Source organism: Streptomyces sp. NPDC058864, assembly GCF_042742985.1.
Taxonomy (GTDB): domain Bacteria; phylum Actinomycetota; class Actinomycetes; order Streptomycetales; family Streptomycetaceae; genus Actinacidiphila.
This window is the reverse complement of the sequence record NZ_JBHYMQ010000006.1, coordinates 111,879-168,560: the sequence shown is the minus strand read 5'-3', so window position 1 is coordinate 168,560 and position 56,682 is coordinate 111,879. Positions and strand designations below refer to the sequence as shown.

Annotated in this window: 52 protein-coding genes (1 of these 52 cut by a window edge); 23 read left to right on the top strand and 29 right to left on the bottom strand. The window is 71.0% G+C overall.

What is annotated here, in order from left to right:
• The 3 genes from ACFW3D_RS07525 to ACFW3D_RS07515 form a co-directional block, all read left to right on the top strand.
• A protein-coding gene (locus ACFW3D_RS07525) for a ParA family protein (RefSeq protein ID WP_500502482.1) crosses the window boundary here: on the top strand, positions 1–884 show its 3' portion. 166 nt of this gene lie to the left of the window's left edge; the window shows 884 of its 1,050 coding nt (coding positions 167–1,050); the start codon falls outside the window, past its left edge; it ends in the stop codon at positions 882–884.
• Complete coding sequence (locus tag ACFW3D_RS07520; protein WP_500502480.1) at positions 881–1,987, top strand: ParB/RepB/Spo0J family partition protein; 1,107 nt, start codon at positions 881–883, stop codon at positions 1,985–1,987. Before ACFW3D_RS07525 ends, ACFW3D_RS07520 begins: the two co-directional genes overlap by 4 nt.
• 304 nt (positions 1,988–2,291) lie before the next feature.
• Positions 2,292–2,909, top strand: a complete 618-nt coding sequence (locus tag ACFW3D_RS07515) for a GNAT family N-acetyltransferase (RefSeq protein WP_500502478.1) — start codon at positions 2,292–2,294, stop codon at positions 2,907–2,909.
• Positions 2,910–2,966: 57 nt separating this feature from the next.
• On the opposite strand, the gene trxA is transcribed toward ACFW3D_RS07515, so the two are convergent.
• From trxA to ACFW3D_RS07480, 7 genes are all read right to left on the bottom strand, one after another.
• Complete coding sequence (gene trxA / locus ACFW3D_RS07510) at positions 2,967–3,296, bottom strand: thioredoxin (RefSeq protein ID WP_018558151.1); 330 nt, start codon at positions 3,294–3,296, stop codon at positions 2,967–2,969.
• Between the two features lie 47 nt (positions 3,297–3,343).
• Positions 3,344–4,330, bottom strand: coding sequence for a thioredoxin-disulfide reductase (trxB, locus tag ACFW3D_RS07505; protein ID WP_500502476.1), 987 nt, complete (start codon positions 4,328–4,330; stop codon positions 3,344–3,346).
• 112 nt (positions 4,331–4,442) lie between these two features.
• Positions 4,443–5,306, bottom strand: a complete 864-nt coding sequence (locus ACFW3D_RS07500; protein WP_500502474.1) for an RsmA family anti-sigma factor — start codon at positions 5,304–5,306, stop codon at positions 4,443–4,445.
• Positions 5,303–5,998: an RNA polymerase sigma factor SigM gene (sigM, locus tag ACFW3D_RS07495; protein ID WP_500502472.1), complete on the bottom strand. Its 696-nt coding sequence runs from the start codon at positions 5,996–5,998 to the stop codon at positions 5,303–5,305. Before sigM ends, ACFW3D_RS07500 begins: the two co-directional genes overlap by 4 nt.
• A gap of 16 nt (positions 5,999–6,014) precedes the next feature.
• Entirely contained in the window at positions 6,015–7,748 is a 1,734-nt protein-coding gene (locus ACFW3D_RS07490; protein WP_500502470.1) for a protein kinase family protein, read from the bottom strand.
• Positions 7,749–7,868: 120 nt separating this feature from the next.
• Positions 7,869–9,932 carry a murein biosynthesis integral membrane protein MurJ gene (murJ, locus tag ACFW3D_RS07485; protein ID WP_500502468.1) on the bottom strand — a complete coding sequence of 688 codons (2,064 nt, stop codon included), beginning with the start codon at positions 9,930–9,932 and terminating at the stop codon, positions 7,869–7,871.
• Between the two features lie 33 nt (positions 9,933–9,965).
• Positions 9,966–12,362, bottom strand: a complete 2,397-nt coding sequence (locus tag ACFW3D_RS07480; RefSeq protein ID WP_500502466.1) for a DUF6049 family protein — start codon at positions 12,360–12,362, stop codon at positions 9,966–9,968.
• 160 nt (positions 12,363–12,522) lie between these two features.
• Here ACFW3D_RS07480 and ACFW3D_RS07475 point away from each other — a divergent pair, with 160 nt between their 5' ends.
• On the top strand, positions 12,523–13,938 hold the full coding sequence (locus tag ACFW3D_RS07475) for a CCA tRNA nucleotidyltransferase (protein WP_500502464.1): 1,416 nt from the start codon (positions 12,523–12,525) through the stop codon (positions 13,936–13,938).
• Between the two features lie 84 nt (positions 13,939–14,022).
• Here ACFW3D_RS07475 and ACFW3D_RS07470 read toward each other — a convergent pair whose 3' ends face one another.
• The 4 genes from ACFW3D_RS07470 to ACFW3D_RS07455 all read right to left on the bottom strand — a co-directional run bounded on the left by ACFW3D_RS07470 (position 14,023) and on the right by ACFW3D_RS07455 (position 17,777).
• Positions 14,023–14,499, bottom strand: coding sequence for an LppU/SCO3897 family protein (locus ACFW3D_RS07470; RefSeq protein WP_500502462.1), 477 nt, complete (start codon positions 14,497–14,499; stop codon positions 14,023–14,025).
• A 132-nt stretch (positions 14,500–14,631) separates the two neighbouring features.
• Positions 14,632–15,921, bottom strand: a complete 1,290-nt coding sequence (locus tag ACFW3D_RS07465) for an MFS transporter (protein ID WP_500502460.1) — start codon at positions 15,919–15,921, stop codon at positions 14,632–14,634.
• A gap of 99 nt (positions 15,922–16,020) precedes the next feature.
• Positions 16,021–17,103: an inositol-3-phosphate synthase gene (locus ACFW3D_RS07460; RefSeq protein ID WP_500502458.1), complete on the bottom strand. Its 1,083-nt coding sequence runs from the start codon at positions 17,101–17,103 to the stop codon at positions 16,021–16,023.
• A gap of 23 nt (positions 17,104–17,126) precedes the next feature.
• Positions 17,127–17,777, bottom strand: a complete 651-nt coding sequence (locus tag ACFW3D_RS07455; protein WP_018558161.1) for a PadR family transcriptional regulator — start codon at positions 17,775–17,777, stop codon at positions 17,127–17,129.
• Between the two features lie 349 nt (positions 17,778–18,126).
• Here ACFW3D_RS07455 and ACFW3D_RS07450 point away from each other — a divergent pair, with 349 nt between their 5' ends.
• Together ACFW3D_RS07450 and ACFW3D_RS07445 are read left to right on the top strand one after the other, a co-directional pair.
• A complete protein-coding gene (locus ACFW3D_RS07450) occupies positions 18,127–20,877 on the top strand; it encodes a transglycosylase domain-containing protein (protein WP_500502456.1) in 2,751 nt (916 codons plus the stop codon).
• Positions 20,878–21,017: 140 nt separating this feature from the next.
• Positions 21,018–22,571: a glycosyltransferase family 87 protein gene (locus ACFW3D_RS07445; RefSeq protein WP_500502454.1), complete on the top strand. Its 1,554-nt coding sequence runs from the start codon at positions 21,018–21,020 to the stop codon at positions 22,569–22,571.
• A 43-nt stretch (positions 22,572–22,614) separates the two neighbouring features.
• On the opposite strand, the gene ACFW3D_RS07440 is transcribed toward ACFW3D_RS07445, so the two are convergent.
• The 3 genes from ACFW3D_RS07440 to ACFW3D_RS07430 all read right to left on the bottom strand — a co-directional run bounded on the left by ACFW3D_RS07440 (position 22,615) and on the right by ACFW3D_RS07430 (position 25,306).
• On the bottom strand, positions 22,615–23,646 hold the full coding sequence (locus ACFW3D_RS07440) for an alanine racemase (protein ID WP_500502452.1): 1,032 nt from the start codon (positions 23,644–23,646) through the stop codon (positions 22,615–22,617).
• Positions 23,647–23,696: 50 nt separating this feature from the next.
• Complete coding sequence (locus ACFW3D_RS07435) at positions 23,697–24,818, bottom strand: lipid II:glycine glycyltransferase FemX (RefSeq protein WP_500502450.1); 1,122 nt, start codon at positions 24,816–24,818, stop codon at positions 23,697–23,699.
• 152 nt (positions 24,819–24,970) lie between these two features.
• Complete coding sequence (locus ACFW3D_RS07430) at positions 24,971–25,306, bottom strand: hypothetical protein (protein ID WP_500502449.1); 336 nt, start codon at positions 25,304–25,306, stop codon at positions 24,971–24,973.
• A gap of 291 nt (positions 25,307–25,597) precedes the next feature.
• Between ACFW3D_RS07430 and rpsF the strand changes: the two genes are divergently transcribed.
• The 4 genes from rpsF (at position 25,598) to rplI (ending at position 27,282) form a co-directional block, all read left to right on the top strand.
• Positions 25,598–25,888: a 30S ribosomal protein S6 gene (rpsF, locus tag ACFW3D_RS07425; protein WP_018558167.1), complete on the top strand. Its 291-nt coding sequence runs from the start codon at positions 25,598–25,600 to the stop codon at positions 25,886–25,888.
• Positions 25,889–25,949: 61 nt separating this feature from the next.
• A complete protein-coding gene (locus ACFW3D_RS07420) occupies positions 25,950–26,534 on the top strand; it encodes a single-stranded DNA-binding protein (RefSeq protein WP_500502447.1) in 585 nt (194 codons plus the stop codon).
• 44 nt (positions 26,535–26,578) lie between these two features.
• Positions 26,579–26,815 carry a 30S ribosomal protein S18 gene (gene rpsR, locus ACFW3D_RS07415; protein ID WP_026250812.1) on the top strand — a complete coding sequence of 79 codons (237 nt, stop codon included), beginning with the start codon at positions 26,579–26,581 and terminating at the stop codon, positions 26,813–26,815.
• Positions 26,816–26,832: 17 nt separating this feature from the next.
• Positions 26,833–27,282, top strand: coding sequence for a 50S ribosomal protein L9 (rplI, locus tag ACFW3D_RS07410; protein WP_500502445.1), 450 nt, complete (start codon positions 26,833–26,835; stop codon positions 27,280–27,282).
• Positions 27,283–27,364: 82 nt separating this feature from the next.
• Here the strand turns inward: rplI and ACFW3D_RS07405 are convergent, their stop codons facing one another.
• Positions 27,365–28,708, bottom strand: a complete 1,344-nt coding sequence (locus tag ACFW3D_RS07405; RefSeq protein ID WP_500502443.1) for an MATE family efflux transporter — start codon at positions 28,706–28,708, stop codon at positions 27,365–27,367.
• Positions 28,709–29,146: 438 nt separating this feature from the next.
• Between ACFW3D_RS07405 and dnaB the strand changes: the two genes are divergently transcribed.
• The 5 genes from dnaB to ACFW3D_RS07380 all read left to right on the top strand — a co-directional run bounded on the left by dnaB (position 29,147) and on the right by ACFW3D_RS07380 (position 35,425).
• Positions 29,147–30,622 carry a replicative DNA helicase gene (gene dnaB, locus ACFW3D_RS07400; RefSeq protein WP_500502441.1) on the top strand — a complete coding sequence of 492 codons (1,476 nt, stop codon included), beginning with the start codon at positions 29,147–29,149 and terminating at the stop codon, positions 30,620–30,622.
• A 376-nt stretch (positions 30,623–30,998) separates the two neighbouring features.
• Positions 30,999–31,244: a type II toxin-antitoxin system Phd/YefM family antitoxin gene (locus ACFW3D_RS07395; RefSeq protein ID WP_500502440.1), complete on the top strand. Its 246-nt coding sequence runs from the start codon at positions 30,999–31,001 to the stop codon at positions 31,242–31,244.
• Positions 31,245–31,580: 336 nt separating this feature from the next.
• The gene (locus ACFW3D_RS07390; protein WP_500502439.1) at positions 31,581–32,594 is read left to right on the top strand and encodes an aldo/keto reductase; all 1,014 of its coding nucleotides are present in this window, start codon (positions 31,581–31,583) and stop codon (positions 32,592–32,594) included.
• A 46-nt stretch (positions 32,595–32,640) separates the two neighbouring features.
• Positions 32,641–33,060 carry an SRPBCC family protein gene (locus ACFW3D_RS07385; protein WP_500502437.1) on the top strand — a complete coding sequence of 140 codons (420 nt, stop codon included), beginning with the start codon at positions 32,641–32,643 and terminating at the stop codon, positions 33,058–33,060.
• Between the two features lie 448 nt (positions 33,061–33,508).
• Complete coding sequence (locus ACFW3D_RS07380; RefSeq protein ID WP_500502435.1) at positions 33,509–35,425, top strand: SMI1/KNR4 family protein; 1,917 nt, start codon at positions 33,509–33,511, stop codon at positions 35,423–35,425.
• Between the two features lie 253 nt (positions 35,426–35,678).
• Here ACFW3D_RS07380 and ACFW3D_RS07375 read toward each other — a convergent pair whose 3' ends face one another.
• Together ACFW3D_RS07375 and ACFW3D_RS07370 are read right to left on the bottom strand one after the other, a co-directional pair.
• Positions 35,679–35,939 (bottom strand): hypothetical protein, encoded by a 261-nt coding sequence (locus ACFW3D_RS07375; RefSeq protein WP_500502433.1) that lies wholly within the window; start codon positions 35,937–35,939, stop codon positions 35,679–35,681.
• Positions 35,940–36,169: 230 nt separating this feature from the next.
• Positions 36,170–37,063, bottom strand: coding sequence for a GNAT family N-acetyltransferase (locus ACFW3D_RS07370; protein WP_500502431.1), 894 nt, complete (start codon positions 37,061–37,063; stop codon positions 36,170–36,172).
• A gap of 84 nt (positions 37,064–37,147) precedes the next feature.
• Between ACFW3D_RS07370 and ACFW3D_RS07365 the strand changes: the two genes are divergently transcribed.
• The 4 genes from ACFW3D_RS07365 to ACFW3D_RS07350 all read left to right on the top strand — a co-directional run bounded on the left by ACFW3D_RS07365 (position 37,148) and on the right by ACFW3D_RS07350 (position 41,092).
• The gene (locus tag ACFW3D_RS07365) at positions 37,148–38,101 is read left to right on the top strand and encodes a LysR family transcriptional regulator (RefSeq protein WP_500502429.1); all 954 of its coding nucleotides are present in this window, start codon (positions 37,148–37,150) and stop codon (positions 38,099–38,101) included.
• The gene (locus ACFW3D_RS07360; protein ID WP_500502427.1) at positions 38,062–38,694 is read left to right on the top strand and encodes an HAD family hydrolase; all 633 of its coding nucleotides are present in this window, start codon (positions 38,062–38,064) and stop codon (positions 38,692–38,694) included. Before ACFW3D_RS07365 ends, ACFW3D_RS07360 begins: the two co-directional genes overlap by 40 nt.
• A 255-nt stretch (positions 38,695–38,949) precedes the next feature.
• Positions 38,950–40,386, top strand: coding sequence for a globin domain-containing protein (locus ACFW3D_RS07355; RefSeq protein WP_500502549.1), 1,437 nt, complete (start codon positions 38,950–38,952; stop codon positions 40,384–40,386).
• Positions 40,387–40,432: 46 nt separating this feature from the next.
• On the top strand, positions 40,433–41,092 hold the full coding sequence (locus tag ACFW3D_RS07350; RefSeq protein ID WP_500502425.1) for a pyridoxamine 5'-phosphate oxidase family protein: 660 nt from the start codon (positions 40,433–40,435) through the stop codon (positions 41,090–41,092).
• A gap of 52 nt (positions 41,093–41,144) precedes the next feature.
• Here the strand turns inward: ACFW3D_RS07350 and ACFW3D_RS07345 are convergent, their stop codons facing one another.
• The 6 genes from ACFW3D_RS07345 to ACFW3D_RS07320 form a co-directional block, all read right to left on the bottom strand.
• Positions 41,145–41,672, bottom strand: coding sequence for an NUDIX domain-containing protein (locus tag ACFW3D_RS07345; protein ID WP_500502423.1), 528 nt, complete (start codon positions 41,670–41,672; stop codon positions 41,145–41,147).
• Positions 41,673–41,775: 103 nt separating this feature from the next.
• On the bottom strand, positions 41,776–42,672 hold the full coding sequence (locus ACFW3D_RS07340; protein WP_500502422.1) for a LysR family transcriptional regulator: 897 nt from the start codon (positions 42,670–42,672) through the stop codon (positions 41,776–41,778).
• A 226-nt stretch (positions 42,673–42,898) separates the two neighbouring features.
• On the bottom strand, positions 42,899–44,035 hold the full coding sequence (locus ACFW3D_RS07335) for a cystathionine gamma-lyase (RefSeq protein ID WP_500502420.1): 1,137 nt from the start codon (positions 44,033–44,035) through the stop codon (positions 42,899–42,901).
• Between the two features lie 81 nt (positions 44,036–44,116).
• Positions 44,117–44,995 carry a fructosamine kinase family protein gene (locus ACFW3D_RS07330; RefSeq protein WP_500502418.1) on the bottom strand — a complete coding sequence of 293 codons (879 nt, stop codon included), beginning with the start codon at positions 44,993–44,995 and terminating at the stop codon, positions 44,117–44,119.
• On the bottom strand, positions 44,992–45,528 hold the full coding sequence (locus tag ACFW3D_RS07325) for a low molecular weight protein-tyrosine-phosphatase (protein WP_500502416.1): 537 nt from the start codon (positions 45,526–45,528) through the stop codon (positions 44,992–44,994). Before ACFW3D_RS07325 ends, ACFW3D_RS07330 begins: the two co-directional genes overlap by 4 nt.
• Positions 45,529–45,552: 24 nt before the next feature.
• Positions 45,553–45,930, bottom strand: coding sequence for a phage holin family protein (locus tag ACFW3D_RS07320; RefSeq protein WP_500502414.1), 378 nt, complete (start codon positions 45,928–45,930; stop codon positions 45,553–45,555).
• Positions 45,931–45,987: 57 nt separating this feature from the next.
• On the opposite strand from ACFW3D_RS07320, the gene ACFW3D_RS07315 reads away from it, so the two are divergent.
• On the top strand, positions 45,988–46,305 hold the full coding sequence (locus tag ACFW3D_RS07315; protein WP_500502412.1) for a cupin domain-containing protein: 318 nt from the start codon (positions 45,988–45,990) through the stop codon (positions 46,303–46,305).
• A gap of 122 nt (positions 46,306–46,427) precedes the next feature.
• A complete protein-coding gene (locus tag ACFW3D_RS07310) occupies positions 46,428–46,640 on the top strand; it encodes a DUF5326 family protein (RefSeq protein ID WP_500502411.1) in 213 nt (70 codons plus the stop codon).
• Positions 46,641–46,683: 43 nt separating this feature from the next.
• On the opposite strand, the gene ACFW3D_RS07305 is transcribed toward ACFW3D_RS07310, so the two are convergent.
• From ACFW3D_RS07305 to ACFW3D_RS07295, 3 genes are all read right to left on the bottom strand, one after another.
• Positions 46,684–48,162, bottom strand: coding sequence for an SPFH domain-containing protein (locus ACFW3D_RS07305; protein ID WP_500502408.1), 1,479 nt, complete (start codon positions 48,160–48,162; stop codon positions 46,684–46,686).
• 120 nt (positions 48,163–48,282) lie between these two features.
• Positions 48,283–48,483, bottom strand: a complete 201-nt coding sequence (locus tag ACFW3D_RS07300; RefSeq protein WP_018558188.1) for an NfeD C-terminal domain-containing protein — start codon at positions 48,481–48,483, stop codon at positions 48,283–48,285.
• Between the two features lie 19 nt (positions 48,484–48,502).
• Positions 48,503–49,801, bottom strand: coding sequence for a YibE/F family protein (locus ACFW3D_RS07295; RefSeq protein ID WP_500502406.1), 1,299 nt, complete (start codon positions 49,799–49,801; stop codon positions 48,503–48,505).
• A 180-nt stretch (positions 49,802–49,981) separates the two neighbouring features.
• On the opposite strand from ACFW3D_RS07295, the gene thiC reads away from it, so the two are divergent.
• A complete protein-coding gene (thiC, locus tag ACFW3D_RS07290) occupies positions 49,982–51,727 on the top strand; it encodes a phosphomethylpyrimidine synthase ThiC (protein ID WP_500502404.1) in 1,746 nt (581 codons plus the stop codon).
• Between the two features lie 106 nt (positions 51,728–51,833).
• On the opposite strand, the gene ACFW3D_RS07285 is transcribed toward thiC, so the two are convergent.
• The 3 genes from ACFW3D_RS07285 to ACFW3D_RS07275 form a co-directional block, all read right to left on the bottom strand.
• Positions 51,834–52,694, bottom strand: a complete 861-nt coding sequence (locus ACFW3D_RS07285) for a hypothetical protein (protein WP_500502402.1) — start codon at positions 52,692–52,694, stop codon at positions 51,834–51,836.
• A 161-nt stretch (positions 52,695–52,855) separates the two neighbouring features.
• The gene (locus tag ACFW3D_RS07280) at positions 52,856–53,893 is read right to left on the bottom strand and encodes a metallophosphoesterase (RefSeq protein WP_500502399.1); all 1,038 of its coding nucleotides are present in this window, start codon (positions 53,891–53,893) and stop codon (positions 52,856–52,858) included.
• 168 nt (positions 53,894–54,061) lie between these two features.
• The gene (locus ACFW3D_RS07275) at positions 54,062–55,162 is read right to left on the bottom strand and encodes a LacI family DNA-binding transcriptional regulator (protein WP_500502397.1); all 1,101 of its coding nucleotides are present in this window, start codon (positions 55,160–55,162) and stop codon (positions 54,062–54,064) included.
• A 338-nt stretch (positions 55,163–55,500) separates the two neighbouring features.
• Here ACFW3D_RS07275 and hisC point away from each other — a divergent pair, with 338 nt between their 5' ends.
• On the top strand, positions 55,501–56,574 hold the full coding sequence (gene hisC / locus ACFW3D_RS07270) for a histidinol-phosphate transaminase (protein ID WP_500502394.1): 1,074 nt from the start codon (positions 55,501–55,503) through the stop codon (positions 56,572–56,574).
• Positions 56,575–56,682: the final 108 nt, after the last annotated feature.

Below are 56,682 nucleotides of genomic sequence, written 5' to 3'. Positions count from 1 at the left end.
TCGGCCGCGCCGCCCAACTGGCCGTGGAGGCACTGGGGCGGGCCGGTGAAGGACTCCCCCGCCCACCACAGACCCGGGTGATCGTGGTCGCCAACCAGAAGGGTGGGGTCGGCAAGACCACCACCACGGTCAACATGGCCGCCTCCCTGGCCCTCCACGGGGCCCGGGTACTGGTCGTCGACCTCGACCCCCAGGGCAACGCTTCCACCGCCCTCGGGATCGATCATCACTCCGAAGTCCCCTCCATCTACGACGTGCTGGTGGAGAGCAAGCCGCTCTCCGACGTCGTCCAGCCGGTGCCGGACGTGGAGGGCCTCTTCTGTGCTCCCGCCACCATCGACCTGGCAGGAGCCGAGATCGAGCTGGTCTCCCTGGTGGCCCGCGAGAGCCGGCTGCAACGAGCCATCGAGGCCTATGAGCAGCCGCTGGACTACATCCTCATCGACTGCCCGCCCTCGCTCGGTCTGCTGACCGTCAACGCCATGGTGGCCGGCGCCGAGGTGCTCATTCCGATCCAGTGCGAGTACTACGCCCTGGAGGGCCTGGGGCAGCTGCTCCGCAACGTGGAGCTGGTGCGGGGCCATCTCAACCCCAAGCTCCATGTCTCCACCATCCTGCTGACCATGTACGACGGCAGGACCCGCCTCGCCTCGCAGGTAGCCGAGGAAGTGCGCACCCACTTCGGCAAGGAGGTGCTGCGCACGAGCATCCCGCGTTCGGTCCGCATCTCGGAGGCCCCCAGCTACGGCCAGACCGTGCTGACCTACGATCCGGGTTCGAGTGGCGCGCTGTCGTACCTCGAGGCGGCACGCGAGATGGCCCTGCGCGGCCTGGGACACACCCAAGAGTTCACAGAGCAGAACACGTCGGAGGGGATCCAGTGAGTGAGCGACGCAGAGGACTCGGCCGTGGTCTCGGCGCGCTGATTCCCGCCGCACCGAACGGTGCGGACGCGGCAGCCGCGACCGCGGTGGCGTCGGCGGCGACCGCCGCGCCTGTCCTGGCGCCGGAACGAGGTGTCGCCGCCGCCAAGGTGACGGCCCTGGTGGAACAGGGACGTGAGGGGACCGCGGCGATCCCGGTTTCACGTGAAACACCGGAAGCCATCGTGGTCCAGGAGCCCCCCATGGTGGCGGGGGCGTACTTCGCGGAGCTGCCGCTGGACGCGATCATCCCCAACCCGCGTCAGCCGCGTGAGGTCTTCGACGAGGACGCGCTGGCCGAGCTGGTCACCTCCATCAAGGAGGTCGGCCTCCTGCAGCCGGTCGTCGTCCGTCAGGTCGGGACGGAACGCTACGAGCTCATCATGGGCGAGCGGCGCTGGCGGGCGAGCCGGGAGGCAGGCCTGGAGGCCATCCCGGCGATCGTGCGGGCCACCGACGACGAGAAGCTCCTCCTGGACGCGCTGCTGGAGAACCTGCACCGTGCCCAGCTGAACCCGCTGGAAGAGGCGGCCGCCTACGACCAGCTCCTCAAGGACTTCGCCTGCACCCATGAGCAGCTCGCCGACCGCATCGGCCGCTCCCGCTCGCAGGTCTCCAACACCCTGCGTCTGCTGAAGCTCTCCGCGCCCGTACAGCGGCGTGTGGCGGCCGGTGTGCTCTCCGCCGGGCACGCCCGGTCCCTGCTCGCGCTGGAGGACGTGGAGGACCAGGACCGGCTCGCCAGCCGGATCGTGGCCGAAGGGCTCTCGGTGCGCGCGGTCGAGGAGATCGTGCATGTGATGAACTCCGAGTCCCAGCCGGCACGGAAGGCGGCGGCGCCCCGGGCGGGCAAGCGGATGTCCCCCGCACTGACCGACCTTGCGCTGCGGCTCTCGGACCGCTTCGAGACCCGGGTGAAGGTGGACCTGGGGCAGAAGCGCGGGAAGATCGTCGTGGAGTTCGCCTCGATAGAGGATCTGGAGCGCATCCTCGGGTCGATGGCACCGGGTGAGGGCACGGTCCTCGAGCGGTCGCTCACCGATGAGATCGACGAGGAGGAGTGAACCGCAGGGGCCCTATCGTCCTGTGACGGATCGCAACTGCCGGGCGGGTCACATCCCGAGAAGGATGTGACCCGCTTTTTGCTGGGCCGTTCGCGTTGCTCCGGTGTCGGACTTGTCCGCCCACGGATACGATGCGTACGGGATGGAGCACTACCTCCGAGGAGGGGCTCATGCGATCGGTGCGGCGCGTCGGAGTGGAGCACGATTGGCAGAGGGCCGCCCTCCTCGCAGCGGGGCTCGGGCTGGGCGCCGTGGGTGGCTTCGTCGGCAGTTGGGTCCACGACAGAAACGAGGGTCAGACCTCATGGGGCGTCGGCTCGTTCCGCTCACGCTGGACAACCTCCCGGATCTCCCCAACCGCTGCCGCGCGTGCGTCTTCTGGGAGCTCGACCCGGTAAGCGGGGAGGCAGCCGTCCAGGCCGGCAAGCCGGAGCTGGAGAAGGAGGCCTGGATCTCCGCGGCGCTGCTGGAGTGGGGGTCCTGCGGTCGTGTCGTGTACGTCGACGAGGTGCCTGCCGGCTTTGTGCTCTACGCCCCGCCTGCCTATGTGCCGCGCTCGACGGCCTTCCCCACGAGTCCCGTCTCGGCCGACGCGGTCCAGCTCATGACCGCCCGGATCCTCCCCGGCTTCCAGGGGCAGGGGCTGGGCCGGGTGCTGGTGCAGGCGACGGCCAAGGATCTCGTCCGGCGTGGCTTCCGGGCGATCGAGGCATTCGGTGACGCCCGCTGGGAGGAGCCCGCGTGCGTCCTCCCCGCCGAACACCTGCTGGCCGTCGGCTTCAAGACCGTGCGGCCGCACCCGCGGTTCCCCCGGCTGAGGCTGGAACTGCGCACGACGATCTCCTGGAAGGAGGACGTCGAGATGGCGATCGACCGGCTGCTCGGCGCCGTGCAGAAGGAACCGGCGCTGCGGCCCCTGTGAACGGACGAAGGGCCCGCCCCTCACGGGGGCGGGCCCTTTCGCGTCCGTCTGCGGTGCTCAGCCGATGAAGTCGGCCAGGTCGCGCTCGATGGCGGCCTTCGGCTTGGCGCCGACGATGGTCTTCACGACCTCACCGCCCTTGTAGACGTTCAGGGTCGGGATCGACATGACGCCGTACTTGGCGGCGGTGACCGGGTTCTCGTCGATGTTCAGCTTGACGATGGTGATCTGCTCGCCGTGCTCCGCGGCGATCGCCTCGAGGGACGGGGCGATCTGGCGGCACGGACCGCACCACTCGGCCCAGAAGTCGACGAGGACGGGCTTGTCGCTGGACAGGACCTCCTCGTCGAAGGTCGCATCGGTCACGGTCTTGGTGTTGCCGGCCACGGCTGTCTCCTCGGTGTGTAGGACGGGTACTTGATGGTGCTGTGCGGTCAGACGACCGCGGCGGCGGTCTGCTCGGGCTCGCGGGTGTGCTCGCTGCCCGCGTCGCTCAGAGCGGCGAGGTAGCGCTCGGCGTCCAGGGCGGCGGAGCAGCCGGTGCCCGCGGCGGTGATCGCCTGGCGGTAGGTGTGGTCCACGACGTCACCCGCGGCGAAGACACCGGGGATCTTCGTACGGGTGCTGGGCGACTCGACCTTGAGGTAACCCTCCTCGTCCAGCTCGAGGACCCCCTTGAACAGCTCGGTCCGGGGGTCGTGGCCGATCGCGATGAACAGGCCCGTGACCGGCAGCTCGGAGGTCTCCCCGGACTTGGTGTTCCGCAGGACCAGGCCGGAGAGCTTGCCATCGCCGTTGATCTCGGCGACCTCGCTGTCCCAGAGGAACGAGATCTTCGGGTCGGCGAAGGCACGCTCCTGCATGGCCTTGGAAGCGCGGAGGGTGTCCCGGCGGTGGACCACCTTCACGCTCTTGGCGAAGCGGGAGAGGAAGGTCGCCTCCTCCAGGGCGGTGTCGCCACCGCCGATGACGGCGATCTCGTGGTCCTTGAAGAAGAAGCCGTCACAGGTGGCGCACCACGAGACACCGCGACCGGAGAGCTGGTCCTCGTTGGGGAGGCCGAGCTTGCGGTGCTGGGAACCGGTGGCGATGATGACGGCCTTCGCCCGGTGGACGGTGCCCGCGGAGTCGGTGACGGTCTTGATGTCACCCTCGAGGTCGACCTCGACGATGTCGTCCGGGATCAGCTCGGCACCGAAGCGCTCGGCCTGGGCCCGCATGTTGTCCATGAGGTCGGGGCCCATGATGCCGTCGCGGAAGCCGGGGAAGTTCTCCACCTCGGTCGTGGTCATGAGGGCACCGCCGGCCGTGACGGCCCCTTCGAAGACCAGGGGCTTGAGGGAGGCGCGGGCGGTGTAGAGCGCGGCAGTGTATCCCGCCGGCCCGGAACCGATGATGATCACGTCTCGGACGTCGCTCACGGGTTCTTCCTCGTCTCTGCTGCTGTGCCGACTCGCCGGATGCCTCGGCGACGGGACCATTGTCATCCCGCCTAACGGATCCTACGGTCCGGGCATTCCCGTCGGCGTCGCGCTAGCGAGGGTATGTCTCCTCACGGAGGAGGGTGCCTGCGGCGGGGGGCTGCGCGGTGGTGCACGAGGCGTCCACGACGTAGGCGTCGACCAGCGAGGAGTCGCCCCTGTGCGGGAGCAGGACCAGATAGGAGTCCATGCCCTCGTACCTGCCCCGTTGGAGGGCGATCGGGGCCTCCCGGCGGTCCACGGCCCCCAGGACGCAGGACGGCACCACGCTTTCCATCCCGACCATGGGGGACTGCCTTGAGGGCTTGCCCTCCGGTTGTTCGCCCGTGCCACGTGTCAGCAGATCGTGTACCTGCACGCCGAGCGTGTCGGCGTCAGCTTTGGCGCCCACCTCGGAGGCCGCCGACGACTGGGCGTCGGCGCTCCCGCCGACGTTCCAGGCGGACTGGGCGAGGTAGCTTCCGAGGCCGACCACGGCGGCCACGGAGGCGGCCACCAGGATCCCCTTCCTCCAGCGTCGGCGCGACCGGGTGCCGGGGCGCCCCGGTCCGCCGGGGCCTGTGCCGCGGCCCACCGGCCGACCGGCGGCCGGTGCCGATGTTTCACGTGAAACACGAGGCGGCTCAGCGGTCTCTGTTTCACGTGAAACATCGGTACGGCTGGAGGCGAGCAGTGCTTCGGCGGCAAGTGCGGCGTCGATCCGGCCGGCGATGTCGGCGGGCATCCGTGGCGGGCCCGGGAGGGTGCCCAGCAGTCCGCGGATCTCCTCCAGCGAGGCGCGAACGTCAGCGCAGAGCGTGCAGCCGTCGATGTGTCCGCGGACGTCGGCCGAGCGCTCGGGCGGGAGGATGCCCTCGGTGAGTGCAGAGATCTCGGCGACCTCGGGGTGCTCGTCCGTACCCGTCGTCGACGTCATGGGTGTCCACCTCCGCCCTGTGTGAAGCCGTGGCCCGACCGGGCCTCCGTCTCTGGGACGGATGCGTTCTCCGTCCGGTTCCTTCCCCCTGCCGGATCGCGGCTACTCCCCGGCGCGTCCCGCAGATGGGAGAGCAGCGGCAGCAGACGTGCCCTGCCCCGGGCGCATCTGCTCTTGACCGTCCCGGTCGGCACGTCGAGGACGGCGGCGGCCTCGGCCACGGGGTAGCCCTGCATGTCGACCAGGACCAGGGCGGCCCGCTGCTCCACGGGGAGTGTCGCGAGCGCCCGCAGCAGTTCCCGGTGCAGCTCGCCCCGCTCGGCGGGGGCGGCTGCGGACTCGTGCGGTTCGAGCAACTCCTCGAACTGCTTCTCGTCCGTGACCGCCGCGGTGCGGCGTGCGGCGGCCTTGCGTGCCCGGTCCAGGCACGCGTTCACGGTGATCCGGTGCAGCCAGGTCGTGACGGCCGACTGCCCGCGGAAGGTGTGGGCGGAGCGGAAGGCCGAGACGAGTGCGTCCTGCACGGCGTCGGCGGCCTCCTCGCGGTCCCCCAGGGTCCGCAGCGCCACCGCCCAGAGCCGGTCGCGATGCCGGCGGACGAGTTCCCCGAAGGCGTTCGGGTCCCCCGCTACATGCCGGGCGAGGAGGTCGCTGTCGCTGACCTCCCCGCCCGTACCCTGCGTGGCCACCATCCCCCTCCCCGCGGGGCTACTGCCCCTCGAACCTCACATTGGTGATGGCTTGCTTGTAGCCGGCTCCGGAGTACCCGTCGGCATCTGAATAGGGAAGGGCGGTCAGCCAGACCACGACGTACCGCGTCTCCACGGGCGCCTTCAGTGAGAGCTTCGCCGCCTTGCCTTCGGTCGTCACGGTGGCCAGCTTCCTCAGCTGACCCGGTTCGGCCGTGGTGTTCAGCGAGTCGGCGGCGTAGAGCGTGACCGTGGTGTGCTTGCCCCCGTAGTAGAGGTCTATCGACGCCTGGCCGAGCTTCTTCGCCGCTCCCAGGTCGTAGGCGATGCCGACGCCCTTCTTGACGGAGGGGGCGAACTCGGGGCCGTCGGCGAAGCTGTTCGTGCGCCAGTACGTGGACGTCTTGCTGTCGTACGTGGCGTCGACGTCGTCCGGATGCTGGGCCCCGCCGTAGGGCGCGTACTCGGCCGCCCCCTGGATGGGCAGCGGCTTCAGCGTCACCTGGTTCGCGCCGCCGTTGTCGCTGCCACCGTCGCCGCCCGTGTTGTGGGAGGTCGAGCTGCCACCGGACTTCGCCTGGTGCTCGCGGTCCATCAGCGTCTCCGCGAGCTGCCAGCTGCCGAGGCCGAGGGCGACGATCAAGAGGGCCGAGACGGACCACTTGAGGGCCTTGCCGGTGCGGCCCGCCAGGGGCGGTGGCGGGGCGGGGAGGACCGTCGTGACGCCGGGGGACGCGGAGCCCGCCTGGGTCTGACGGTAGGAGCCCTGCTGGTACGTGGTGCGGGAGTAGGGCGCGTGCGTCGGCTCGGGCGGCCGGATCTTGGGGATCGCGGTGACTGCCCTGGCCAGCTCCTCGGGGGTGGTGCACGGCTCCGGCTCGCGGGAGGCCGTCGCCCCGTCGTTGACGAGGGCGCGCATCGCGAGCTCCGACAGCCCGCGGTGGACGCCCGCCCGCACCTGGTCGGGTGCGACGAGGCCGACGTCCTTGGGGAGGCCGGTGAGGCCGTGGTCGTCCTCCGGGTACGGCCAGCGCTGGGTGAGCGAGGCGTACAGGAGGGCTCCGATGGCCTCGGTGTCCTCGCGCTGCGGGCGCTCCGAGGAGATGCCGCGCAGCGCCGCGGCGACCGCCAGACCGCGGATGCGGTACTGGCCGGCCTCGGTGCGCAGGACGGCGTCGGGGCCGAGCCGGAGGTGGGCCAGGCCTTCCCGGTGGGCGGCGGCCATGGCCTGAGAGATCTGGGTGACCATCTGGTGGGCCTCGTGCGGCTCCAGCGGGTCGGCGGTGATCAGGGTTGTGAGTTCCCGCGCGTCCGGGAGCCACTCGTGGATCACGTAGACGAGGTCGTCCTCCTCGACCGCGTCGAGGACCTGCACGAAGCGGGGATCGCCGAGGAGGGCCGCGGAGCGGGCCGCCGCGAGCACGGAGCGGGCCCTGCTGTGGTCGGAGGGCAGGGTGTGGATGCCCACGGCACGGCGCAGCTTCTCGTCGACGGCCCTCCAGCTGCTGAAGCCGTCGGCTCGGGTGAGGCACTCCTCCAGACGGTAGCGCCCGGCGAGTTTGTGGCCGCTGTGGAGCTCGGGCGGCTCGGAATTGGTCGGTGCTGTCTCCTCGGGGATGGTCTGCTGTGGCGCGTCCTGCTCTTCGCTCTGGTCCGTCGCCTCGTCGGCCGTGGCACTGTCCGCATGGGCGGCGAGCTGCTTGTCGCCGCTCTCGTTGGCCACTCCGACGGCAGCCGTGCTCCGTTCCGCCACCGTCGTTCCTGCCTCCCCATCCGTTGCAAGATCTGACAACACAGCCGAGGACAATTGTGCCAACAGTCCACCGCTATGCACGACACACGACGGCCCACGAAGGTTGCGCGGTGGGCGCCGTCAGCGGCCCAGCCGGCCCCTGACCATGCCGACCATGGCCGTCATCTCCTCGACGCGCATGCGCTTGGCGGCGATGAAGAAGATTCCGCCCAGCACAACGGCGCCGAGCACCAGCGACAGCAACGATGCGGCAGCGCCGTGACCCAGCGAGTGCCAGACACCGTAGACGACGGCGCCGGCGCCCGCTGCGGCGGGGATGCACGCGCCGAAGAGCCTGGCATAGGTGCGGACCACGCGCTTGCCGTCGATGTCGCCGCCGAGGCGCCTGCGCAGCCGCTTGACCGCCACTCCGACGCCGATCGCGTAGGCCAGGCCGTACCCGGCGGCCATGCCCACCACGGCCCAGCGGGCGGGCAGGACGAAGTAGCAGACGGCGGCGGCGCCGGCGTTGCAGGCGGCGACGATGACCGTGTTGTAGAAGGGGGTGCGGGTGTCCTCGTACGCGTAGAAGCCGCGCAGGACGATGTACTGCACGGAGAAGGGGATCAGGCCCAGTCCGAAGGCCATCAGCACGAAGCCGATGTTCACCGCGCCCTCTCCGGAGCTGCTGTAGAGCAGGGTGGCGATGGGGAGGCCGAGGGCGAGGAAAGCGAAGGCGGCGGGCACGATGGCCACGCCGGAGGTCCGGAGGCCGTAGGAGAGGTCGTCGCGGACCGCGGCGGCGTCGCCGTCGGCGGCGGCGCGGGAGATCCGCGGGAGTACGGCCGTCATGACGGAGACGGTGATGATGGCCTGCGGCATCTGCCAGAGCAGCAGCGCGTAGTTGAAGGCGGTGATGCCGGTGCCCTCGTGGCCGCCCTTCTCGGCCGCCGAACCGGCCGCCGTGGCGAACTGGGTGAGGACGATCAGGCCGATCTGGTTGGCGAGGACGAAGAAGAAGGTCCACTTGGCCAGCTTGGCCGCGTGGCCGAGACCGTGGCCGCGCCAGTCGAACCGCGGCCTGATCCGGAACCCGGCCTCGCGCAGGTAGGGGATCATCGCGAGGGCCTGCACGGTCAGGCCCAGCAGGGTGCCGAGGCCGAGCAGGCGCACGCCCTCGGGGGTGATGGTCTGCGAGGTGACACCGGTGCTGGTGAAGGAACCGAAGGCCCAGATGAAGGCACCGAAGGTGGCGATGATGACGACGTTGTTGAGGACGGGCGTCCACATCATCGCGCCGAAGCGGCCGCGGGCGTTGAGGATCTGCCCGAGCACGACGTGCACCCCCATGAAGAACATGGTGGGGATGCAGTAGCGGGCGAAGGTGACCGCGACCTCGAACCTGACCGGGTCGGAAGCGATGTCGTGGGACATGGCCCGGATGAAGAGCGGCGCGGCGACCACGCACACGGCGGTGACCGCGGCGAGGCCGACGGCGACGAGGGTCAGCAGGCGGTTGGCGTACGCCTCGCCACCGTCCTCGTCGTTCTTCATGGCGCGTACGAGCTGCGGGATGAAGACCGCGTTGATCGCGCCGCCGCCGACCAGGATGTAGATCATCGTCGGCAGGGTGTTGGCGACCTGGTAGCCGTCGTTCAGGGTGCCGACGCCGATCGCGGCGGCCATGACCAGGGTGCGCAGGAATCCGGTGACCCGGGAGACGAGGGTGCCGGCCGCCATGAGGGCGCTGGACTTGAGGATGCTGCCGGCCCGCCCGCCGGACTTGCCGGCCGCGGGCGCCGCCGTGGGCTCGGGCTCCGCGGGGGCCGTCTGCACCGGCTCGTCGCGGAAGAGGTGGGCGTACTCGTCCGGCCGCGGCGGCGCTCCGGCCTCGTCCGGCGCGTTGGAGACCAGCTCGTCGACGCCGACGTACCGGGTGTCGGCGTTGTCGGCGTACGGCATGCGGTACGGCTCCTGGTGCGCGTACGGCGGCCCGTAGGCATGCGGCTGCGCCGGCGGGTGCGCGGTGCGGTCGTAGAGCGCCTCGCCCACCGGGTCCTGCACGGTCGGATCCTGTCGCCGGTACGGATCGCGGGCGTAGGTGTCCTGCAGGTACGGGTCGGGCGCGGCAGGGTGCTGCCCGGGCTGACCGGGGAACTGCTCCCCGGCTTCCCGTTCGCGCTCACCGTCGTACGGTGCGTTCATCTCAGCCCCACCTCATCGGCCATGGCTCGCTGGCTATCGGTCCACCTTCTCACCCGTCCCTGACGGGTCCGTACTTTCCGGGGAGGTGTCCGGCGCCAGGTCACCCGGCTGCTCGTCACCGGCCTCGTCCCGGTCACCCATGGTGCCCTTTGCGGCGTCGTCCCGGTCCTCGCCCGTCTCCCCGTCGCCGGACGGCTCCACGTCGTCCTCCGACGGGTCGGCGTCGCCGTCCTCACCCCCGGCGGCCGCGCGGCGCTTGCGCTGGTGGTACATCCGGACGCCCGCCAGCACGAGCAGCAGGAGCCCGGCGGCGATCACCAGCATGACGGTCGATGTGATGGAGGTGACATCCACCTGGAACGTGATGGGCCGGCCGAACGTGGCGCCGTCGGGCGTGTAGAGCTGGGCCGTGATCGTGTTCAGGCCGTTGCGGGCCGCGGTGCCCTCGAACTTCAGGGAGCGGGTGTGGCCGCCCTCCACGGTCACGGGCTGCGGCTTGCCCGGGTCGAGGCTGTTGCCCTGGCTGGAGGTGAGGCGCAGTTCCAGGCCCTGCACGGTCTGGCCCAGCTCGTTCTTCACGGTGACCGGGATGGTGCCGCTGCGGCCGGACAGCGTGAGCGTCCCGGTCTTGGGGAGCAGGTAGACCAGGCTCATCAGGTCGGACAGGTAGTCGGAGATGGCCATGCGGTAGCCGGCCGGGCTCCGGGAGGAACTGCGCCACTCGGTGGACATCGAGCGCATCAGCGCGTTGCCGAAGGGGGTCCGCACCCGGTCGGGCTTGCTCAGCAGGGCCATGAAGTCGTCGAGCTCGTCCTGCGTCGCCTGGATCTGGCGGAAGGCGGCGGCGCTCAACTCGTGCTTGCGCAGGCGCTTGGGGTAGGAGCCGGCGCCGGGCACCCTGCGGTTGGCCTTGGGGTCGGGGGTGGCCTTCGCCGCGGCGGAGAAGTCCGCGGTCTCGGCCCAGCCGCTGCCGGCGACCGTCGCGATCGCCTGGGCCATGGCCTGGGCCTGAGAGGCCTTGGCCATGCGCTGCGGCGCGACGACGACGCTGCGCTGCCGGTCGGGCGACTGCATCGTGATCATCAGCGTCTGCGCCAGGTATTTCTGGACCGCGAGGGTCGAGGACCCGGCCGTCGTCATGTCGCCCTGGAAGGCCTTGGAGAGCTCGGAATCGGCGACGACCGCCGTGGTGCCCCCTCCGATGGGCCGCGCCGAAGTGGGGGTGTAACCGAGGTCCCCGGGCTGGCCGAGGCTGTCGCTGCGGGCGATCACCTTGTCGGCGCCGGCCGAGGTCGCCACGTCGACGATGGAGGGGTCGACAGCGCCCTCCACCGGCCAGGAGACGTCCGTGTCGGGGGTGATGCCGAGGATCGGTTCGACCGTGGCGGTCGCGAGGTCGGTGGCGGTCTTGAGGTGGTTCAGGGTGCCGGGGACGTCCTTGCCGTGGTGCGCGATGGAGGCGATGTCGGGGTCGGCGAAGGGGAGCGCGACGACCTCGTCCCCGGCGACGGCCTCCTTGAGGCTGTTCAGCCAGCGCTTCGCGTTCTCGGTGCCGGTGCCCGACGTGGTGTGATCGAGATCACCGTCGGGACCGGCGACCTGGTACCGGCGTGTCATCGCGTCGACCGTCGCGAGCAGGTCCGGGTCGATGACCCAGGTGACGGGCAGGTCCCGGCCGAGGGACACCAGCTGCTGGAGGCGACCACCGGGCGCCAGGTCCTCTGCGAGGTCGTCGTCGAGGAAGATCGGGCTCTGCTGGTCGTCGCTCTCGCTGCGCACGGCGAGGTGCGGGCGGTCGATCAGCGGCCACAGGAAGGTGTAGCGGGTCGGCTTGGCGTGCCCGTCCGGGTACCAGGGGAGGAAGGTCCGCTCGATGCCGAGGTACTCGTCGTAGCCGCGGTCCCTGGTCTGCCCGGTCAGGGAGACCCCGAGCTGGTAGACGCCGTCCGGGCCCAGGTCGAGGTCCTTGACCGGCACCTTCAGGGTGAAGCTGCGGCTGATGCCGGCGGGCAGGTCGTCGACCGGCACGGTGTGCCCGGCGATCTCCACGCCGTCGGCCAGGGTGTGGGGCGCGCTGCCGGACGCGCCGTTGATGGCGCTGCGGCTGTCCAGCGGGCCCTGAGGGGCGATCTCCACGCCGACGTGGGCGCCGCTGACGGTGTGCTTGCTCTTGTTGGTGACGGTGCCGCTCACCGTGAGTGTGTCGCCCTTGGCGGGGACGGTGGGGGACAGCGAGTTCACGGACACGTCCACGGTCCGGCCGTCGGAGGTGTCCGCATGCGCCGCGGGTGCCGTGCGGGCCTGGACCAGGCCGGTGAACATGGTGGCGCCCAGGAGCAGCGCCGTCGCCCGGCGCAGCCTCGAACGGGCCGGAGTTCCTCCGGGGTGCTGTGCCGCCTCGCCCACGCGCTGGCCGTCCCTCGTCGTCATCGGATGTGCGTCCTGGAATGGTAACGATGCTCGATGACCCAAAGTGCTGTGAGTGGGCCACAAGATCGATACAGTCCGGGGGCGCGGAGGCGTCGGCATGATCGCGGGCGCCGGTAAACCGGTCCGCCGCGGGGCGCATGGGCACGTACCCTTTTCTGTTGTGCCGAATGCCAACAACGCCCCCCAGACCCTGAAGGCCGCGCCCGTGATCGCGCCGGTGGCCGAGGACCTCGGTCGCCGCTTCAAGGACGCCGGATTCCGGCTTGCCCTCGTCGGCGGCTCGGTCCGCGACACCCTGCTCGGCAGGCTCGGCAACGACCTCGACTTCACCACCGACGCCCGGCCGGACCAGGTGCTGAAGATCATCCGCGGATGGGCGGAGGCGGTCTGGGAGGTCGGCATCGCTTTCGGCACCGTCGGGTGCCGCAAGGGCGGCTACCAGATCGAGGTGACCACGTACCGGTCCGAGGCCTACGACCGCACCTCGCGCAAGCCGGAGGTCTCCTACGGGGAGACGATCGAGGAGGACCTGGTCCGCCGGGACTTCACCGTCAACGCGATGGCGGTCTCGCTGCCGGAGGCGGAGTTCGTCGACCCGTACAGCGGGCTCGGCGACCTCGCCCAGCGTCTTCTGCGCACTCCCGGCACCCCTGAGGAGTCCTTCTCCGACGATCCGCTGCGCATGATGCGTGCCGCGCGCTTCGCCGCCCAGCTGGACTTCGAGGTGGCGCCCGAGGTAGTGACGGCGATGACGGAGATGGCCGACCGCATCGAGATCGTCTCCGCGGAGCGCGTCCGGGACGAGCTCAACAAACTGATCCTCTCCGACCACCCCCGCAAGGGCCTGCAACTGCTGGTGCAGACCGGCCTGGCCGCGCGGGTCCTGCCGGAGCTGCCGGCGCTGCGCCTGGAGCGGGACGAGCACCACCGTCACAAGGACGTCTACGACCACACGCTGACCGTCCTGGACCAGGCGATGGCGCTGGAGACCGAGGGGCCGGACCTGGTGCTGCGCCTGGCCGCGCTGCTGCACGACATCGGCAAGCCGCGCACCCGGCGCTTCGAGTCCGACGGGCGGGTCTCGTTCCACCACCATGAGGTGGTCGGCGCCAAGATGACCAAGGGACGGCTGACCAAGCTCAAGTACCCGAACGACATCGTCAAGGACGTGGCCCGGCTGGTCGAGCTGCATCTGCGATTCCACGGCTACGGAACCGGGGAGTGGACCGACTCCGCTGTCCGGCGCTACGTCCGGGACGCCGGACCGCTGCTCGACCGGCTGCACAAGCTGACCCGCTCCGACTGCACCACCCGCAACAAGCGCAAGGCGGCGGCCCTGGCGCGCACCTACGACGGGCTCGAGGAGCGGATCGCCCAGCTGAAGGAGCAGGAGGAGCTGGACGCGATCCGTCCGGACTTGGACGGCAACCGGATCATGGAGATCCTGGGCATCCCCCCGGGCCCCCAGGTCGGCAAGGCGTACAACCACCTGCTGGAGCTCCGCCTGGAGCACGGCCCGCTGGGTGAGGAGGCCGCCGTGGCCGCACTGAAGGAGTGGTGGGCCGCGCAGGGCTGAGTGTCACCCCGTCCGGGCGGCGGGAAGTCGAGGGGGTCGTGTTTCACGTGAAACACGACCCCCTCGGCTTTAACCGTGAGCCCGTCACTTGGTGATGGTCTTCAGGCAGAGCACGACGTTGTTGAAGTCGGTCCCGGACTGGACGTAGTAGACGTCCGACTCGGTGACCGCCTCACACTGCTTCTCGTCGCTCGAGTCGTCGAACTTCTTGACGATCTTGAATTGCGCGTCGCCGGAGGAGCAGTCGACGTCCACCAGGTCCGGGCTCTTGTCGGTGCCCTTGTTGTGGAGGCACCCGCCGACCTTCGACGACTCGGCGTCGGTCTTGTCGAACTGGGAGAACGCGAACCGCACGCCGATGAGGATCACGATGGTGACGATCACGCCGAGGACGCGCTTGCCGATGTTCCTGCCGCGCCGCGGCGGGGCGGCAGGCGGCGGGAAAGCGCCCGGCTGGCCCTGCGGCGGAGGAAAGGCGCCGGGCTGGCCCTGCGGCGGCGGGAAAGCGGCGGGCTGGTCCTGCGGGGCCGGGTTGTTGTTCTGGGGCGGCGGAGTCGCCATGGTTGTTCCCCTCCCTGGGATGAACCTGTCAGTTCCTTCGAACGCGCGAACGCTACTGGAGGCGTCGGACAGCCCCTTACCCGGGGCGCCTGTTTCACGTGAAACGGGCTGACGCGGGGTGATCGTTGTGTTTCACGTGAAACGACGCGGAGTCCTGGCGGTGCCGAGCGCCACCGCCGCGTAGATCGCCGAGAGGGCGAGGAGAAGTCCCGCGGAGCGTCCGTCGGGCGGGAGGACCAGTGCGCAGATGGCCGCGGCGCCGACGAAGGCGACGTTGAACAGCACGTCGTAGAGGGAGAAGATCCGCCCCCGGTAGGCGTCGTCGATCGATGACTGGACCACGGTGTCGGTGGCGATCTTCGCCCCCTGGGTGGCCAGCCCCAGCGCGAAGGCCGCCGCCAGTACCGGAGCCGGCTCGAAGGGGAGTCCCAGTGCGGGGAGCAGGACGGCGGCCGAACCCGCGCAGACGGTGATCCATCCGAAGGTGCCGAAGCGTGCTGCGGCCCAGGGGGTGACGACTGCCGCCGTGAAGAAGCCGGCACCCGAGACGGCGACCGCCAGGCCGAGGAGTGCGAGTCCCTCCGACGTTCCGTGGTCCGCACCGCCGGATCCCGACCAGGCGTAGCGGCAGAGCATCAGCACCGTCACCGTGAGGCCTCCGTAGCAGAAGCGCATCGCGGTCATGGCGGCCAGGGCGCGCGCCGCGCGTGGCCGCCGTCGCAGGTGCCCCAGCCCGTGGACCAGGCCGCGGAAGGTGCTGAGCAGCGCCTCGGCCACCCGAGGCTGGACATGGGACGGGTCCGGCCCCAGCAGGTCCCGGCCCAGGGTGAGCGCGGTAAGGCCGGCACAGAGATAGAGGACGGCGCCCAGCGCCACGACCAGGACGTCGGAGCGGGTCCCCTCGGCGACCCCCAGGTGTACCAGGAAGGCCGCTCCCCCGCCCGCCGTGGCGGCGAGCGTGCCGGCGGTCGGGGACAGCGCGTTCGCCATGACCAGGCGCTCCCCGTCGACGACGCGGGGCAGGGCGGCCGACAGGCCGGCGAGCACGAAGCGGTTGATGCCCGTGACCGAGAGGGCGGACAGGTAGAAGAGCCAGTCCGGGACGCGCAGCAGCATCAGCACGGCCGTGCCGATGGAGAGCAGCGCCCGCAGCAGGTTGCAGTGGAGGAGGACCTGCCGGCGCCGCCAGCGGTCCAGCAGGACGCCCGTGAACGGGCCCAGGAGCGAGTACGGCAGCAGCAGGACCGCCATCGCGGAGGCGATGGCGGCCGGCGAGGTCTGCTTCTCCGGGGAGAAGACCACATAGGCCGCCAGTGCCACCTGGAAGACCCCGTCGGAGAGCTGGGACAGCAACCGGACCGCCAGCAGGCGGCGGAAGTCCCGGAAGCGCAGCAGCACACGGAGATCACGGACAACGGGCATGCGCACAGCCTCACATGACGCACAGGCCCCCGGGTGCCATACCCGGGGGCCTGCGCGGTCGCGTCGTACGACGAGTGGTGACGGGGGTTAAGCCGCTGTTCAGCGCTCGACCTCGCCGCGGATGAACTTCTCCACGTTCTCGCGGGCCTCGTCGTCGAAGTACTGCACCGGCGGGGACTTCATGAAGTAGGAGGACGCCGACAGGATCGGGCCGCCGATGCCGCGGTCCTTGGCGATCTTCGCCGCGCGCAGCGCGTCGATGATGACACCGGCGGAGTTCGGGGAGTCCCAGACCTCGAGCTTGTACTCCAGGTTCAGCGGGACGTCGCCGAAGGCACGGCCCTCGAGGCGGACGTACGCCCACTTGCGGTCGTCCAGCCAGGCCACGTAGTCCGAGGGGCCGATGTGGACGTTCTTCTCACCCAGGTCGCGGTCGGGGATCTGGGAGGTGACGGCCTGCGTCTTGGAGATCTTCTTGGACTCCAGGCGCTCGCGCTCGAGCATGTTCTTGAAGTCCATGTTGCCGCCGACGTTCAGCTGCATGGTGCGCTCGACGATGACACCGCGGTCCTCGAAGAGCTTGGTCAGCACGCGGTGCGTGATGGTGGCGCCGACCTGCGACTTGATGTCGTCACCGACGATCGGCACACCGGCCTCGGTGAACTTGTCCGCCCACTCCTTGGTGCCGGCGATGAAGACCGGGAGGGCGTTGACGAAGGCGACCTTCGCGTCGATGGCGCACTGCGCGTAGAACTTCGCCGCGGCCTCGGAACCCACCGGCAGGTAGCAGACGAGCACGTCGACCTGGCGGTCCTTGAGGACCTGCACGATGTCCACCGGCTCCTCGCCGGACTCCTCGATGGTCTCGCGGTAGTACTTGCCGAGACCGTCCAGGGTGTGGCCGCGCTGGACGGTCACGCCCTTCTGCGGCACGTCGCAGATCTTGATGGTGTTGTTCTCGCTGGCGCCGATGGCGTCCGCGAGGTCGAGGCCGACCTTCTTCGCGTCCACGTCGAAGGCAGCGACGAACTCGACGTCACGCACGTGGTAGTCGCCGAACTGCACGTGCATGAGGCCAGGCACGCGGCTGGCCGGGTCGGCGTCCTTGTAGTACTCGACACCCTGCACCAGCGAAGCGGCGCAGTTGCCCACGCCAACGATGGCTACGCGAACCGAACCCATTCCGGTTGCTCCCTGTGTAATCGTCACGCGGGTCCCCGGCGCGTGCCGGGTCCGCCGTTTTCCTGTTGGTTGTCCTGCTCGGCATCGGCGGACGGAGCGGCCGGGGGCTGCTTGCCGCGCCCCGCCCGCTCGGTCTCGATCAGCTCGTTCAGCCAGCGGACCTCTCGCTCCACCGACTCCATGCCGTGCCGCTGCAGCTCGAGCGTGTAGTCGTCGAGCCGCTCACGGGTACGCGCGAGGGACGCGCGCATCTTCTCCAGGCGTTCCTCGAGGCGGCTGCGCCGCCCCTCGAGGACACGCATCCGTACGTCCCTGGACGTCTGGCCGAAGAAGGCGAAACGAGCCGCGAAGTGCTCGTCCTCCCACGCGTCAGGGCCGGAGTGGGCGAGGAGCTCTTCGAAGTGCTCCTTGCCGGCCGCCGTCAACCGGTACACGATCTTGGCCCGTCGGCCGGCCAGCGGCGCGGCGAGCGGATCGGGTTCAGGGCCGGTCTCCTCGACCAGATAGCCCTGGGTGACCAGTGTCTTGAGGCAGGGGTAGAGGCTCCCGTAGCTGAACGCGCGGAACACACCGAGCGAGGTGTTGAGCCGCTTGCGCAGCTCGTAACCGTGCATCGGGGATTCGCGCAGCAGGCCCAGGACGGCGAACTCGAGGATGCCGGAGCGCTTGCTCATGTCCTCGTTTCCCTCCCGTCCGGTGCCGTCGTCGCCTCTTATCTCGCCGTGATGTATCGGCTCGATACATCGGGACGATAGAACGAGTTCCCCGCTACGGCAAGACGGCTCACGGTGACCGCCGTCACATCACGAAATCCGTGCACCGTCAACCGTCCGTAATGTGATGAACATCTGGCTAGAACCTCTTTTGACCGTGCGTACTCTGTTCGCCATGCACAGCACCGGGAACCGTGTGGCGCCAGTGAGCGTCCTTGTCCCTGGTGCAGTGCGGCCAACGCACGCCGGGGGGACCGGAAAACCAACTTCCGCTTTCAGGCGATTCCGCCTGTCCTAGGAGTAGCTGTTCATGAGCGAGCACCGTCGCAAGCCGCCGCAGTCGCCCGGCGACGGCCGGGCAGCCGCCCGGCGCGGCGCGCAGCAGCAGCCCCCGCCGCCCGGCGGCCGGCGGGCAGCTGGGCCGCCGAGGCCGCAGCCGCAGCCGCACGGAACCGGTTCGGGGCAGGGCCACGGCCCGCGCCAAGGAATGGGACAACCCCCCCGCCAGGGTGCGGGGGCGGGCGCGGGGGGCCGCGCGAACACCGGCGCCCGGACCCGAGGGGCCGAGCCGCCCTACGAGGGGCGTGCCGCCGCGCGCCGTGCCGCACAGGCCTCGCAGAAGGGCGGCCGCCGTCGCGCCGCCACGGGCGCGCAGGGCGGGCGCGGCGGGGGGCAGCCCCCCAAGAAGCGCATCGTCGACTACCCCCGCTGGGGGAAGGACGGATGGCGTCGCTGGATGCCGTCCTGGAAGCTCGTCTCCGGACTGTGCCTGTTCTTCTTCGGCAGCCTCGTCGCGGTCGCGGGCGTGGGCTACGCGATGGTGGGCATCCCGAAGGAAAGCGACATCGCCAAGGCGCAGAACAACGTCTACTTCTGGGACAACGACCAGGAGATGGTGGCGACCGGCGGTGAGGTCAACCGACAGAACCTGAGCTACTCGGAGATCCCCAAGGAGATGCGGTTCGCCGTCATGTCCGCGGAGAACAAGACCTTCGAGACCGACTCCGGCGTCGACCCCATGGGCATCGCGCGCGCCCTGGTCAACATGGCCAAGGGCGGCCAGACCCAGGGTGGTTCCACCATCACCCAGCAGTACGTGAAGAACGCGCGCCTCGGCGACCAGTCGCAGACCATCACCCGTAAGTTCAAGGAGCTGTTCATCTCGGTGAAGGTGGGTGCCACGGTCGACAAGAAGGACATCATGGCGGGCTACCTGAACTCCTCCTACTACGGCCGCCGTTCCTACGGCCTGCAGGCTGCCGCGCGCTCCTACTACGGGGTCGACGCGTTCGACCTCAACGCGAGCCAGTGCGCGTTCCTCGCCTCGCTGCTCAAGGGCGCCACGTACTACGACCCGTACGGCAACACCGACATCGACCCCGCCGCGACGCCCGAGGCCAACACCAAGCTGGCCAAGGAGCGCTGGGTCTGGATCCTCGGCCAGGAGCTGCAGGACGGCCGGATGACCAAGGCGGACCACGACAAGTGGATCGCCGAGGGCTTCCCCATGCCGAGGAAGCCGCAGAACGACGCGCAGCTCGGCGGTCAGATCGGCTACCTCGTCGGCCTCGCCAACAAGAACGTCATCAACAACAGCGACGGGAAGATCACGCAGGAGAAGCTCCAGCTGGGCGGCTACCGCATCTACACCACCTTCAACAAGAAGAAGGTGGACCAGCTGGAGAAGGCGGTGAAGAAGGTCCGCAAGGAGAACGAGAACCTCAAGCGCGCGGGCGACGTCGACAAGCACGTCCAGTTCGGCGGAGCCTCGATCGACCCGAAGGACGGGAAGATCATCGCGATCTACGGTGGCGTGAACGCGACGCAGCACTTCACGAACAACGCCGACGAGACCGGCGCGGGTGTCGGTTCGACGTTCAAGCCGTTCGTCCTGGCCGCCGGCATGACCTACGGCAAGCGGAACCCCGACTGGACCGAGGGCGACGACCTGCAGGACCGGACGATCGTCTCGCCGAAGAGCATCTACAACGGCAAGAACAAGCTGAAGATTAAGTACTACGACGGCCGTGTCTGGGAGGGCAAGGAAGGCCAGTGGCTCCAGACGAACGACGACAACGAGTCGTACGGCAACATCACGCTGCGTGAGGCCATGCGCGTCTCGGCGAACTCGCCGTACGTGCAGCTGGGCATGGACGTCGGCACGGACAAGGTGAAGGAGGCGGCGCTCAAGGCGGGCCTCCTGGACGGCAGCCTGGCGACCACCAACAGCCCGACCTTCTCCATCGGTACCTCGACGCCGAGCGCCATTCGCATGGCCGACGCCTACTCCACCTTCGCCAACCGCGGGAAGCAGAACGACCCGTACTCGGTCCGGAAGGCCGTACACGAGGGCGTGAACGTCTACGAGCACAAGGCCGCGCCCAAGGAGGCATTCCCCCAGGCCGTGGCGGACAACGTGACCGACGTGCTGCGGACCGTCGTCCAGAGCGGTACCGGTACCTCGGCCCAGCTTCCGGGCCGCGACGTGGCCGGCAAGACGGGTACCACCGACGGCAACAAGTCGGCCTGGTTCGTCGGCTACACGCCCCAGCTCACCACGTCCATCGTGATGTTCCGCTTCAACGACGACGCGAAGGCCAAGGACCGCAAGTTCCTGGAGATGTACGGGACCTACGGCAAGGACAAGATCCACGGTGCGTCGTTCCCGGCCGAGATCTGGCACGACTACATGGTGGACGCGATGAAGGGCAAGCCGGTCCAGTCGTTCCCGACGCCGGAACCGCTCGGCAAGGTCGTCTACGGTGGTGGCGCCGCCAGCCCGACCCCGACGCCCTCGGCCACCCCGAGCGAGTCCCCGACCACGAACCCGACCCCGACCATCTCGCAGCCGCAGGCCCCGCCGACGCCGACCGAGTCGCAGGCGTGCAAGCCCTGGTGGCAGTGCCAGGACGCCGGTGGCACCGGCGACCAGGGCGGAACCACGGACGGGGGTCCGAGCGGCTCACCGACACCGACCGTGTCCTCCAGCAGTACGAGGGGCGGCAACGGAGGCAACGGCAACGACGGCGGGCTTTTGGGTTCGGGAGGCAATGGCGGTTGACCGCCCCGTCTTGTGTCGAGCACCGGTCCGCGGCCGCGGAGGGCACCTGCCCTCCGCGGCCGCGGCCGTTCGCGGGCGGGCGGGAGGCGGCGAGGGGATCCGACGCTCCGCGCGCGGCGATGTAGGGCAGGATGTGGCCCATGACGATCGTGCGCGAAGACCCCCACCACGAGGCCTCGGAGGCCGAGGCGGTCGTGCCCCCGACCCGCGAGGACCCGGTCGCGGTGGCCGGGAGCGAGGTCATCGGCGGCCCGCTGGGCCGTTTCGCGGCCGTGGGGCGGCGGGGCTGGTGGAACCCCCTGCGCGTGGTCGTGCTGGTCGCGATCGGGATGTTCGCGTTGGGCATGGTGCAGAAGGTGCCGTGCTACGACAGCGGCTGGTTCTTCGGGGCGAACGCCCAGTACAGCCACGCCTGCTACTCCGACATCCCGCACCTGTACTACGGCCGCGGCTTCGCCGACGACCTGGTCCCGTACTTCGACCGCATCCCGGACACGGTCTCCGGCGGCATGGGTTACCTGGAGTACCCGGTCCTGACCGGGCTCTTCATGGAGGTCGCCTCCTGGCTCACCCCGCACGGCGGCACGATCCAGCACCGGGAGCAGGTCTACTGGCTGGTCAACGCGGGGATGCTGCTGGTCTGCACGGCCGTCATCGCGGTCTGCGTGGCCCGGACCAACCGGCGCCGCCCGTGGGACGCGCTGCTGGTCGCGCTGGCGCCGGCGTTCGCGCTGACCGCGACCATCAACTGGGACCTGTTCGCGGTCGCCCTCGCGGCGGCCGGGATGATGCTGTGGTCGCGCGGCCGTCCGGCGGCCGCGGGCATCCTGATCGGGCTGGCGACGGCCGCCAAGCTCTACCCGGTGTTCCTGCTCGTCGCGCTGTTCTTCCTGTGCCTGCGGGCCGGGAAGCTGAAAGCCTGGGGCGCGGCCGTGGGCGGTGCGGCCGGGGCCTGGGTCGTGGTCAACCTGCCGGTGATGCTGCTCGCCTGGGACGGCTGGTCGAAGTTCTACACGTTCAGCCAGGAGCGGGGCGTCGACTACGGTTCCATCTGGCTGATCATCTCCCAGCAGACGAAGTGGAACATCCAGCCCCAGGCGGTGAACCACTACGCCGAGGCGCTGGTCGTGCTGCTGTGGGGGGCGATCGCGGCGCTGACCCTGTACGCGCCGCGGCGCCCGCGCTTCGCGCAGCTCGCCTTCCTCGTCGTGGCCGTCTTCATCCTCACCAACAAGGTCTACTCGCCGCAGTACGTGCTCTGGCTGGTGCCCCTCGCGGCGCTCGCCAGGCCGCGCTGGCGGGACTTCCTGATCTGGCAGGCCGCCGAGGTCATGTACTTCCTCGGGATCTGGTCGTACCTGGCGTACACGACGGGCGGCAACAGCAAGGGCCTGCCGGAGCACGGCTACCACCTGGCCATCGCGGCGCACCTGATCGGGACGCTGTACCTGTGCGCGGTCGTCGTCCGCGACATGCTCTTCCCCGAGCACGACGCGGTGCGCCAGGACGGCTCGGACGACCCCTCCGGGGGCGTGCTGGACGGGGCGGAGGACGTGTTCGTGCTGGGGCGGCCCTCGCACCGGCCGCGGCACGCGGCACCGCTGCAGGGCGGCCCCGAGGACGGCTACGGCTACGGCGAGGGGCGCCCGGTGCAGTGGGGCGTGGACCCGGCGCCGCCGGCCCCGCCCCACTGAGCGGAGAGGCCGCCCGGGGCGCCCCGGGCGGCGCCCGGAGCGCTCAGCGGTCGACGACGCGGTCGAACTGCGTCGTCGTGTGCCGCAGGTGCGCCACCAGCTCGTCCCCGACCGCCGGGGGCGCCACGTCGCCCGGCAGGAAGAGGATCGACACCTGCATGTGCGGGGGCTCGGCGAACCAGCGTTGCTTGCCGGCCCACACGAAGGGCGACAGGTTGCGGTTGATGGTGGCCAGCCCGGCCCTCGCGACGCCCTTGGCGCGCGGCATGACGCCGTGCATGGCCTTGGGGGCCTCCAGGCCCACCCCGTGCGAGGTACCGCCCGCCACGACGACCAGGTGGCCGTCCTCGGAGGACTTGTTCTGGCGGTAGCCGAAGCGCTCGCCCTTGGCGATGCGCGTGACGTCCAGGACGGCGCCCCGGTACTCGGTCGCCTCGTGGTCGCCGAGCCACAGCCGGGTGCCGATGCGGGCGCGGAAGCGGGTCTGCGGGAACTGGTTGCGCAGCTGAGTCAGCTCGCCCGCCTTCAGATGGCTGACGAACATGGTGTGCAGCGGCAGCCGGGCCGCGCGCAGCCGCTCCATCCAGCCGAAGACCTCCTCCACCCCGTCGGAGCCGTCGGTGCGGTCCAGCGGCAGGTGGATGGCGAAGCCCTCCAGACGGACGTCGTCTATGGCCGAGTGCAGCTTGACCAGGTCGTCCTCACTGACGCCATGGCGCTTCATGCTGCTCATGACCTCGATGACGACCCGCGCGCCGACCAGGCCGCGGACGCCCTCCACGGAGGACACGGAGCGGATGGCGCGGTCCGGCAGCGGCACCGGCTCCTCGCCCAGCCGGTACGGGGTGAGCACCAGCAGGTCCCCGCCGAACCAGTCCTTGATCCGGGCGGCCTCGTACGTCGTGCCCACGGCGAGGATGTCGGAGCCGAGCCGGATCGCCTCCTCGGCCAGGCGCTCGTGGCCGAAGCCGTATCCGTTGCCCTTGCAGACGGGCACCAGTCCGGGGAACTGCTCCGCCACGGACTGCTGGTGCGCACGCCAGCGCGCGGTGTCGACGTACAGGGTGAGCGCCATGGCCGGAACGAGGACCTTTCTGGGTGTCTGCGGGCGGTCGGGCAGGTGGGTCAGCGACGGGACATGTAGATGTCGAGCGCCTTGTGCAGCAGCTTGTTGAGGGGGAAGTCCCACTCGCCCAAGTATTCGGCAGCCTGCCCGCCCGTGCCCACCTTGAACTGGATGAGACCGAAGAGGTGGTCGCTCTCGTCCAGCGAGTCGCTGATGCCGCGCAGGTCGTACACGCTCGCGCCGAGCGCGTAGGCGTCCCGCAGCATCCGCCACTGCATGGCGTTGCTCGGCCGGACCTCACGCTTGTGGTTGGCCGAGGCCCCGTACGAGTACCAAACGTGCCGGCCGACGACGAGCATCGTCGCGGCGGCGACCGTCTCACCCTCGTGCTGGGCGAAGTACAGCCGCATGCGGTTGGGGTCCTCGGCGTTGAGGACCTGCCACATGCGCTGGAAGTAGGAAAGGGGCCGGGGGCGGAAGTGGTCGCGCTCGGCGGTGACCTCGTACAGCTGCTGCCACACGGGGAGGTCGTCGTAGCCGCCCTGGACGACCTCGACGCCGGCCTTCTCGGCCTTCTTGATGTTGCGGCGCCACAGCTGGTTGAAGCCCTTCTGGACGTCGTCCAGGCTGCGGTTCTCCAGCGGGACCTGGAAGACGTAGCGGGGCTGCACGTCGCCGAAGCCGGCGCCGCCGTCCTCGCCCTGCTGCCAGCCCATGCGGCGCAGCCGGTCGGCCACCTCGAAGGCGCGGGGCTCGATGACCGTCGCCTCGACGTCGCGCAGGCGCTTGACGTCCGGGTCGGCGATGCCGGACTTGATGGCGGCCGCGTCCCAGCGGCGGATGACGACCGGCGGGCCCATCTTCACGGAGAAGGCGCCCTGCTGCTTCAGGTGCGCCAGCATCGGGCGCAGCCACTCCTCCAGGTTGGGGGCGTACCAGTTGATCACCGGGCCCTCGGGGAGGTAGGCGAGGTAGCGCTTCACCTTGGGCAGCTGCCGGTAGAGCACCAGGCCGGCGCCGACCAGCTCACCGGTCCTGTCGTCGAACCAGCCCAGGTTCTCCGAGCGCCACTCGGTCTTGACGTCGGCCCAGGCGGGAACCTGGCAGTGGCTTGCCGAGGGCAGGCTCTGGATGTACGCCAGGTGCTGTTCCCGACTGATGGTCCTCAGGGTCAAGCTCATGCGGGGCGCTCCCCATCGCTGCGGCTACGGCATTGCTGACTGCATTACTGCGCCGAAGCCTACTGCGAACGGCGAACGCCCCCACGAGGGCTGTGGACAACTCGGTCCGCGGCTTCGCCCGGCGGGTGCCGGGAGGACGAGGGCGAAGGGCCCTAGGACACCACGCCGCCGAAGAGGCCGCCGTGGGCCATGCCGATGTAGAAGCCGACCGCGGCCAGGCCCATCCCGATGATGAAGAGGAAGCGTTCGGCGGTGGTGGCGGAGCGGTACTGCCCGAAGGCGCCCACGAGGACGCCCGCCAGCCCCGCCCAGGAGCTCAGGAGGTGGAGGTGGTCCCAGAACGCCGCGATGGCGGCGACCAGGCCGAGCACGATGGTCACGACGGCGAGGGTGTTCTCGACCGGGTGGGGCCTGCCGTCGGAGTTGAGGGCGCTGAGGAGTCGCTGGTAGAGACGGCTGCCGGTAGTGGCTCGCACTGCCTGTGCCATGGGGCACCTCCGTGATGGAGAGGTGGCGCATCGTAGCGCCGGACACACCCGATGTGTACAGATTGCGGGCTTCCGGGGCCGGATTTCAACCGGAAGCCACGAGGCGGGTAGTGTGTACCGTCTGCACCGGTGTCTGTGCAGGTCCAATCGGCGGTCCCGCAGGGCCCCCGGGGAGCGATCCCCGGAACGCCCCGGGCGTTGTCGGTGGGCCGCGATACCGTTGCGACGCGATGCAAACCCTCCTGCCACGGAAACGCCGTGGCCGCTGAGTCCAAAGGAGGTGGGTTCCACATGCGTCACTACGAGGTGATGGTGATCCTCGACCCCGATCTCGAGGAGCGCGCTGTCTCCCCGCTGATCGAGAACTTCCTCGGCGTCGTCCGCAACGCGGGCGGCAAGGTCGAGAAGGTCGACACCTGGGGCCGTCGTCGTCTTTCGTACGAGATCAAGAAGAAGCCCGAGGGCATCTACTCGGTCATCGACCTCAACGCCACTCCTGAGGTCGTCAAGGAGCTCGACCGTCAGATGAACCTGAACGAGTCGGTCCTCCGGACCAAGGTCCTCCGTCCCGAGACCCACTGAGCCTGACGGCTCAGGCATTCGGGAAACCGAGAAGCCAAGCAACGCCGAGAGGTCACTCACCATGGCAGGCGAGACCGTCATCACGGTCGTCGGCAATCTCGTCGACGACCCCGAGCTGCGCTTCACCCCCTCGGGTGCGGCGGTCGCGAAGTTCCGAGTCGCGTCCACTCCCCGCACCTTCGACCGGCAGACCAACGAGTGGAAGGACGGCGAGAGCCTCTTCCTCACGTGCTCGGTCTGGCGGCAGGCGGCGGAGAACGTGGCCGAGTCGCTCCAGAAGGGCATGCGCGTCATCGTGCAGGGCCGGCTGAAGCAGCGCTCGTACGACGACCGAGAGGGCGTCAAGCGGACGGTCTACGAGCTGGACGTCGACGAGGTCGGCGCCAGCCTGCGCAGCGCGACCGCGAAGATCACCCGTGCCAGCGGTGGCGGCGGCGCCTCGCGCGGCGGTCAGGGTGGTTACGGCGGCGGTGGCGGCCAGGGCGGCGGCTGGGGCGGTGGCTCCGGTGGCGGCCAGGGCGGCGCGCCCGACGGCGACCCGTGGGCTACCGGCGCTCCGGCCGGTGGCGGCCAGGGTGGCGGCGGCGGCAACTGGGGCGGTGGCTCCGGTGGCGGCGGCGGTTTCTCGGACGAGCCGCCCTTCTAAGGGCGGCAGCGCACCAAACTTCTTGATCACACTGGAGAGAGACAATGGCGAAGCCGCCTGCTCGCAAGCCTAAGAAGAAGGTTTGCGTGTTCTGCAAGGACAAGATCACGTACGTCGACTACAAGGACACGAACCTGCTGCGGAAGTTCATCTCCGACCGCGGCAAGATCCGTGCCCGCCGGGTCACCGGCAACTGCACCCAGCACCAGCGCGACGTCGCCACGGCCGTGAAGAACAGCCGTGAGATGGCGCTGCTGCCCTACACCTCGACCGCTCGCTAAGGAAGGGTGACCGAGCAATGGCGAAGATCATCCTCACCAACGAGGTCAGCGGCCTCGGTGCCGCCGGCGAAGTCGTCGAGGTCAAGAGCGGCTACGCCCGCAACTACCTGATCCCGCGCGGTTTCGCGATCGCGTGGACCAAGGGTGGCGAGAAGGACGTCGAGCAGATCCGCCGTGCGCGCCGGATCCGCGAGATCGCGACCGTCGAGCAGGCCAACTCCTTCAAGGCCCAGCTCGAGGGCGTCAAGGTCAAGCTGTCGACCCGCGCGGGCGACGCCGGCCGGCTCTTCGGCTCGGTGACCCCGGCCGACATCGCCGCCGCCGTCAAGGCCGCGGGCGGTCCGGACGTGGACAAGCGCCGGATCGAGATCGGTTCCCCGATCAAGACGCTGGGCTCGCACAAGGTGTCGGTGCGACTGCACCCCGAGGTCGAGGCCGCTCTCGACGTCGAGGTCGTCGCCTCCTGACCCGCACGCACCGCGTGAACGCCGGGCCCGGAACCGCGAGGTTCCGGGCCCGGCGTCTTGCCGTCCGGGGAGGGGTCGCGGCTCAGGCGCGTACGGCGCCGGTGACCGCCCACTTGCCCGAGCGGGCGCGCCAGTGGAGGCCCGCCAGCCGGGTGAGCATCATCAGCCCCATCGCCCACCACAGGGCGGTGAGTCCCCCGCCCAGGGCCGGTACGGCCAGGGCGGCCGGGGCGAAGACGGCGAGGGTGACGACCATCGACCAGGCCAGGTAGGTGCCGTCGCCGGCGCCGATGAGCACCCCGTCCAGGACGAAGACCACACCGCAGACCGGCTGGGAGAGCGCCGCCACCAGCAGGACGGTCATCAACTCGGAGCGCACGGCCGGGTCCGAGGTGAACAGCGGGGCGATCAAGGGCCGGGAGACGGCCAGGACGAGGCCGATGACCGCGCCCGAGGCGATGCCCCACTGCACCATGCGGCGGCACGCGGCCCGGGCCCCGGCCACGTCGTCGGCGCCGAGGTAGCGGCCGATGATGGCCTGGCCCGCGATGGCGATGGCGTCCAGCGCGAAGGCGGCCAGCGACCAGAGGGTGGTGGTGATCTGGTGGGCGGCGATCGAGGCGTCCCCGAGCCCGGCCGCGACCGCGGTGGCGAGCAGCAGGACGGCCCGCAGGCTCAGCGTGCGGATCAGCAGGGGCGTCCCGGCCTGGGCGCAGGCGCGGATGCCTGCGAGGTCGGGCCGGAGGGAGGCGCCGTGCCGCCGCGCCCCGCGGACCACGACACCCAGGTAGACGGCCGCCATCGCGTTCTGGGCGATCACGGTGCCCCAGGCGGAGCCGGCGATGCCGAGCCCGGCGCCGTACACCAGCGCCACGTTGAGCACGCCGTTCAGGGCGAAGCCGCCGACGGCCACGTAGAGCGGGGTGCGGGTGTCCTGCAGCCCGCGCAGCACGCCGGTGGCGGCCAGGACGACGAGCATCGCGGGGATGCCGAGGGCGCTGATCCGCAGGTAGGTGACGGCGTACGGCGCCGCGGTGCCCGAGGCGCCGAACAGTTCGGTGAGGGCGGGTGCCGCCGGAACCGCGATCGCGACCGCGGCGGCGCTGATGAGGAGGGCGAGCCAGATGCCGTCCATGCCCTGGCGGATCGCCGCGGGCAGGTCGCCGGCGCCGACCCGGCGGGCGACGGCGGCGGTGGTGGCGTACGCGAGGAAGACGAAGACGCCGACGAGGGTGGTGAGCAGGGCGCCCGCGACGCCGAGGCCGGCGAGCTGCGACGTGCCGAGGTGTCCCACGATCGCGCTGTCGGCCATGAGGAAGAGCGGTTCGGCGACCAGCGCGCCGAAGGCGGGCAGCGCGAGAGAGACGATCTCGCGGTCGTGACGGCGTACGGCCTGCTGGGGGGAGACTTCGGCGACCTGGGGCACCCGGTCAGGGTAATCATCCACATGTAAGGGATGCAAGGAGATACTGACTCTTACTTCCGGCTGCGCAGGGTGATCTCCTCCGTGCCGTTTGTCGTGATCTTGGGCCGAGCGGGCAAGTTTTTCTTGTCCACAGCGGGTGGATGGAGAAAGCGCAGGTCAGCGGCGTGATCATTGGGTGATTGTGTGCTTGTCCACCGCACTGTCCCCTGCCCTGTACACAGCTGGAGGGGGCTTCTCCACAGGTAGGGGCGGTTCATCAACAGGTCATCCCCAGCCCCTGTGGATAACCGTCTTGGCTGTGAGCCCCGTGGACCCCTACCGTGGGGCGTCGCCCGACGTGCCACAGGTGTGCCCGGGCGACTCGATTGTCAGAGCCGTGGCGTAGGAAAAGGGACACGACGCAGCGGTCCGCGCCGGACGGGAGGAGGTGGCAGGGGGGTGAGCCAGCCCGAACCCGCGGACGACCACTGGGGGAGCGAACCGCCGTTCCCGCCGGACGGTCCCGGCGACCGCCTGCCCGTCTCCCGCTTCCGCCGGAGGGACGAGCGGGACCGCGACCGCGACCGCGACGAGGACCGCGGGGCGGCCGGCTTCGAGCGCGTACCGCCGCAGGACCTGGACGCCGAGATGTCGGTGCTCGGCGGCATGCTGCTGTCCAAGGACGCCATCGCCGACGTCGTCGAGGTGCTCAAGGGCGCCGACTTCTACCGGCCCGCCCACGAGACCGTCTACGCCGCGATCCTCGACCTCTACGCCCGTGGTGAGCCCGCCGACCCCATCACCGTCGCCGCCGAACTGACCAAGCGCGGCGAACTCGCCCGCGTCGGCGGCGCCCCCTATCTGCACAGCCTCGTCAACGCGGTGCCCACCGCCGCCAACGCCGAGTACTACGCCGAGATCGTGCACGAGCGCGCGGTCCTGCGCCGGCTCGTCGAGGCGGGCACGCGCATCACGCAGATGGGGTACGCGGCCGACGGCGACGTCGACGAGATCGTCAACTCCGCGCAGGCGGAGATCTACGCCGTCACCGAGCAGCGCACCAGCGAGGACTACCTCCCGCTCTCCGAGATCATGGAGGGCGCCCTCGACGAGATCGAGGCCATCGGCTCGCGCAGCGGCCAGATGTCCGGGGTGCCCACCGGCTTCGCCGACCTGGACTCCCTCACCAACGGCCTGCACCCGGGTCAGATGATCGTCATCGCCGCCCGTCCCGCGATGGGCAAGTCCACGCTCGCGCTGGACTTCGCCCGGGCCTGCTCGGTGACCAACGGCATGCCCAGCGTCTTCTTCTCCCTCGAAATGGGCCGCAACGAGATCGCGATGCGTCTGCTGTCCGCCGAGGCCCGGGTCGCCCTGCACCACATGCGCTCCGGCAACATGACCGACGACGACTGGACGCGGCTGGCCCGCCGTATGCCCGACGTCTCGGCGGCCCCCCTCTACATCGACGACTCGCCGAACCTGTCGATGATGGAGATCCGCGCCAAGTGCCGCCGGCTCAAGCAGCGCAACGACCTCCGCCTGGTCGTCATCGACTACCTCCAGCTGATGCAGGCGGGCGGCTCGCGCCGCCCCGAGAGCCGTCAGCAGGAGGTCTCCGACATGTCCCGCAACCTCAAGCTCCTGGCGAAGGAGCTCGAGGTGCCGGTGATCGCGCTCTCCCAGCTGAACCGTGGTCCCGAGCAGCGCACGGACAAGAAGCCGATGGTCAGCGACCTCCGCGAGTCGGGCTCCATCGAGCAGGACGCGGACATGGTCATCCTGCTGCACCGCGAGGACGCCTACGAGAAGGAGTCCCCGCGCGCGGGCGAGGCCGACCTCATCGTCGCCAAGCACCGCAACGGCCCGACGGCCACCATCACCGTGGCCTTCCAGGGCCACTACTCGCGCTTTGTGGACATGGCCCAGACCTGAGCCGGGCAGGCTGGCCGGTCCGGCGGTACGGGGGCCCGTCGTACGGCGGGGACTGCGTGAGGTACCCGCAACCCTTCTACCTTCGCAAGCGGGGAAAGAAGAAGACCCCCTCACCGAACCGTGAGGGGGTGGAGCCTCGAACCATCGCTGGTTGGGCCCGGACGGGCAAGTCCGTCGGGACTGCCCTGCGTCGAGTGCAACGAAGTGGGGAGCTCGGGAGCCGAGAGTGATCGCTCGCAGTCAGCGCCTCGTGGGGCCGCGGGGCGCGTGAGACCCTCACAGATACCGCTGGGCCGTCCGGCAGCCTACTCAGAGCATCGCCCGAAGGCATCCAGGGAGCAGCAACTTTGCAAGCCCTGCGAAAGGCCTGAACACCGTGTCGCAGGATGTGATCAGTATTGGATTTGCGCGTATGGAGCTGGGCTCCATCGTCCGCTGGGTCGCCAAGCGGCACGATCGCGTGACCATTACCGACCGAGGTCGTCCCACCGCTGTCCTGATCGGCATCCCAGAGCTGTCGAGGTTGGACCAGGCAGCCGAAAGTAGCCACCTCATCAACTGCCCCACTTGCTCGCCAGGGGCAAAGCCGGGACTCCAGCTGCGCCAACGTCCGACGCCGTGAACAGCCGCGCGGGAGGCCGCCAAGATGCACTTCTCGCGCATGCGTACCTACGATCGAGGAAAGGGACGTGGGGGCCGCTGACCTGTTCCGACGCACCACGTTGCCGCAGGCAGGTTCGAGGTCGGGGCAACCGGCGGTGGGACTTCCGCTGAACCGGTGCGAGGCCGTCGGGTCCTATGGCTGCACTGACGACCCCGGACGGTCACTCGCAGTCAAATGCGTACTTCCAGGACCGGCTCTCACCGAAAGCCTGACCCCATTCGAATCTGCCGGATGGCCGGCAGACGGGACGGGAAGGGCAGGGGCCGATTTCTGGCATCCCAGGAAGGATGTGCTGTGAGACTCGATCAGATCCTGCCGGCGCACATCGGGTTCGGTAGCGCGCCGCTTGGAAACATGTTCCGCGCGGTTCCGGAGGAAGAGGCCGCGGCGACCGTAGATGCCGCTTGGGAACAGGGCACGCGATACTTCGACACCGCGCCCTTCTACGGTTCCGGACTGTCGGAGATACGTCTCGGGAAGGCCCTCTCGGGTCGTCCACGCGACGAGTACGTGCTCAGTACGAAGGTCGGCCGCGTCATCCTGGACGAGGAGGAGGACCCTGCCGCGCGTGATCTCGGCGAGAAGGGCAATCTTTTCGCTTACGGGCGCCCGAACAAGATGCTTCACGTGTGGACCGCCGACGCCACGAAGCGCTCGATCGAAGACAGCCTGAAGCGCCTCCAAACCGACCGCCTGGACATCGTATGGGTGCACGACGTCGCCCAGGACTTCCACGGCGATCTATGGTTGCAGAAGATCGAAGAGGCCCGCACGGGCGCCTTCCGCGTCCTCACCAAACTGCGCGACGAGGGTGTCATCAAGGCCTGGGGGCTCGGCGTCAACCGCACCGAGCCCATCGAGATCACCCTCGCGCTCGAAGAGCCGCAGCCGGACGGGTTCCTGCTGGCAGGCCGCTACTCCCTGCTCGACCACGCGCACGCGTTGCAGCGACTGCTACCGATGGCGGAGGAGCAAGGCGTCGGCATGGTCGTAGGCGGCCCGTACAGCTCAGGCATCCTCGCCGGCGGCACCCACTTCGAGTACGTCACTGCCCCACCTGAGATCGTGGCGAGGGTCGAGCGGCTGAAGGACCTCGCCCGCAGGCACGGCGTGAGCATCAAAGCGGCCGCCCTGCACTTCTCGCTGGCGCACCCGGTCGCCGAAGCGGTGATCCCGGGCGCGACCCATCCCGCCCACACCATCGAGGACCACGCCGCGCTCCAAGAGAAGGTGCCGGACGGGTTCTGGGCAGATCTGCGGGACTCCGGCCTGGTTAGCCCCCTGGCGCCGCTGCCAGGTGGGGCGTAGGCCGCATCGCCGTCAACAGCCATGCAATGAGTCCTGGAGGAGTGACATGGCATCCACATCAGTGAGCAGGGTCGTCCCGGCCTCTCCCGTACGCGTGTGGGAGCTGATCGGCGGATTCGGATCGCTGCCCGACTGGCTGCCGTACATCCCCGAGAGCACCTTCTCGGAAGGTGGCCGGGTGCGGCACCTGAAGAATCCCGAGGGCGAGCCCATCGTGGAGCGGCTGATGGCCTTCGACGAGGAGCAGCGGTACTACAGCTACCACATCCTTCAGGCGCCCTTCCCGGTCGTCGACTACCTGTCGACCTTGCGGGTCTACGAGATCAGCGGCAACGAGAACGCCGCCGAAGTCCAGTGGTCCGGCCGCTTTGTCCCGAAGGGGGCTACGGACGAGGAGGTCGTCGCCCTCTTCACGGGCATCTACCGTGACGGCCTGGACGCGTTGGTCAAGACGCTCGGTGGCTAGTTGTTCTGTGGCCGCACTCGTTCACCCGGTTGACGCGACTTGGCATGCCACGAGTAGGCACCAACTCCAGTTCACTCATCAGGGTCCACTGCGGTCGGCGGTCAGAGGTTGCCGTTTACCTGGAGTCATCCCTGGTCGAGCGACGGTTCGCGTACCCAGCTGCCGTCGGCCTTGATCTGCCCGTAGCCATGCCATCCGCTACCGGCGCCTGCTGGAGTCCTACTGGACGTTCCATGCAGGTGTGGGCGTGCCGTCAGCGTCGATTCCGAACGGCCAAAGCTCCCTGATTCGGCGTTCGGCAGAGTCCCTGTCAAAGTCGCCGAGGTTGGCAGCGTGAACGTACAGTCGCTCGGCGTCTTTCGTGTTTCCTGCGCTTTCCCGCATCAGTCCCAGGCTGGACAGGGCTCGGGCCGGGCCGTTGTCGGTGGTGGCTGACACGATCGTGGACATGACGGACGCGATCGACGACTGGCGGTCTTTCCTGGTGCGTTGGAGCCAGGAGTGGGCGGATGCGCAGGATGCGGACGTGCCGGCGGGCGAGCGGCCGGTGCGGGACGGGGAGCCTCCGCGCACGCGCCGGCTGGGATTCGCGCCCGCACCCGAGGAACGGATCCTTGCCCTGGAGGAGACGCTCGGGCACCGGCTGCCGCCTTCGTACCGGACATTTCTGGCGGTGAGCGACGGCTGGCGGCACGCGGGCGGCTTCGTCTGGCTGCTCGCCGGCACCGACCAGGTCCGTTGGCACGAGGACGCGGCGGGCCTGTCCGAGTACTTCCCCGGGGAGCTGGACGACGACCCCACGCCGGAGGAAGCGCTGTTGGCCGGGATGTGGGGTCGGGCGCTGCAACTGGACGTGGAGTCGGACGCGGTCTACGTCCTGCTGGATCCGGGGGACGTGGACGACGCCGGTGAGTGGGCCGTGTACTCCTGGGCGCCGTGGCGTGCGAGCCCTCCCGAAAGGTACGCGTCGTTCGGTGCGTTCATGGAGGCGATGTACCGGGAGTGGCACAGCCTGCAGGTGAACCGTTCGGAGCGTGCGGGTGCGGTGTTCGTCAATGCGACGACGCGAGCGTTGGACGCGTCCGTCGAGGCCGCTCGGCTCGACGCGCTGGGTGGGCGCCATGAGCGGGCCTCGGCGACCCTCGCGGAGGCGATCGCATTCGGCAGGCCCCGGGCGACGGGGCTCCGCGACCAGATCCGTCGGCTGCTCGGGGAGACCTACATGGTGTATTTCCAAGAGCTCATGACCGACCCGCGGTACGTACCGGAGATCCTGCCCGTACTGGCGGCCGAGCACGTGCGGCTCCACCGGGACGGCGGGTCGTTGCCCCGGTGGCTGCGGGGCGCTTCGGACGCGCTGGGCGGGGCCGCGGACGAGATCCTGCGACAGGTGGGGAAAGGCGCCTTCCGCTACACAGCCGAGGGCCCGTTCGGCAGTGCCGTGGAGGATGCGCGGGAGCAGGCACGCTGGGGCGACACGGACGTCGCCTGGCACACACTGCGTGCCGCCCTGCCCGAGTGGCGGCCGCTCGGTCCCGATCACCTCGCCCCGGTCGGTCTGTGCGCCGACCCGCTCCTGGGCCCCCTGATCACGCCGGAGCGCGGCCGGGAACTCCTTGCCACCCCCCGCGCCGGACAGCCGGGTGACGCGCCGGCGCCTGCGGGCGACCTGGACCCGCCGGGCCTGGGGTGGCTGTCGGAGAGTGATCGTGGCAACTTCCTGGTGTCGTACCGCTTCATCCTCGTGGAAGGGGTGGGACCGGACGAGCTGCCCGGCCGAATCGGCGCCGACGAAGGCGCCGACCTGGACGAACCGATGACGTTGTGGGACGCGCGGATGCGGTTTCACGGCAACCAGGACGTCTCGACGTGGGCGGACGAGGCATTGACGGCCGTCGGCCGGGCGGGATCCGGTTGGAGCTTCGCCTTCGAGCCGCGGCCGGGCGCGGGGTTCAACGAGCAGCGGTTCGTCTCCCCGGGCGTGGCCGCTTCGCGGGGTACCCGCGCGGTGACGGTGTGGAGCGAGCCTTTCGACGGGCACCGCCCCGGTGTCTTCCATCTGTCCGTCGCGGAGAACGGCGAGGAGAAGTACGGATTCACCGTCCGGCAGACGGCGGTCGGCAGATGGGGGCCTGTGCCGGGCGCGCTGGACCCGGACCGCCTCTTCTCGCAGGACGCACCGTACGAGGAGCGGTTGGGCGAGCACCGGGCCCTCCAGGCCCTCGCGGCCGAGTTCGGCGTCCGGCTGCCGCGGTTCGCCCTCACACGTGGACGTCTGCACACCCTCCGCACCCGGTCCTGGAGCCGACCCCCGGGCCCGGGCGAGGCATACGTGACGGTGCGCGTATCGCGGCAGCGGCCGTAGGGCCCGTGCGGTCGGGCGTCGGGGCCACCGAGGCCACAGACGACCGCCACGGGAAGGCCAGGCCAGATCCTCGGGCCAGTGACACGGAGCGCCAGGTCCCACGGCACCCGTGGGTGCTCGGCTGCGGTGTCCCGACGAGGCGGGTGCGACACGACGAACCGGCCCCGGCACGCCCTCCAGGGGCACGCCGGGGCCGGTTGCGGTTCGGGTCGCCTCCGCCCCTACGGGCGGGAGACGGCTTCGCCTGCGGGGATCAGCGGTGGCACTCCTTGTGGGCGGGGCGCCAGACGCGGGTCCACTGGCCGGGGTGCCAGCGGTGGTGCCGGTCCCGGAACCCCGGGTGCCACTGGCGTGCCCAGTGGCCTCCCACCTTCTGGCAGTGGTGCGACGCCGCAGGCCGACGGTGGTCCTGCGGGGCGGCGGATGCGGTGCCGACCGTGCCGACGACCGCGCCCGTGGCCAGGGCCACCGTTGCGGCGCCCAGGGCCACGGCCCTCTTCAATCCGTTGATCATGCTCAGGCCTTCCCGTGCGAACCGGGGCCGACGCCCCGGCACTGCCCGGACGTTCGGCCGGGCACGCACTGATCCTGGCCCTCCGGCACCGGCCAATCACCGCAGAACACTGCTTCTCATGAAATACAACTCAATTTCTCATCAAGCTCAAATAGTCATATGTACGGGTCGATTACGGTTCATACCGGGTGAACCGGGCATCCGGCGAGGTCGGGATCGGGCGCGTGCCCTCAGCCCAGGGCCACCATGAGCGGTGCGTGGCGGCGGTGCCCGTCGCCGGGCAGCTCGCGGTCGCCCAGCACCATCAGGGTGTTGGGGAAGAAGGGTGCCACGCCGTGCTCCGCGGCCCAGCCGTCGAGGGCTTCGGGGGTGCCGGTGCGCAGGTCGAGACGGACGGGGGTGTCCGCGTCCCGGGCGACCGCCGTGATCAGCCGCCGGGCCCCGGCCGCGTCCCCGGCGACGACGGGGCCCACGACCAGGGTGTCCGCGTTCAGCCAGGCGGAGGCGTAGCCGGTCAGGACGCCGTCCTCCTCGGTGACCACGACGCGCTCGGCGAACCGGGGCAGGTCACGCAGGAGCGGGGAGCGGTCCGCGCCGAACACCTCGGCGTCCAGGGCGAGCAGGGCCGGCAGGTCGGCCTCGGTGAAGGGCCGCGGCTCCGCGGCGCCGGGAACGGATGGCCCGGGGGTCCCGGGGGTCCCGGGGGTCCCGGCGGGCGCCGGCGGGGCGAAGCGGCCGCGGTGCGTGACGACGGTGCCGATCGCCCGGAAGCCGAGCTTCTCGTAGAGCGGGCGGCCGCGTTCGGTGGCGTGCAGGGTGACGGTGTCGTCCCCCGCCTCGGCCAGGACGTGCGTCATGATGCGCCGTCCGAGTCCCCGCCCCTCGTACCGGGCCGCGACCAGGACCATGCTGACCGCCGCCAGACCGCTTCCGTAGCGGGTGAGGACGGTGGTGGCGGCCAGGCCGTCACCGTCGGGTGCGTCCACGCCGTAGCCGGTGCCGTGGGTGAGCAGGAAGCGCCACTTGTGCTCCTCGGCTCCCCAGCCGCGGCTGACGGCCAGCGCGCTGCAGGCGGGGAGGTCGGCGGGGGTGAGACGGCGTACGGGGGCCGTGGGGGATGTCATGCGGGCAGCGTGCCGTGGCGGCGGCGGGCGGCGCCCATAGTTTTCCCCTATGGCCATCGGCCGGTGCCTGGCTATCCTCCCGGAGTGACGCTGACCTTGCCCGGCCTGCGGGCGTTCGTGGCCGTGGCGCGCACGGGCTCGTTCTCGGCGGCCGCGCGGCAGTTGGACGTACGGCAGCCGACGGTGAGCGAGTCGGTGCGCCGGCTGGAGGCCGCCGCGGGGCGGCCGTTGCTGGTGCGCAACCGCGAACGGGCCGAACTGACCGACCTGGGACGGCGGATCCTGGCCCACGCGGTGGCGGCGGTCGACGCCGCGGACGAGCTCGAGGGGCTGCTGGGCGGGGCGTCCCGGCCGTTCACCGTGGGCTTCCTGGGCGAGGCGGCGGCCGGCCGCACCAGGGAACTGCTGGATCTGATCCAGGCCCGCGTCCCGGGGGACGTGCGGCTGCGCCGCTACGACTTCGACGACCCCTCCTGCGGCCTGCTGGACGGGCACTCCGACCTGGCCATCGTGTGGCCCCCGTTGGACGCCCCGGGGCTGGGGACGGTGACCGTCTCCAGTGACCGGCGCTGCGTGGCGCTGCCCGCGACGGACCCGCTGGCCCGCCGGACCGAGGTCGCGCCCGCCGAACTGGGCGGCAGGACCTGGGTCGTGCCGCGGACCGGGGACGCGGCCTACGCGGGCTTCCGCCACCCGTCGGCCGTGGGCGTCGCGCACGTGGCCGGGACGGTGCCGTCGGGGTCGCTTGAGGAGACGCTCGAACTCGTGGCGGCGGGCCGGGGCTGCGCGCTGGCGAGCACGGCGACCGACGAGCACTACGCGCGGTCGAACGTGGTGATCGTGCCGCTGGCCGGGGACGTGCGCTGCACGGTGGCCCTGGCCTGGCGGGCCGCGGACCGCAGGCCCGCGGTCCGCGGGGCGGCGGAGGACGCCGCCCGGCTGTTCGGAGGGACGCTGCCGGGGACCGCCCGGGCGGCAAAGGACGAGGGAGGGACCGCGTGGGACGGCTGCACATCTTCGACATGGACGGGACGCTGATGCACGGCTCCTCGGCGAGCATGGAGCTCGCCCGGGAACTGGGGCTGACGGCGGAGTTCCGCGAGCTGGAGCACGCGCTCGGGCGGGGCGTGCTGGACTCGCCGGGTTACGCGGAGCGGGCGTACGAGCTGTGGCGGGCGCTCACCCCGGCGCAGGTGGCGGCGGCGTTCGAGGGCGCGCCCTGGCTGACCGGGATACGGGAGGTGTGGGCGGACATCGCGGCCCGTGGGGAGCACTGCGCGGTGGTGTCGCTCTCCCCGGACTTCTTCGTGCGCCGGCTGCTGGAGTGGGGGGCGCACGCGGTCCGGGCGTCGGTCTTCCCGGAGATCCCGTTCGGCCCGGCGGCGGGGCTGGACGTGGCGGGGATCCTGCTGCCCGAGACGAAGGTGACGGCCGCGGACGAGCTGTGCGCCCGCTACGGGGTCAGCCGCCGGGAGTGCGTCGCGTACGGGGACTCGCTGTCGGACACGGCGCTCTTCGCGGCGGTGCCGGTCTCGGTCGCGGTCAACGGGGACCACCACGTGAGCGGGCTGGCGAGCCATGCGTACACCGGGCGCGATTTGCGTGAAGCGTATGCGCTGGTCATGGGCTGAATACGTGACGATTGAACGGTGATGATCGCCACGGGAATTGAGTGGCGGTTGTGAAAGCAGTGACTCGGGGTAGGGTCGACAAGGTTCCGCGACAGCGGGGCTTCACATTCGGCCGAGCTTAACGGGATCGGTATCGACGTTTCCCGTACTTCCGGCTATTTGTCCGCGCGGCGTGAAGTCCTGGCAGGCTTTCCGCGCAGGATGTGTGGCCGACGTACGGACACCGACCGGGAGAAGCTCGAGGCGAAGCTGACCATGGACGCTCTGACCACGAACGCGGCCGAACCGGGAAAGGGAGCCGGGGCCGGCTCCTCGGGATGGTTCACGCCGCACACACCCCCTGACGGGCCGAGACCCCATCACGAAGGCGACGGCGCGGCCGCGCCGAGCCGCCCGGTACGGCCGATAAGGCCGGTGGGCACGGGAGCCGTGCGGACCGCCGACCCCGGTCCCGCGCCGCCGGGGAACGGCCCCGCGCGGGACGCGGCGGGGCCGCGGCACCATCCGGAGCCGCCGGCCCAGCCGCCGCCCCTTGCGGAGGCCCGGCCGCGGTCACGCCCGGGCAGCGCGGACGCGCAGCTCATCCGGCGCACGATGGAGGAGGTCGCGCCCGTCGCCGACAAGACGACGTCATATTTCTATGCACTTTTGTTCATACGGCATCCGGAGTTGCGCGAACTCTTTCCCGCCGCGATGGACGCGCAGCGGGACCGATTGCTGAAAGCGCTCCTCACCGCCGCGGAACACATAGACGACACCGAGATACTCACCGAATACCTGTCCCACCTGGGCCGCGGCCACCGCAAATACGGCACGCGCCCCGAGCACTATCCGGCCGTGGGGGAATGCCTGATCGGGGCGCTGACCCGGTACGCCTCGGCCGTCTGGAACGACGAGGTCGAGGCCGCCTGGGTCCGTGCCTACACGGCGATCTCGCAGATCATGATCGACGCATCGGCGGCCGACGAGAAGCACGCGCCGCCCTGGTGGCAGGCCGAGGTCGTCAGCCACGAACCGCGCACCTCCGACATCGCGGTGGTCAGCGTCCGCCCCGACCAGCCGTACCCCTTCCTCGCGGGCCAGTACACGACGCTGGAGACGCCCTGGTGGCCGCGGGTCTGGCGGCACTACTCCTTCGCCAGCGCCCCCCGCTCGGACGGCCTGCTGGTCTTCCACGTCAAGGCCGTCCCGGCCGGCTGGGTCAGCGGGGCGCTGGTCCACCGCGCCCGGCCCGGCGACGTCCTGCGGCTGGGCCCGCCGGGCGGCTCCATGGTCGTGGACCACAGCACCGACAACGGGCTGCTCTGCCTGGGCGGCGGCACGGGCATCGCCCCCATCAAGGCCCTGGTCGAGGACGTCGCCGAGCACGGCCGCCGCCGGGCCATGGACGTCTTCTACGGCGCCCGCAGCGACCACGACCTGTACGACCTGGACACCCTGCTGCGGCTCGCGCGGCGCCACCCCTGGCTCTCCGTGCGCCCCGTGGTCTCCCACGGCCGCGGCGAAGGGGGTCTGCACGGCCCGCTCCCCGAGATCGTGCAGCAGTACGGCCCCTGGCCCGAGTACGACGCGTACCTGAGCGGGCCGCCCGGGATGATCCGCAGCGGCGTCGACACCCTGGTGCGCGGCGGCATGCCCTCCCAGCGCATCCGGCACGACCTGATCGAGGAACTGGTCGCGGCGGGCCCCTGAGTCCGACCCCCTCACATCCCCACCACCCCCCCCACGAGGAGAAACGTTGCCGCAGGAACGTCCCGGCAGTGCTGGCGAGCACCGTGTCCAGGAGGAGATGGGCACGGCCGACCGCGCGGACCGCTTCTACGCCGAGCAGGTGCTGGACCACCTGAACCCGCGGATGCGGGAGTTCACCGAGCGGCAGGAGATGTTCTTCCTGTCCACGGCGGACGCCCGGGGGGAGTGCGACAGCACCTTCAGGGCGGGCCCGCCCGGCTTCCTGACCGTCCTGGACGAGCGGACCCTGGTCTACCCCGAGTACCGGGGCAACGGCGTGATGGCCTCGGTCGGCAACATGCGCGAGAACCCGCACGTGGGCATCCTGATGGTCGACTTCGCCCGGGACCGGATCGGGCTGCACGTCAACGGCCGCGCGCGGGTGGTCCCGGACGGCACGATGCGGGCCCTGTACCCCTCGCTCCCGGTGGACGCGGTGCCCGGCCGCAGGCCGCAGCTGTGGGTGCGGGTGAGCGTGGTCGAGGCGTACGTCCACTGCTCGAAGCACATCCCGCGGATGGCGAAGGTGCCCCTTCAGGGCGGCCGGGCCTGGGGGACCGACGACGTGCGCCGCAAGGGCGGGGACTACTTCGGGGCGGCCGCCGACGCCGCGCACGCCCGCACGGGGCGGCCCGGCGGCGCGCCCCCGGGCTGGTTCGGCGGCTGAGGCGGCCGGGGCTCCCCGGGGCCCGGGCCCGGTCCCGCCGGGCCGACCGGGATCAGCCGAGGTCGGCGGAGAGCAGTCCCAGTACCCCTTCGATGTTGCCGTCGAGGTAGTGCCGCAGGGTCAGCGGCACGATCTCCACCGAGGCGAGCCCGACCCGGCTGAAGGGCACGCGGACCACGTCGTAGGTGCCCGAGGGCTCGTCCACCTCCGGGCCGTGCCGCCGCGAGGGGTCCATGGAGGCCAGCCGGCACACGAAGAAGTGCTGCACCTTCACGCCGTGCGAGCCGTCCTCGCCGATGTGCTCGACGGTGTCGACGAAGGCCGGGACGACATCGGTGACCTTGGCGCCCAGCTCCTCGTCCAGCTCTCTGTGGAGCGCCTCGACGATGGTGGCGTCCTCGGTCTCGACGCCGCCGCCGGGGGTGACCCAGTACGGGTTGAGCCCGGGCTTGGTGCGCTTGATGAGCACGAGGGAGTCGCCGTCGAGCAGGATGGCGCGGGCGGTGCGCTTGACCACCGGCCGGGTGGCCGGGGCGGTCGGTGCACCGGGTGCGGCAGGTGCTTCGCTGTCCGGGGGCATGCCTGAGATCTGCCGCGGCGCGGGAGACGGCAAACGCCCCCGGGACGGCGAATCGGAACGTGGCGTTCTCGCGGACGCCACCGGCCGTACGCCCGGCGCGCGGTCACCAGGTCGCGGAGGAGCGCATCAGCTGTTCGTGCACCCGCGCGATGTGCGGCAGCGCGAGCGTCCCGGCGCGCACCGACAGGAAGTACGTGCGCAGGGGCGGCACCGGCGGCTCCAGCAGCGCCCTGGCGGCGCCCGCGGTGATCGCCTCGCAGCACAGGTAGCGCGGCAGGACGGCCATGCCGACCCCGGCGACCACGCACTCCAGGACGGCCCTCAGGTCGGGCACGACCACGGCGGGGACGATCGCGGGGGTGGCGTCGAAGACCGCCGACCAGTAGTGGTCGATCAGCGGCATGCCCTCGTCGTAGGAGATCACGGGGATGCCGTCGAGGACCCGTGCCCCGTGGGTGCGCACCGCGAGCGGGCCGCCGATCCGTTCCTGCCAGGCGGGGGCGGCCACGAGCAGCTGCTCCTCGTCCCACAGAGCGGTGGCGGTCAGCAGCCGGTCGCGCGGCCGGACGGTGCCGATGGACAGGTCGTGGTGGCCCGCGGCGAGGCCGGCCAGCGCCTCGTCCTCGCCGGCCAGCGCGATCCGCAGCTGCAGTCCCTCGGCGACCAGCGGGGCGAGGGCGGGGAGGGCGCGCAGGGAGGTGAAGGCGGACGGCCCGGCGAGGTGCAGGGTGCGGTTGCCGGACTCCTGGTCGAGGTCCGCCTCGGTTATCTCCAGCAGGGCGTCGAGGTGCGGCGCCACCCGGTGGGCCAGGTCGTCGCCGACGGGGGTCGGGGCGACGCCGCGCGGCAGGCGCAGGAAGAGGGGGCGGCCGACCTGCCGCTCCAGGCTGCGGATCTGGCTGGTGACGGCCGGCTGCGACAGCCCCAGCAGCTGGGCGGCCCTGGTGAAGGAGCCGGCCCGGTGCACGGTGACGAACGTGCGCAGCAGAGCCAGATCCATGGAACCGCTCCCTCCCTGCCACCGGTACGACCGCAACATATAAATATATCGATAGGTCTGTATCGCAACTGTGATTGGACACTGACGCAGAGTCAACTAGCCTTGTTCGGGCGGATCTCCGCGCGTAAAGCCAGGGTGGTCCGAGCCACGAGGGGGGAGGCTCGGACCACCCATTCTGCGTAGGGCACTCTACGTAGATATATCTGTTCGAGGCGAACGAACGGCCTCAGCGCGCGGCGGCGTCCAGGGCCTGTGTCACGTCCCGCACGATGTCGGCCGCGTCCTCCACCCCGACCGAGAAGCGGATGAAGCCCTCGGGGACCGCGTCGCCGCCCCAGCGCGCCCTGCGCTCCGCGGTGCTGGTCACGCTCCCGAAGCTGGTGGCCTCGGTGGTCAGCAGCAGCTCGGACAGGAAGCGCTCGGCGTGCTCCTTGTCGGGCAGCGTGAAGGACACCACGCTGCCGAACCGGGTCATCTGCGCGGTGGCGACGGGGTGCGCCGGGTCGTCCGCCAGACCCGGGTGACGCACGTCGGTCACCTCGGGGCGCCGGAGCAGTGCGGCCGCCAGCTCCAGGGCGTTGGCGGCCTGCCGGTCCACCCGCAGGGAGAGCGTGGACAGCGAACGGTGCGCCAGCCAGGCCTCCATGGGGCCGGGGATCGCCCCGACGGTCTTGCGCCACAGCCGCACACCGGCGGCGAGTTCGGGCCGACGGGTTGTCACGTACCCCAGCAGCAGGTCGCCGTGGCCGGACAGCGCCTTGGTGCCGCTCGCCACCGAGAAGTCCGCGCCAAGCTCCAGCGGGCGCTGGCCGAGCGGGGTGGCGAGGGTGTTGTCGACCGCCACGAGCGCGCCCGCGGCGTGCGCGGCGTCGGCGAGCCGGCGGATGTCGCACACGTCCAGGCCGGGGTTGGACGGTGTCTCGATCCACAGCAGCCGGGCGCCCTCCAGTGCCTCCAGCTGGGCGTCACCCGCGGTGGGCGCCAGGCGCACCGAGACCCCGTAGTCCTCCAGGCGGCTCCGGAGGGAACGGGTGGCCTGGTAGCAGTCGGAGGGCAGCACCACGGTGTCGCCGGAACGCACCTGCGAGAACAGCACGGACGAGATGGCGCCCATGCCGGAGGAGAAGGCCAGCGTCTGCGCGGGGACGTCCGGGGACTCCAGGGCGGAGATCGCCTCCTCCAGCCGGGTCCAGGTCGGGTTCTCGTCGCGGCCGTAGGTGTACGGGCCGGTGACGTCGCCCGGCAGGTGGAAGTGCGCGGCGAACACCGGGCCGGGCAGCGCCGGCTCGTGGGCCCGGGCCGCCGGGCGGCCCGCGTGCACGCTGCGGGTGCTGTCCCCGGGCCTGCTCTCGTACTCCGTCATCGCCCTCTCCTCGCTCTCCCCGTCTTCGCGAACGTACAGGCGGAAGATACCGGTGTACGGGCCAACGAACACGGCCGTCCGCTAGGCGGACGCGAGGGCCGCACGGGCGGCACGACCTGCGGCGGCCCCGTAACCCGCGCCGAACAGGACGGCGTGCACCAGCAGCGGGTGCAACTGGTGCAGGGGCACGCGTTCCCGGCGGCCGGGCAGCGGCCGGACCTCCTCGTACGCGGCGAGCAACCGCTCCAGGTACGGACAGCCGAACAGCTCCAGCATCGCCAGGTCGGCCTCGGGGTGTCCGCCCTGCGCCGCCGGGTCGACGACGCGGGCGCGGCCGTCGGCGGCGAACAGGACGTTGCCGGACCACAGGTCGCCGTGGATCACCGCGGGCGGCTGGGCGGGGCCGCCGATCCGCGGCAGCAGCTCGCAGACCCGCTCGACCGCGCGGACGTCGGCCGCTGCCATGGCCCCGCCGTCGGCGGCCTGCCGCAGGAACGGCAGCAGCCGCCCGGCGGCGTGGAACGCGGGCCAGTCCCCGGGGGAGCCGCCGGAGCCGGGCGAGGGAAGGGGGAGCGAACCGATGAAGGCGGGCTGCGCCGTCCCGTACCCCGGGGCGGGGACCCGGTGGAGCGCGGCGAGTTCGCGGCCGAGGCGCTCGGCCGCGGCAGGGGTGGCCGGACCGGGCTCGACCCACTCCAGGACGAGCGTGCGGGCGTCCGCGGCCAGCACCTGCGGAACGGCGACCGTCCCGGTACCGCCCAGCAGCCGCAGGCCCGCGGCCTCGGCGGCGAAGAAGTCCGGCGGCGCGTCCGGGAGGGTCTTGGCGAAGACCGTGCCGCCCGAGCGGCGCAGCAGCCGCACGGCCCGGCAGATGGAGCCGCCGCCCACCGGGCCGGCCTCGGTCACCGGCTCGCCCAGCAGGGCGGCGACCCGGTCCGCGAGTCCGCCCGCAGCGGTCACGGCGCGGGCGCGGGCTCACTGCCGAGGGCGTCGCGCACGGCGTCCAGCAGGCCGTCGGCGGCGGCCTCGCACAGCTCCAGGCACTCCTCGAAGCCGCTCAGATCCCCGTAGTAGGGGTCGGGCACGTCCAGGCCGCGGCCGTCCGCTCCGGCGTCCGCGGCGGGGTCGTAGGAGCGCAGCAGCCGCACCTTGGCGGCGTCCTCCGGGGTGGGCGCCAGCCGGCGCAGGTCCCGCAGGTGTCCCGAGTCGAGGGCGATCACCAGGTCGAGCCCGGCGAACCACTCGGGCTGGAACTGGCGCGCGATGTGCTCGTACCCGTACCCGGCCGCGCGGAGCACGGCCACGGTGCGGTGGTCGGCGCCGTCGCCCTCGTGCCAGGAGCCGGTCCCCGCGCTGTCGGCGGCGACCAGGCCGCCGAGCCCGGCCTCCTCGGCACGGGCGCGGAAGACGGACTCGGCCATCGGCGAACGGCAGATGTTGCCGGTGCAGACGAAACACACCCGCAGCGGGGTGCGGGAGGACGGAGCGCTCATGGGCTCCATGATGCCGCCCCGGGCTCAGTCCTCGTCCGGGAGGACCATGTTCAGGGCCCACGAGACGATGCTGATGATCAGGCCGCCGAGGAACGCCGCCCAGAAGCCCTCGACGTGGAAGTCCAGGTCGAGCTCGCCGGAGATCCAGGAGGTCAGCAGCAGCATCAGGGCGTTGACGACCAGCGTGAACAAGCCGAGCGTCAGCACGAGCAGCGGCAGCGACAGCAGCTTCACCAGCGGCTTCACCAGCCAGTTGACCACGCCGAAGACCAGGGCGACGAGGATGAGGGTGAGGGCCTTGTGCCCGGTGTCGTCACCGGTGAGCGTGATGTTGCCCACGAGCCAGATGGCCACCAGCAGGGCTCCGGCGTTCGCGAGCGTCTTGACGACGAAGTTCATCATGGCTGAGATCGTCGCAGAAGCGATGGCACAGGCACAGGGGTGAAAGGGAGCGGCCAAGTGAAGGTGTTCCGGCTGGACGACCTGGAGGCCGAGCGGGCCGCCAACGACGGCGCGTACCTCGGCTTCCTGCGCGAGCGGAACATGTCCGCCGGGCTCTACGCCCTGGGGGCCGGGGAGCTCGACCCGCAGAAACCGCACGCGCAGGACGAGATCTACCTGGTCGTGAGCGGCCGCGCGCTGATCACCGTGGGGGAGGAGACGACGCACGTGGCGCGCGGCAGCGTGGTCTACGTCCCGGCCGGGGCGCCGCACCGCTTCCACCACGTCACCGAGGACCTGAAGGTCATGGTGGTCTTCTCGCCCCCCGAGGCCTGAGGGCCTCCGCCCCGGGGTTCCCGTAGGGGGAGGGTCAGGGACGGATGGGGACCACGGGGCCTCCGCGAAGGGGCGCCGCGGCCCTAGCCTGGGAGCGGAAGGACGACAAGGAGGAGGAAACGGTGAAGCTCTTCGAGGGCCTGCCCTGGTGGGTCAAGTGGGTCGCGGTGCCCGTGATCGCGATCGTGGTCTTCGGCGGCATGATCGCCAGCGCGATCGGGTTCCTGTTCTGGCTGCTGTTCAAGGTGCTGATCTTCGTGGCACTGGTCGGCGGCCTGGTGTACGTGGTCAAGAAGTTCACCTCGTCCTCGTCCGACTCCCGCGACAAGTGGTGACCCCGTGGGGCCCGGTGACCGGGCCCCACGGGACGTGCGCCGCTCAGTCCTGGAGCCGGACGCGCTCGGGGCTCCGCGGCGCCGCACCGTTCGGCGGCGCGACGTCGCCGCCGGCGCCGGTCGCGCCGTTCATCTGGGCGAGCAGCTGACGGGCCAGGCCCAGACCCGTGCCGCCCATGGTGAGTGCCTTGGCGAACATCTCCGACATCCCGTCGGCGCCGTTGAGCAGCACCATGTGGTCGACGTTGCCGAAGGCCTCGGCGCCCGCCCGGACGATCTCCGGCCAGTTCTCGGCCAGCTGCTGGGCGACGACCGCCTCCTGGTTCTCCGCCAGGGCCGCGGCCCGCGCCTTGATCGCCTCGGCCTCGGCCAGACCCCGGGCCTTCGCGGACTCGGCCTCCGCCAGACCCCGTGCCTGCGTCGCGGCGGCCTCGGCCTCGCCCGTGGCCCGGGTGGCCGCGGCGGTCGCCTCACCGCTGACCCTGGTCTGCTCCGCCTGCGCGGCCGCGGCCGTCTTGACGCGGTTCGCCTCGGCGGCGGCGGCCAGTTCGGTCTCCCGGGCCTTCGCCTCGGCCGCCGAGATGCGCGCGTCGCGCTCGGCCTCGGCCAGCGTCCGCTTCTCGTACGCGGAGGCGTCCGCCGGCTTGCGGACGTCCGCCTGCAGCTGCTGCTCCCGACGCTGCGCCTCCAGTTCCGCGACCCGGGTCTCCTGGACGACGACCTCCTGCCGGGCCGCCGCCTCCGCGAGCGGACCCGCCTGCCGGGAGGACGCGGTGGCCTTGTCCCGCTCGGCCATGTAACCCGCCTGCAGGATCTGGCTGTCACGGGTCGCCTCGGCCATGCGGGCCGCGGCCTGCTGCTCGGCCTCGGTGGCCAGCCGGTCCGCCTCCGCCTGCGCGATGCGGGCGTCCCGCTGCACGGCCGCGGCGTGCGGTGCGGCCAGATTGTTGATGTAGCCGGTCGGGTCGACGATCTCGTGGATCTGCAGCGAGTCGATGATCAGACCCAGCTTCTCCATCTCCGAACCCGACGCGGCGCGGGTCTCCGCGGTCAGCCGCTCCCGGTCCCGGATCATCTGCTCCACCGTCAGCCCGCCCACGATGGACCGCAGATGACCCGCGAAGACGTTGTGCACCCGCTCCGGCATGAACTTCTGCTGGTCCAGGAAGCGCCGCGCGGCGTTGGCGATCGACACCATGTCGTCGCCCACCTTGAAGATGACCACGCCGTGCACCTTCAGCGGGATGCCCTGCTGGGTGACGCAGTCCACGTTCAGCTCGGCCTCGTTGAGGTCGAGCGAGAGCCTGCGCACCGCCTGGACGCCGGGCAGGACCAGCGTTCCCCGTCCCGTGACGATGCGGAATCCCATCCCCTCCCCCACACCGTCCGTACGGTGCTTGGAACCGGAGATGACCAGTGCCTCGTTGGGCTCGGCGACCCGCCACATGAGCCTGAACAGGCCGACCAGAATGATGATCGCGACGAGCGCCCCGCCCGCCGCAACGCCGATCAGCATCGGCATACGCCCCCTTACGGATGGCCCCGATCGGGGCCGCGTACGGGAGTGTGCGCCTGTGGGTGACGGTGCGGTAGGTCCTGGCGGATCCTTGTCGCTTTCTTGACGTGGAGCAGACCGCTCCGCTCAGCCGTACGCGGGCGCCACGTACACGGTGCGCGGCGGCAGGTGCTCCACGACCACCACGACCGTGCCCTTCTCGATGCGCTCCCCGGCCGTCGCCGGGTACGCCAGGAACGCCTCCGCACCGCCCCGGACGTGCACGATCACCTCGCCGACCAGCCCCGGTCCGACCGTCCCGGTCACCCGGCCCTGCAGTCCGACCACGTTCCCCGCCCCTCCCGGTTCACTTGGCGCGCCGCCGGTGCCCGCGACCCGCGCCCGCGGGAACAGTGTCGCCGCTGCCGCGGTCCGCCGACACCACCAGGACGGCCAGCGCCGTCGTGAGCGGTACCGCCACCACCAGGCCGATGCTGCCCACCAGGGTCCGCACGATCTCCTCGGCGACCAGCTCGCTGCCCGCCACCGCCAGCACCCCGCGCTCCGCGATGGAGAAGAGCAGCAGCAGCGGCAGCGCCGCGCCCGCGTAGGCCAGCACCAGGGTGTTGACGACCGAGGCGATGTGGTCCCGCCCGATCCGCATCGCCGCCGAGTACAACCGGCGCCGGCTCGCCCCCGGGTCCGCCTCGCGCAGCTCCCACACCGCCGAGGTCTGGGTGACCGTCACATCGTCCAGGACGCCCAGCGAACCGATGATGATGCCGGCCAGCAGCAGGCCGCGGATCTCGATGTCCGGGTACAGGGAGTGGATCAGCCCGGTCTCGTCGGAGGTGTTGCCGCTGAGCAGCGCCCAGTCGATGAAGACCGAACCCAGGACGCCGATCAGCAGCAGCGAGCACAGGGTGCCCAGGACCGCCACCGAGGTACGGGCGTTGAGGCCGTGGCACATGTAGAGCGCGATCAGCATGATGGCGCTGCCGCCGATCACCGCCACCAGCAGCGGATTGCTGCCGTGCAGGATCGCCGGGAGGATGAACAGCGTCAGCACCGCGAAGCTGATGACCAGCGCCGCCAGCGCCAGGACCCCGCGCAGCCGCCCGACCACGACCACCACCGCGGCGAAGATCCCGGCCAGCAGCCACAGCGGGAAGGCCCGGTCGACGTCGGTCACCGAGTACTGCAGTTCGCGCGGCGCCTGCGGCGCGTACGCCAGCAGCACCTTCTGGCCCTCGGTGTAGTGCCGGGTCTGGGTCGGCTGCACGATCTCGGTGAAGGTACGGCCCGCGTCCTTGCCCGTGACCACCTCGATCGTCGCGCGCTCGCAGATCGCCGGGCCCGAAGGTGCCGACGTCGAGCCGGGAGAGGGCGCGGGGCCGGCGCCCGGTTCGGCGTTGACGTCCGAGCACTTGACGTCCTCGACCTTCACCACCCGCCCGGACTGCGTCTGCTGGTCGAAGCCGACGCCGGTGCGCTCGTGCTCCGGCACGCCGCCCGGCCACAGCACCACCAGACCGGCCACGACGGCCGCGACGAACGGGATCAGCACGGCGGCGATGACCTTGCGCAGGTGCCGGGAGACCGGCGGCACCGGGCCGTGGCCGTGGGAGTGACCGTGGGAGTGCGCGTGCGGTTGAGTGGAGTCCACGACCCGATCATCGCAACACCCCCTGGTGTGCGTCAGCGAGGACCCGCTAGCGTTGAGGCACCTTTGCAAACGCGGGAGCTCGGAGCACCGGGCTGAGAGGGCGCTGACCGGCCGAAGGCCGCCAGCTGCGCCGACCGCTGAACCTGTTACCGGGTAATGCCGGCGTAGGGAGTGGGTCTCATGACCATGCAGGATGCACACGCGCGCGAAATCGGCTGGCACAAGGGCTACATGACCGGGTCCCGCCCGGACGTGCAGGTCCCCGTCCGCCGGGTGCACCTGACCAACGGCCGGGACGTGACGCTGTACGACACGTCCGGCCCGTACACCGACCCGAACGTCACCACCGACGTCCGCCGCGGCCTGCCGCCGCTGCGGGAGAACTGGATCACCGCCCGCGGCGACACCGAGGAGTACCCCGGCCGCCCCGTCCGCCCCGAGGACGACGGCCTCAAGCACACCTCGCCCCGCGGCGGCCTGCGCAACCTCGACGCCGTCTTCCCCGGCCGTCCCCGCCTCCCCCGGCGCGGCCGGCCCGGACAGCCGGTGACCCAGCTCGCGTACGCACGGCGGGGCGAGATCACCCCGGAGATGGAGTACGTCGCGATCCGCGAGGGCGTCTCCCCCGAGGTCGTCCGCGAGGAGATCGCGGCGGGTCGGGCCGTCCTGCCGGCGAACGTCAACCACCCGGAGATCGAGCCGATGATCATCGGCAAGCGGTTCCTGGTGAAGGTCAACGCCAACATCGGCAACTCGGCGGTCACCTCCTCCATCGAGGAGGAGGTGGACAAGATGACCTGGGCCACCCGCTGGGGCGCCGACACGGTCATGGACCTCTCCACCGGCCGCAACATCCACACCACGCGCGAGTGGGTGCTGCGCAACTCCCCGGTCCCGATCGGGACCGTCCCCCTCTACCAGGCCCTGGAGAAGGTGGACGGCAAGGCCGAGGAACTGAGCTGGGAGATCTACAAGGACACCGTCGTCGAGCAGGCCGAGCAGGGCGTCGACTACATGACGGTCCACGCCGGTGTGCTGCTGCGGTACGTCCCGCTGACCGCCCGCCGCAAGACGGGCATCGTCTCCCGCGGCGGGTCGATCATGGCGGCCTGGTGCCTGGCGCACCACAAGGAGAGCTTCCTCTACGAGAACTTCGAGGAGCTCTGCGAGATCCTCGCCGCCTACGACGTCACGTACTCCCTGGGCGACGGCCTGCGGCCCGGCTCGATCGCGGACGCCAACGACGAGGCCCAGTTCGCGGAATTGCGCACGCTCGGCGAACTCAACACCGTCGCCAAGCGGCACGGTGTGCAGACCATGATCGAGGGGCCGGGGCACGTGCCCATGCACAAGATCAAGGAGAACATCGACCTCCAGCAGGAGATCTGCGAGGAGGCGCCGTTCTACACCCTCGGCCCGCTCACCACCGACATCGCGCCCGCCTACGACCACATCACCTCCGGCATCGGCGCCGCGATGATCGCCTGGTGGGGCACGGCCATGCTCTGCTACGTCACGCCCAAGGAGCACCTGGGCCTGCCCGACCGCGACGACGTCAAGACCGGTGTCATCACCTACAAGATCGCCGCCCACGCCGCCGACCTCGCCAAGGGCCACCCCGGCGCGCAGGAGTGGGACGACGCGCTCTCCGACGCCCGCTTCGAGTTCCGCTGGGAGGACCAGTTCAACCTGGCCCTCGACCCGGACACGGCTCGGGCGTTCCACGACGAGACGCTCCCGGCGGAGCCGGCCAAGACCGCGCACTTCTGCTCCATGTGCGGGCCGAAATTTTGTTCGATGAAGATCTCCCAGGACATCCGCCGCCAACACGGCGGCACCCCGGAGGAGATCGAGGCCGGAATGCTGGAGAAGTCCAAGGAGTTCGCGGCCTCGGGCAACCGGGTCTACCTCCCGATCGCCGACTGATCCGGGTTCCTCCGGCGGCCCGCCCCGGCGGGCCGCCGGAGCAACGGGCACGCCGACCGGGGCGAGCGTCCGGACCACGACCGGTGGGCCGCCCCGGCCCGCCGGGTCAGTCGGGTCTGTGGTCCGGGCCGCCGAAGTCGGGGCTGGAGAAGTCGGGGCTCGTGAAGTCCGGGCTGGTGAAGCGGTCCCCGGGCTCGGGGGAGGACTCGTGGCCGGGGCTGGAGAAGTCCGGGCGGGAGTAACCGAGCCGCGGCATCCGGGGGCTGCCGCCGCCGGTGGTCGCGGTGGGGGCGGTGGGCGCGGCGTCGGCGGCCTTGGCGAGGGCGTCGTCGAGGAAGGGCTGCAGCCCCCGCTCCAGCAGCGCCCGGCGCCACAGCTCACGGGCGAGCGCGACGTCGCGGGGCTCGTCGCCCGCGGGGTCGTGGAGGGCGGCCCGGCCGTTGCGCAGCGCGGTGAGCAGCAGTCCGACCATGCCGATGACGATGCCGCAGACGGCGACGGCCGCGAAGAGCCAGCCGGCCTGCCGCAGCGGCTGGGCGATCGCCGGTTCGGGGTGCCCGAAGCGCAGGGCGTACCCGAGCACGAGGAAGATGACGGCGGCCGTGCCCGCCAGGATCGGTGTGAGCACGGCGACGACGGCGAACAGCCCGGCACCCGAGCCGTCCGCGGCGACCGGGGCCGCCGCGGCCGCGTAGCCGAGGCCCGGCACGGTCGCGGTGCGGGCCTCGCGGCGCTGCTCCGCGAAGGCCTCGCGGACCTTGACGAACTGCTCGTACTCGGGCGCGGCGCAGGCCGAGATGGGCTCGGCCGCGTTGAGCGCCATGGTGCGCAACTGCTCGGCGTTGAGGCGGCTGTGCGCGTCGGCGAGGGCGGCCCGCGTGCCCTCCGAGTGCAGAGCCGTGTCGAGGGCTCGCTCGAACTCCGGGCGGTCCTCGGTCAGCAGGTGTGGAGCGCTGTTCATGTGCATCCCCCGATGCTCCGTCTCCGGTTCCTCCCGGGGTTCACGAAGGACGAAGGTCCGGTCCGGCTGGGCGGAAGCGGAGGAGAAGCTGCCTACGGATATCCCGATGGTAGAGCGCGGAGGTGACGCGGTGACAGAGTGTTTCCGGAAAATGGGGGTTTCGGGGTCTACAACGGCAGCTGTGCGACCAGGAGTTTGCCGTCCATGGTCACCCCGCCGTCCATGGCCACCGCCAGGTCCTCCGCGTACACGTGCGGCCCCTCGACGACCGCGGAGCGGTCCGGCTGCTCGGCGCCGGGCTCGGCCCCGGGCTCGCCGAGCAGGTACGGGATGGGGCTGTGACCGTGTACGACGCGGTGGCCGCCGTAGGTGTCCAGCAGCTCGCGGGCGGCCTGCGGGCCCGACTCGCCGCGGAAGGCGAAGCGCCGGGTGAACTTGCGGAACAGTTCCCAGCACTCGTCGGCGTCGCCACGCTGCAGGATGCCGGTGACGGCGTCGTTCATCGCGTCGATGGTGGTGCCGTACTCCAGGTACGCGGTCGTGTCGGAGTGCAGCAGCAGGTGGCCGTCGGTGAGGGCGGCCGCGTCCAGCCGGGACATCCAGGCGATGTGGTGGTCCTGCAGCCGCTCCATGTCGCTGGTCTGGCCGCCGTTGAGGCGCCAGGCGGCGAGGAAGGAGGCGGTGCCGGCGGCGGAGTTCACCGGGGTGTCGCCGAAGCGGTGGGCGCCGAGCAGCAGCAGTTCGTGGTTGCCCATGAGGGCCCTGGCGTATCCGCCGGCCGCGGCGGCCTCCGCGGACAGCTGCATGACGAGCTCGATCACGCCGATGCCGTCGGGGCCGCGGTCGGTGAAGTCGCCGAGGAACCACAGACGGGCGTTGCCGGCCGCCCAGTGGCCCTCGGAGTCGATCAGCCCCGTCGCGTACAGGGCCTCGTGCAGCCGGTCCAGGTAGCCGTGGACGTCGCCGACGGCGTACAGCGGGCCGAGCGCCCGGGTGTCGGCCGCGGTGACCACCGGGAGGTCGCGCTGCGTGGGCGTGTACTCCGGCGGCATCATCTGCTCGTCGATCACGGTCGGTTCGTGCCCGGCCGGATGTCCGGGCGGGGCCCCGACGGCATCGGCGGGGTGCGCCGACGGCGTCATGGGCGCAGCGTGCGCCACCGCCTCCGCGGGGTCCTGAGACCAGCCGTACGAGGTACCGGGCATGGGTCCCTGACCTGCCCCCTGAGTCATCGACCCCTCCACCGTCGCGCCACCATCCGCCCATCATAGGAATGACGCTGTCGTGGCGTGACACACCTGCTGATAGCGATTTCATCCGGTGCGGACAAATCCCCCCGGGGTGGACCCTTCTCGCCCCGGGGGCGCCCGTTCCTATCCTCCCGCGGGCCCGCGGGGCGGACTGATGGTGGTCCGCGGCGAGCGCCGCTGGGAGGAGGTGCGGACGATCAGGTCGGTCGGCATGACCTGCTGCACCGGGCGGCCCGCGTCCACGCCCTCGATGGCGTCGATGAGCAGCTGGACGACCGCGGTGCCGATCCGGCCCGGTTTGAGGGAGAGCGTGGTGATCGGGGGCTCGGTCGTCGCGTAGACCGTGCTCTCGCTGCAGCAGACCAGCAGGAGGTCGTCGGGCACGCGCAGCCCGTAGCGGCGGGCGGCGGCGAGCAGGTCGGTGCCGTTGGGGTCGAAGAGGCCGTAGACGGCGTCGGGACGGTCGGGCCTGGCCAGCAGGCGGTCCGCGGCGACGGCGCCGGCGCACGGGTCGTGGGCGGGGTAGGCCTCGACGACGGGCTCCTGGCCGATCCGCTCGCACCAGCTGAGGTAGGCGGTGGTGGACAGCCGGGTGTAGGTGTCGGTGCTGGTACCGGTGAGCAGGCCGATCCTGCGGGCCCCGGCCTCGGCGAGGTGCTCCAGGATGCCGAGCACGGCGGCCTCGTGGTCGTTGTCCACCCAGGCCCGGACGGGCAGGCTGCCGGTCGGACGGCCGTCGCTGACCACGGGGATGCCCTGCCGCACCAGCTCGGTGACCATCGGGTCGTGGTCGGAGGGGTCGATCACGACGGTGCCGTCCAGCGCGACGTTGCTCCACACGTCGTGCCGGGAGGAGGCCGGCAGGATGACCAGGGCGTAGCCGCGGGCGAGCGCGGCGGAGGTGGCGGCCCGGGCCATCTCGGCGAAGTAGGCGAACTCCGTGAAGGTGAAGGGTTCTTCCCCGTACGTCGTCACGGTCAGGCCGATCAGCCCCGACCGTCCGGTGCGCAGCGTGCGGGCGGCGGCGGAGGGGCGGTACCCCAGCCGGTCGGCGACCTCACGGACGTGACGGCGGGTGGCGTCGGGCAGTCGGCCCTTGCCGTTGAGCGCGTCGGAGACGGTGGTGATCGAGACCCCGGCCGCGGCGGCCACGTCCCTGATGCCGGCCCGCTCCAGCCGGCGTCCGACGGGCCGGCTCGCCTGGTGCTTCCCTGCTGCTGTCATGGCGTGGTGATAGTAGGGGTCGGGTGGTCCTTTCGCGGGGTGCCGGAGAAGGCGTTGACAGATACGTTTCCCCACCCGCGGCGCCGGGGGCGGCCGGGAAAGCGCAGGTGGCGGCCGGTGCCTACGGCAGGTCGCGGCTCCGTCACGGGGCGCCGCCGGCCCCGCCCCGCGCGGTGTGCGCGGCCATCAACTCACCCCTACGAGGGATGCGCGCCACCGCGCGCGCCACCGGCGCGCAGTGCGCGGCGCCACCTGCTCCGTTCGTCGTGAGCCCCTGCCCCACGCCCGTGTGCCGCAAGGCCTCCCCCGGCCGGGCGGGCGCTCGTATGGTGTGGGGCATGAGCCCCAAACTGCGCCGCGAACTGGACGGCATCCCCACGTACAAGCCGGGCAGACCCCCGGCCGTGGATGACGGAGTGACCGCTTACAAGCTGTCCTCCAACGAGAACCCCTACGCGCCGCTGCCGGGTGTCCTGGAGGCGGCCACCGCCGCCGCGGAGAACTTCAACCGCTACCCGGACATGGCGTGCACGGCCCTCCACGCCGAACTGGCGCACCGCTTCGGCGTGCCGGTGGAGCACATCGCGACGGGCACCGGCTCGGTCGGTGTCGCGCAGCAGTTGCTGCAGTCGACCGCGGGACCGGGTGACGAGGTCGTCTACGCCTGGCGGTCCTTCGAGGCCTATCCGATCATCACGCAGATCACCGGGGCGGCCTCGGTGCGCGTGCCGCTGGACGCGGAGGAGACCCACGACCTGGACGCGATGGCCGCGGCGATCACCGACCGGACGCGGCTGGTCTTCGTCTGCAACCCCAACAACCCCACCGGCACCGTGGTCCGCCGGGCCGCGCTGGAGCGCTTCCTGGACCGCGTCCCGCCCGACGTGCTGGTCGTGCTGGACGAGGCGTACAAGGAGTTCATCCGCGACCCGGAGGTGCCGGACGGCGTCGAGGTCTACCGCGACCGTCCCAACGTGGCGGTGCTGCGTACCTTCTCCAAGGCGTACGGGCTCGCCGGACTGCGCGTGGGGTTCGCGATCGCGCACGAGCCGGTCGCCGCGGCGCTGCGCAAGACGGCCGTCCCCTTCGGCGTGAGCCAGCTCGCCCAGGACGCGGCGGTGGCCTCGCTGCGCGCGGAGGCGGCGCTGCTGCAGCGGGTCGACGCGCTGGTCACCGAGCGGACCCGGGTGTTCGACGGGCTGACCGCGCAGGGCTGGACGGTGCCGGAGACGCACGCCAACTTCGTGTGGCTGCGGCTGGGGGAGCGCACCACCGACTTCGCCGCGGCCTGCGAGCGGGCCGGCGTCACCGTCCGTCCGTTCGCGGGGGAGGGAGTGCGGATCACGGTCGGCGAGGAGGCCGCCAACGACGTCCTGCTCCGCACGGCGGAGGCCTTCCGGAAGGAGCTGTGACCGTCCCCTCGCAGTGTCCCGGGTGCCACGGGGCGTCGTAGCATGCCCCCTTTCGCCCCCTCCCACCCCCCGGTGTGAGGGGGCGAAAGCGTGTGCGGCATACTGAGC

Coding starts and splice junctions, on each gene's coding strand:
- ACFW3D_RS07385 (WP_500502437.1), top strand. CDS start 32,641: ATGGCATCCACATCAGTGAGCAGGGTCGTCCCGGCCTCTCCCGTACGC.
- ACFW3D_RS07465 (WP_500502460.1), bottom strand. CDS start 15,921: ATGCCCGTTGTCCGTGATCTCCGTGTGCTGCTGCGCTTCCGGGACTTC.
- ACFW3D_RS07470 (WP_500502462.1), bottom strand. CDS start 14,499: ATGGCGACTCCGCCGCCCCAGAACAACAACCCGGCCCCGCAGGACCAG.
- ACFW3D_RS07280 (WP_500502399.1), bottom strand. CDS start 53,893: ATGCCCGGTACCTCGTACGGCTGGTCTCAGGACCCCGCGGAGGCGGTG.
- rplI (WP_500502445.1), top strand. CDS start 26,833: ATGGCGAAGATCATCCTCACCAACGAGGTCAGCGGCCTCGGTGCCGCC.
- sigM (WP_500502472.1), bottom strand. CDS start 5,998: ATGGTGGCCACGCAGGGTACGGGCGGGGAGGTCAGCGACAGCGACCTC.
- ACFW3D_RS07500 (WP_500502474.1), bottom strand. CDS start 5,306: ATGACGTCGACGACGGGTACGGACGAGCACCCCGAGGTCGCCGAGATC.
- ACFW3D_RS07275 (WP_500502397.1), bottom strand. CDS start 55,162: ATGACAGCAGCAGGGAAGCACCAGGCGAGCCGGCCCGTCGGACGCCGG.
- ACFW3D_RS07455 (WP_018558161.1), bottom strand. CDS start 17,777: ATGAGCAAGCGCTCCGGCATCCTCGAGTTCGCCGTCCTGGGCCTGCTG.
- ACFW3D_RS07370 (WP_500502431.1), bottom strand. CDS start 37,063: ATGACATCCCCCACGGCCCCCGTACGCCGTCTCACCCCCGCCGACCTC.
- ACFW3D_RS07335 (WP_500502420.1), bottom strand. CDS start 44,035: ATGACGGAGTACGAGAGCAGGCCCGGGGACAGCACCCGCAGCGTGCAC.
- ACFW3D_RS07305 (WP_500502408.1), bottom strand. CDS start 48,162: ATGCCGATGCTGATCGGCGTTGCGGCGGGCGGGGCGCTCGTCGCGATC.
- rpsF (WP_018558167.1), top strand. CDS start 25,598: ATGCGTCACTACGAGGTGATGGTGATCCTCGACCCCGATCTCGAGGAG.
- ACFW3D_RS07480 (WP_500502466.1), bottom strand. CDS start 12,362: ATGACGACGAGGGACGGCCAGCGCGTGGGCGAGGCGGCACAGCACCCC.
- ACFW3D_RS07345 (WP_500502423.1), bottom strand. CDS start 41,672: ATGCCCCCGGACAGCGAAGCACCTGCCGCACCCGGTGCACCGACCGCC.
- thiC (WP_500502404.1), top strand. CDS start 49,982: ATGACCATGCAGGATGCACACGCGCGCGAAATCGGCTGGCACAAGGGC.
- murJ (WP_500502468.1), bottom strand. CDS start 9,932: ATGAACGCACCGTACGACGGTGAGCGCGAACGGGAAGCCGGGGAGCAG.
- ACFW3D_RS07355 (WP_500502549.1), top strand. CDS start 38,950: ATGGACGCTCTGACCACGAACGCGGCCGAACCGGGAAAGGGAGCCGGG.
- ACFW3D_RS07450 (WP_500502456.1), top strand. CDS start 18,127: ATGAGCGAGCACCGTCGCAAGCCGCCGCAGTCGCCCGGCGACGGCCGG.
- ACFW3D_RS07380 (WP_500502435.1), top strand. CDS start 33,509: ATGACGGACGCGATCGACGACTGGCGGTCTTTCCTGGTGCGTTGGAGC.
- ACFW3D_RS07440 (WP_500502452.1), bottom strand. CDS start 23,646: ATGGCGCTCACCCTGTACGTCGACACCGCGCGCTGGCGTGCGCACCAG.
- ACFW3D_RS07420 (WP_500502447.1), top strand. CDS start 25,950: ATGGCAGGCGAGACCGTCATCACGGTCGTCGGCAATCTCGTCGACGAC.
- ACFW3D_RS07460 (WP_500502458.1), bottom strand. CDS start 17,103: ATGGGTTCGGTTCGCGTAGCCATCGTTGGCGTGGGCAACTGCGCCGCT.
- rpsR (WP_026250812.1), top strand. CDS start 26,579: ATGGCGAAGCCGCCTGCTCGCAAGCCTAAGAAGAAGGTTTGCGTGTTC.
- ACFW3D_RS07285 (WP_500502402.1), bottom strand. CDS start 52,694: ATGCACATGAACAGCGCTCCACACCTGCTGACCGAGGACCGCCCGGAG.
- ACFW3D_RS07515 (WP_500502478.1), top strand. CDS start 2,292: ATGGGGCGTCGGCTCGTTCCGCTCACGCTGGACAACCTCCCGGATCTC.
- hisC (WP_500502394.1), top strand. CDS start 55,501: ATGAGCCCCAAACTGCGCCGCGAACTGGACGGCATCCCCACGTACAAG.
- ACFW3D_RS07320 (WP_500502414.1), bottom strand. CDS start 45,930: ATGATGAACTTCGTCGTCAAGACGCTCGCGAACGCCGGAGCCCTGCTG.
- ACFW3D_RS07445 (WP_500502454.1), top strand. CDS start 21,018: ATGACGATCGTGCGCGAAGACCCCCACCACGAGGCCTCGGAGGCCGAG.
- ACFW3D_RS07340 (WP_500502422.1), bottom strand. CDS start 42,672: ATGGATCTGGCTCTGCTGCGCACGTTCGTCACCGTGCACCGGGCCGGC.
- ACFW3D_RS07430 (WP_500502449.1), bottom strand. CDS start 25,306: ATGGCACAGGCAGTGCGAGCCACTACCGGCAGCCGTCTCTACCAGCGA.
- ACFW3D_RS07375 (WP_500502433.1), bottom strand. CDS start 35,939: ATGATCAACGGATTGAAGAGGGCCGTGGCCCTGGGCGCCGCAACGGTG.
- ACFW3D_RS07325 (WP_500502416.1), bottom strand. CDS start 45,528: ATGAGCGCTCCGTCCTCCCGCACCCCGCTGCGGGTGTGTTTCGTCTGC.
- ACFW3D_RS07435 (WP_500502450.1), bottom strand. CDS start 24,818: ATGAGCTTGACCCTGAGGACCATCAGTCGGGAACAGCACCTGGCGTAC.